The 57,671-nt window shown below is 44.2% G+C and carries 48 protein-coding genes (2 of these 48 running past the window's edge); 25 read left to right on the top strand and 23 right to left on the bottom strand.

Going from position 1 to position 57,671, the window contains the following annotated elements:
- The 3 genes from smpB to B0I27_RS08505 form a co-directional block, all read right to left on the bottom strand.
- A protein-coding gene (smpB, locus tag B0I27_RS08515; protein WP_106292811.1) for an SsrA-binding protein SmpB crosses the window boundary here: on the bottom strand, window positions 1-53 show its beginning. It extends 391 nt beyond the left edge of the window; 53 of the gene's 444 nt are visible here — the first part of the coding sequence; its start codon is at window positions 51-53; its stop codon lies off the left edge, out of view.
- Between the two features lie 25 nt (window positions 54-78).
- Complete coding sequence (locus B0I27_RS08510; protein WP_106292810.1) at window positions 79-735, bottom strand: metal-dependent transcriptional regulator; 657 nt, start codon at window positions 733-735, stop codon at window positions 79-81.
- A gap of 70 nt (window positions 736-805) precedes the next feature.
- Complete coding sequence (locus tag B0I27_RS08505) at window positions 806-1,279, bottom strand: ribonuclease H-like YkuK family protein (RefSeq protein ID WP_106292809.1); 474 nt, start codon at window positions 1,277-1,279, stop codon at window positions 806-808.
- Window positions 1,280-1,460: 181 nt separating this feature from the next.
- Here B0I27_RS08505 and B0I27_RS17385 point away from each other — a divergent pair, with 181 nt between their 5' ends.
- Window positions 1,461-1,679, top strand: coding sequence for a hypothetical protein (locus tag B0I27_RS17385; protein WP_146133104.1), 219 nt, complete (start codon window positions 1,461-1,463; stop codon window positions 1,677-1,679).
- On the opposite strand, the gene B0I27_RS08500 is transcribed toward B0I27_RS17385, so the two are convergent.
- From B0I27_RS08500 to B0I27_RS08490, 3 genes are all read right to left on the bottom strand, one after another.
- A complete protein-coding gene (locus B0I27_RS08500) occupies window positions 1,667-1,861 on the bottom strand; it encodes a hypothetical protein (RefSeq protein WP_181276721.1) in 195 nt (64 codons plus the stop codon). The genes B0I27_RS17385 and B0I27_RS08500 overlap by 13 nt on opposite strands.
- 92 nt (window positions 1,862-1,953) lie before the next feature.
- Window positions 1,954-3,690, bottom strand: coding sequence for a phospho-sugar mutase (locus tag B0I27_RS08495; protein WP_106292808.1), 1,737 nt, complete (start codon window positions 3,688-3,690; stop codon window positions 1,954-1,956).
- A 141-nt stretch (window positions 3,691-3,831) separates the two neighbouring features.
- Complete coding sequence (locus tag B0I27_RS08490) at window positions 3,832-4,275, bottom strand: hypothetical protein (protein ID WP_106292807.1); 444 nt, start codon at window positions 4,273-4,275, stop codon at window positions 3,832-3,834.
- Window positions 4,276-4,402: 127 nt separating this feature from the next.
- Between B0I27_RS08490 and B0I27_RS08485 the strand changes: the two genes are divergently transcribed.
- The gene (locus B0I27_RS08485; protein ID WP_106292806.1) at window positions 4,403-5,122 is read left to right on the top strand and encodes a DUF92 domain-containing protein; all 720 of its coding nucleotides are present in this window, start codon (window positions 4,403-4,405) and stop codon (window positions 5,120-5,122) included.
- A 126-nt stretch (window positions 5,123-5,248) separates the two neighbouring features.
- On the opposite strand, the gene B0I27_RS08480 is transcribed toward B0I27_RS08485, so the two are convergent.
- A complete protein-coding gene (locus B0I27_RS08480) occupies window positions 5,249-5,461 on the bottom strand; it encodes a hypothetical protein (protein ID WP_106292805.1) in 213 nt (70 codons plus the stop codon).
- 136 nt (window positions 5,462-5,597) lie between these two features.
- Here B0I27_RS08480 and B0I27_RS08475 point away from each other — a divergent pair, with 136 nt between their 5' ends.
- Window positions 5,598-7,073: an SDR family oxidoreductase gene (locus B0I27_RS08475; protein ID WP_106292804.1), complete on the top strand. Its 1,476-nt coding sequence runs from the start codon at window positions 5,598-5,600 to the stop codon at window positions 7,071-7,073.
- On the opposite strand, the gene B0I27_RS08470 is transcribed toward B0I27_RS08475, so the two are convergent.
- Window positions 7,070-7,414 carry a hypothetical protein gene (locus B0I27_RS08470; protein WP_106292803.1) on the bottom strand — a complete coding sequence of 115 codons (345 nt, stop codon included), beginning with the start codon at window positions 7,412-7,414 and terminating at the stop codon, window positions 7,070-7,072. The genes B0I27_RS08475 and B0I27_RS08470 overlap by 4 nt on opposite strands.
- Window positions 7,415-7,784: 370 nt before the next feature.
- On the opposite strand from B0I27_RS08470, the gene B0I27_RS08465 reads away from it, so the two are divergent.
- The 10 genes from B0I27_RS08465 to B0I27_RS08420 all read left to right on the top strand — a co-directional run bounded on the left by B0I27_RS08465 (window position 7,785) and on the right by B0I27_RS08420 (window position 31,321).
- Window positions 7,785-8,762, top strand: a complete 978-nt coding sequence (locus B0I27_RS08465; protein WP_146133103.1) for a hypothetical protein — start codon at window positions 7,785-7,787, stop codon at window positions 8,760-8,762.
- Window positions 8,763-8,893: 131 nt separating this feature from the next.
- Entirely contained in the window at window positions 8,894-13,216 is a 4,323-nt protein-coding gene (locus tag B0I27_RS08460) for a hybrid sensor histidine kinase/response regulator transcription factor (RefSeq protein WP_106292801.1), read from the top strand.
- 264 nt (window positions 13,217-13,480) lie between these two features.
- Entirely contained in the window at window positions 13,481-16,702 is a 3,222-nt protein-coding gene (locus tag B0I27_RS08455; protein ID WP_106292800.1) for a SusC/RagA family TonB-linked outer membrane protein, read from the top strand.
- Window positions 16,703-16,738: 36 nt separating this feature from the next.
- On the top strand, window positions 16,739-18,667 hold the full coding sequence (locus B0I27_RS08450) for a RagB/SusD family nutrient uptake outer membrane protein (protein WP_106292799.1): 1,929 nt from the start codon (window positions 16,739-16,741) through the stop codon (window positions 18,665-18,667).
- Window positions 18,668-18,688: 21 nt separating this feature from the next.
- On the top strand, window positions 18,689-20,839 hold the full coding sequence (locus B0I27_RS08445) for a hypothetical protein (protein WP_106292798.1): 2,151 nt from the start codon (window positions 18,689-18,691) through the stop codon (window positions 20,837-20,839).
- Window positions 20,840-20,954: 115 nt separating this feature from the next.
- The gene (locus B0I27_RS08440; protein WP_106292797.1) at window positions 20,955-22,430 is read left to right on the top strand and encodes a pectate lyase family protein; all 1,476 of its coding nucleotides are present in this window, start codon (window positions 20,955-20,957) and stop codon (window positions 22,428-22,430) included.
- The gene (locus B0I27_RS08435; protein ID WP_106292796.1) at window positions 22,427-24,910 is read left to right on the top strand and encodes a glycoside hydrolase family 95 protein; all 2,484 of its coding nucleotides are present in this window, start codon (window positions 22,427-22,429) and stop codon (window positions 24,908-24,910) included. Before B0I27_RS08440 ends, B0I27_RS08435 begins: the two co-directional genes overlap by 4 nt.
- A gap of 146 nt (window positions 24,911-25,056) precedes the next feature.
- Window positions 25,057-26,274: an exonuclease SbcCD subunit D C-terminal domain-containing protein gene (locus B0I27_RS08430; protein WP_106292795.1), complete on the top strand. Its 1,218-nt coding sequence runs from the start codon at window positions 25,057-25,059 to the stop codon at window positions 26,272-26,274.
- Between the two features lie 5 nt (window positions 26,275-26,279).
- Complete coding sequence (locus B0I27_RS08425; protein WP_106292794.1) at window positions 26,280-29,939, top strand: AAA family ATPase; 3,660 nt, start codon at window positions 26,280-26,282, stop codon at window positions 29,937-29,939.
- Window positions 29,940-30,319: 380 nt separating this feature from the next.
- Entirely contained in the window at window positions 30,320-31,321 is a 1,002-nt protein-coding gene (locus tag B0I27_RS08420; protein ID WP_106292793.1) for a nucleotidyltransferase, read from the top strand.
- Here the strand turns inward: B0I27_RS08420 and B0I27_RS08415 are convergent.
- Window positions 31,318-32,220, bottom strand: a complete 903-nt coding sequence (locus B0I27_RS08415) for an S-4TM family putative pore-forming effector (RefSeq protein ID WP_106292792.1) — start codon at window positions 32,218-32,220, stop codon at window positions 31,318-31,320. The genes B0I27_RS08420 and B0I27_RS08415 overlap by 4 nt on opposite strands.
- Before the next feature lie 82 nt (window positions 32,221-32,302).
- Between B0I27_RS08415 and B0I27_RS08410 the strand changes: the two genes are divergently transcribed.
- The gene (locus B0I27_RS08410) at window positions 32,303-33,322 is read left to right on the top strand and encodes a hypothetical protein (RefSeq protein WP_146133102.1); all 1,020 of its coding nucleotides are present in this window, start codon (window positions 32,303-32,305) and stop codon (window positions 33,320-33,322) included.
- 104 nt (window positions 33,323-33,426) lie between these two features.
- Window positions 33,427-33,894, top strand: coding sequence for a hypothetical protein (locus B0I27_RS08405; protein WP_106292790.1), 468 nt, complete (start codon window positions 33,427-33,429; stop codon window positions 33,892-33,894).
- A 519-nt stretch (window positions 33,895-34,413) separates the two neighbouring features.
- Here the strand turns inward: B0I27_RS08405 and B0I27_RS08400 are convergent.
- The 10 genes from B0I27_RS08400 to B0I27_RS08355 form a co-directional block, all read right to left on the bottom strand.
- Window positions 34,414-34,866, bottom strand: coding sequence for a LysE family translocator (locus B0I27_RS08400; RefSeq protein WP_281260336.1), 453 nt, complete (start codon window positions 34,864-34,866; stop codon window positions 34,414-34,416).
- A 58-nt stretch (window positions 34,867-34,924) separates the two neighbouring features.
- Window positions 34,925-36,901, bottom strand: a complete 1,977-nt coding sequence (locus B0I27_RS08395) for a heavy metal translocating P-type ATPase (RefSeq protein ID WP_106292788.1) — start codon at window positions 36,899-36,901, stop codon at window positions 34,925-34,927.
- Between the two features lie 164 nt (window positions 36,902-37,065).
- Window positions 37,066-37,275 carry an efflux RND transporter permease subunit gene (locus B0I27_RS17805; protein ID WP_106292787.1) on the bottom strand — a complete coding sequence of 70 codons (210 nt, stop codon included), beginning with the start codon at window positions 37,273-37,275 and terminating at the stop codon, window positions 37,066-37,068.
- A gap of 45 nt (window positions 37,276-37,320) precedes the next feature.
- On the bottom strand, window positions 37,321-38,157 hold the full coding sequence (locus B0I27_RS08385; RefSeq protein ID WP_106292957.1) for an arsenite methyltransferase: 837 nt from the start codon (window positions 38,155-38,157) through the stop codon (window positions 37,321-37,323).
- A gap of 68 nt (window positions 38,158-38,225) precedes the next feature.
- On the bottom strand, window positions 38,226-38,960 hold the full coding sequence (locus tag B0I27_RS08380; protein ID WP_106292786.1) for a metallophosphoesterase family protein: 735 nt from the start codon (window positions 38,958-38,960) through the stop codon (window positions 38,226-38,228).
- On the bottom strand, window positions 38,957-40,045 hold the full coding sequence (gene arsB, locus B0I27_RS08375) for an ACR3 family arsenite efflux transporter (RefSeq protein ID WP_106292785.1): 1,089 nt from the start codon (window positions 40,043-40,045) through the stop codon (window positions 38,957-38,959). The genes B0I27_RS08380 and arsB overlap by 4 nt, the downstream gene beginning before the upstream one ends.
- A 3-nt stretch (window positions 40,046-40,048) precedes the next feature.
- Window positions 40,049-40,462, bottom strand: coding sequence for an arsenate reductase ArsC (locus B0I27_RS08370; protein WP_106292784.1), 414 nt, complete (start codon window positions 40,460-40,462; stop codon window positions 40,049-40,051).
- Between the two features lie 18 nt (window positions 40,463-40,480).
- Complete coding sequence (locus B0I27_RS08365; RefSeq protein WP_106292783.1) at window positions 40,481-40,951, bottom strand: DUF6428 family protein; 471 nt, start codon at window positions 40,949-40,951, stop codon at window positions 40,481-40,483.
- A gap of 56 nt (window positions 40,952-41,007) precedes the next feature.
- Complete coding sequence (locus B0I27_RS08360) at window positions 41,008-41,337, bottom strand: ArsR/SmtB family transcription factor (protein WP_106292782.1); 330 nt, start codon at window positions 41,335-41,337, stop codon at window positions 41,008-41,010.
- A 42-nt stretch (window positions 41,338-41,379) separates the two neighbouring features.
- Window positions 41,380-41,781, bottom strand: a complete 402-nt coding sequence (locus tag B0I27_RS08355) for a DUF1801 domain-containing protein (protein ID WP_106292781.1) — start codon at window positions 41,779-41,781, stop codon at window positions 41,380-41,382.
- A 208-nt stretch (window positions 41,782-41,989) separates the two neighbouring features.
- Between B0I27_RS08355 and B0I27_RS08350 the strand changes: the two genes are divergently transcribed.
- From B0I27_RS08350 to B0I27_RS08340, 3 genes are all read left to right on the top strand, one after another.
- Window positions 41,990-44,452 (top strand): glycoside hydrolase family 2 protein, encoded by a 2,463-nt coding sequence (locus B0I27_RS08350; protein WP_106292780.1) that lies wholly within the window; start codon window positions 41,990-41,992, stop codon window positions 44,450-44,452.
- 10 nt (window positions 44,453-44,462) lie between these two features.
- Window positions 44,463-45,665, top strand: a complete 1,203-nt coding sequence (locus B0I27_RS08345) for a glycoside hydrolase family 88/105 protein (RefSeq protein WP_245925460.1) — start codon at window positions 44,463-44,465, stop codon at window positions 45,663-45,665.
- A gap of 90 nt (window positions 45,666-45,755) precedes the next feature.
- Window positions 45,756-46,571, top strand: a complete 816-nt coding sequence (locus B0I27_RS08340; RefSeq protein ID WP_106292779.1) for a hypothetical protein — start codon at window positions 45,756-45,758, stop codon at window positions 46,569-46,571.
- A 35-nt stretch (window positions 46,572-46,606) separates the two neighbouring features.
- Here B0I27_RS08340 and B0I27_RS08335 read toward each other — a convergent pair whose 3' ends face one another.
- The 4 genes from B0I27_RS08335 to B0I27_RS08320 are packed head-to-tail and all read right to left on the bottom strand — an operon-like array spanning window position 46,607 to window position 48,332.
- Entirely contained in the window at window positions 46,607-46,993 is a 387-nt protein-coding gene (locus B0I27_RS08335; protein WP_106292778.1) for a DoxX family protein, read from the bottom strand.
- Window positions 46,994-47,005: 12 nt separating this feature from the next.
- Complete coding sequence (locus B0I27_RS08330) at window positions 47,006-47,437, bottom strand: SRPBCC family protein (protein ID WP_106292777.1); 432 nt, start codon at window positions 47,435-47,437, stop codon at window positions 47,006-47,008.
- 32 nt (window positions 47,438-47,469) lie between these two features.
- A complete protein-coding gene (locus B0I27_RS08325) occupies window positions 47,470-47,871 on the bottom strand; it encodes a VOC family protein (RefSeq protein WP_106292776.1) in 402 nt (133 codons plus the stop codon).
- A gap of 11 nt (window positions 47,872-47,882) precedes the next feature.
- On the bottom strand, window positions 47,883-48,332 hold the full coding sequence (locus B0I27_RS08320) for an SRPBCC family protein (RefSeq protein ID WP_106292775.1): 450 nt from the start codon (window positions 48,330-48,332) through the stop codon (window positions 47,883-47,885).
- Between the two features lie 124 nt (window positions 48,333-48,456).
- On the opposite strand from B0I27_RS08320, the gene B0I27_RS08315 reads away from it, so the two are divergent.
- The 7 genes from B0I27_RS08315 to B0I27_RS08285 all read left to right on the top strand — a co-directional run.
- The gene (locus B0I27_RS08315; protein ID WP_106292774.1) at window positions 48,457-49,437 is read left to right on the top strand and encodes a GlxA family transcriptional regulator; all 981 of its coding nucleotides are present in this window, start codon (window positions 48,457-48,459) and stop codon (window positions 49,435-49,437) included.
- A gap of 175 nt (window positions 49,438-49,612) precedes the next feature.
- Window positions 49,613-50,815: a mannonate dehydratase gene (gene uxuA / locus B0I27_RS08310; RefSeq protein WP_106292773.1), complete on the top strand. Its 1,203-nt coding sequence runs from the start codon at window positions 49,613-49,615 to the stop codon at window positions 50,813-50,815.
- Window positions 50,816-50,826: 11 nt separating this feature from the next.
- The gene (locus tag B0I27_RS08305; protein ID WP_106292772.1) at window positions 50,827-51,654 is read left to right on the top strand and encodes an SDR family oxidoreductase; all 828 of its coding nucleotides are present in this window, start codon (window positions 50,827-50,829) and stop codon (window positions 51,652-51,654) included.
- Between the two features lie 236 nt (window positions 51,655-51,890).
- Window positions 51,891-52,535 carry a cytochrome c nitrite reductase small subunit gene (gene nrfH / locus B0I27_RS08300; protein ID WP_106292771.1) on the top strand — a complete coding sequence of 215 codons (645 nt, stop codon included), beginning with the start codon at window positions 51,891-51,893 and terminating at the stop codon, window positions 52,533-52,535.
- A gap of 17 nt (window positions 52,536-52,552) precedes the next feature.
- Window positions 52,553-54,040 (top strand): ammonia-forming cytochrome c nitrite reductase, encoded by a 1,488-nt coding sequence (gene nrfA, locus B0I27_RS08295; RefSeq protein WP_106292770.1) that lies wholly within the window; start codon window positions 52,553-52,555, stop codon window positions 54,038-54,040.
- A gap of 97 nt (window positions 54,041-54,137) precedes the next feature.
- A complete protein-coding gene (locus B0I27_RS08290) occupies window positions 54,138-57,269 on the top strand; it encodes a cytochrome c biogenesis protein (RefSeq protein ID WP_106292769.1) in 3,132 nt (1,043 codons plus the stop codon).
- Between the two features lie 117 nt (window positions 57,270-57,386).
- Window positions 57,387-57,671, top strand: the 5' end (the start) of a protein-coding gene (locus tag B0I27_RS08285; protein ID WP_106292768.1) for a M16 family metallopeptidase. The gene runs 2,535 nt beyond the window's last position; the window shows 285 of its 2,820 coding nt (coding positions 1-285); its start codon is at window positions 57,387-57,389; its stop codon lies off the right edge, out of view.

Below are 57,671 nucleotides of genomic sequence, written 5' to 3'. Positions count from 1 at the left end.
TCGAGTATATGATATTCAAAGTATGCTTTTTTATTACGTATGTTGACGTTCATTTTTCTGTCTCTGTTTAACAAAGGTCTAAACAATCATTATGTTTTCAGCAAATTTCTGAGAAACCGTATTTAGCTGATTGTCAATTAAAATTTCAATCGTTCCGTCATAGCTCTGACGGGACAAGACCTTAATCGGTGTATTTATTTTTAAGTTCAGCTGACTTACATATTGCAAAAACGCCACGGTATTGTCGCGCACCGCAACCATCTTACACTGGTCGCCCGGCTCAACCTCAGCAAGTGATCTTCTGAAAGAAGGTTTTAAGTTCCCCTGCGCATCGGGTATGGCGTCACCGTGCGGATCATACTCCGGGAATCCAAGAAACTTATCCAGCTTATCAATCAGTTTCGGAGAGTGGATATGCTCCAGTTGCTCCGCTACCTCATGTACCTCATCCCAGGTAAAGTCAAGCTTCTGAAACAAGAAAGTTTCCCAAAGACGGTGCTTACGCAAAACTTCCAGCGCATGGCTTTTTCCGTCATCAGATAAAGTGATCTTGCCGTACTTCTCGTAGTCGATAAGGCCCTTTTCCTTCAGTTTCCGTAACATGTCGGTCGCCGTAGCAGGCTTTACCCCCATATAAGAAGCCAGCTGATTGGTTCCCGCCTCGTTAGCATGTTCGATTTCGTACGTCAGGTGAAAGAGTGCTTTTAAATAATTTTCTTCGGTATAAGAAAGCATGAGGCAAAAGTACAAAAAGCTGAGCTCTTAACCGAAGGTCAATTATAATCCCCTCAGGAGTGGATATTCCTCAGTGTACCATTTTATTAGCACATGCCGAACTGGCAAAGGCTTCCGGTTTTGCCTTGAAGACGAATCCCATACTCAGGATATATCCCATCGCATCGTGCAGAGCCTGGTTGGACTTAAACATGGGGTTCGTATTGATATCAGCGTGTACTTCCAGATCCACATGATACAGGTCGAGAAGGTCACATAGTGAGTAGGCTACTTCTATCGATTTCTGCACTTCGGTCAGCATCCTTTCCTTGATACTCATTTTTATCGAACTCCGTTCCTGATGAATGAACATAAATGCACCCTTTTTTTCCCTGATGAAAACAATCACCGTGGCATAGTCTGTTACTGAGCCCTTCACCTGAGAGTCGGTTCCTATGCAAACCTTTAACTTATTTCCCTGGTGGTATTCGCGCAGAATAGCGCTCTCTACTGCTTCATGTATCGAGTTTGAAATCATCTCGCCACTAAATTTTTTCCAGGTCATAAGAGTAAGTTTACATAATGAAGTTTTCGATTGCTTGGTTACAGTATAAAGATAGAGAAAAGTGTGTGAAAGACATGTTTATTATTTGTTAACATATTCACATTCAGTTGCTGATCTGATTTTTTTCTGTCTGAATATCCTTATATTCGGAACGATTCATAACGATTCATAACCTAAATCTATGGCACTGACATTTTTGAATATAGGCACATCCGAGGTAGTGATTCTACTCGTTATTGTGTTACTCATGGTTATAGCTATTGGCCATTATGGCAGGAATACAATTCTTGGATACTGGGGGTCGATCATAGTGGCGATTTTAGCGAGCCCCCTTGTTGCCTTCATTGTTGTTTTTATGTTAAGAAGAAAGAAGGAAGGCCATTTTTCTCAAAGCCGCTGACTCGATTTAATCTCCAGATACCTGTTTATCGTATTTACGGTAAGGTTTTTTGGAGACGTCAGAATAGACTGTATTCCATGTCTGGATAACTCCTTTACGATAAGTTTTTTCTCATAAACCATTTTCTCTGCGATCGTCTTGATATAGATCTCTTCTACATCAGAGGCTGTCTTTTCGCTCACTTTCTGTAGCAATATAGAATATCTAAATGATTTAAAATAAAAAGCGGCTCATGAAACATGGCCGCTTTGAAATATTTAACAAAAATCTAAGCTTACACTCCCAGATCCGCCATAATCGCATCTACCTTCGCATCCAGTTCCGCGCTCGCTGCTTCATAAGCCGCTTTATCCGCAAGGCTTGTCTTAACACTGCAGTAGAACTTAATCTTCGGCTCCGTACCTGATGGTCTTGCAGAAATAATACTGCCATCTTCAGTAAAGAACTGTAGTACATCAGATTCCGGAAGTTCAATGTCAGATCTCGTGCCGCTGGCAATATCTGTCGACACGCGAAGTTCATAATCCTTCAACGTGGTTACCTTTGATCCACCAAGAGTTGCAGGAGGGTTATTTCTAAATCGCTCCATCATCGCCTTGATCTCTTCAGCTCCCGACTTGCCTTTCTTCGTAACCGATACCAGTTTTTCTTTGTACAAACCATACTGCAAGTACATATTCAGCAAAGTATCATACAGGCTGCTTCCCTGATCCTTATAATAAGCGGTCATCTCCGCAATAAACGCAGCCGATACAACAGCATCCTTATCGCGCACCAGATCACCAATCAGGTAACCGTAGCTTTCTTCTCCGCCACCGATGAATACCTTCTCATCTTTAAAGCGGGTCATCAGCTCACCAATATATTTGAAGCCGGTCAGCGTATTGTAGCATTCAACCTTTTTCGCCTTAGCAATCTCGTCAATCAGATAAGAAGTAACGATCGTTTTAACGATGTATTCCTTACCGGTCAACAACCCTTTCTCTTCCCATGCGGTTAGCAGGTAGTTGATCAGGAGGCTTCCGGTCTGATTGCCATTCAATAGAATAAACTCTCCCTCATTGTTTTTAACAGCAATCCCGATACGGTCAGCATCAGGGTCTGTAGCCATAATCAGGTCCGCGTCTACTTCAACACCTTTTTCAAGAGCCAGTGTAAGCGCTTCCTTTTCCTCGGGGTTCGGATAAATAACGGTAGGGAAGTTGCCGTCCGGCTGAATCTGCTTCTCTACCAGGTTTACATTCGTAAAACCGAACCGTTCCAATGCCTGAGGCACTAACGTGATTCCCGTGCCGTGAATAGGAGAGAAAACGATTTTCAGGTCTTTCTGACGGGCGATAGCATCGGGAGAAACGCTCAGCTTAGCAATTTTCTCCAGGTAAAGCTCATCGATCTCCTCAGCAATCATTTCGATGTTTTCTTCCACGCGGTCAAACTTTACCTCGTCGATGCTTTGAATGGCGAATACTTCTTCTAAAACCTTGGCATCTTCGGGAGCGACGAACTGTCCGCCGTCTGCGCCATAAGCCTTGTATCCGTTGTATTCTTTGGGGTTATGAGAGGCTGTTACCATAACACCACTTTTACAGCCCAATTCGCGAATAGCGAAAGAAAGTTCCGGTGTAGGACGAAGTTCTTTGAAAAAATAAACATAAATTCCATTGGCGGAGAACACCTCAGCAGTCACACGTGCGAAATAATCCGAATTATTACGGCTGTCGTGTGCTATCGCCACCTTAATCTTTTCCGATGGATACGTTTTCTTAAGATAGTTAGCCAGACCTTGAGTCGCCTTTCCTATCGTGTATTTGTTAATGCGGTTGGAGCCAGGGCCCATAGTCCCACGAAGTCCGCCTGTACCAAACTGCAGATCCTTGTAAAACGAGTCAGTCAGCTCCGTAAATGCTTTTTCGTCCAGTAGTTGTTGAATCTGTTGGCGGGTATCAGCATCATAGCTTCCCTCAAGCCATTCATTAATTTTGTTTAGAACAGAAGGCTCTAATTCCTGCATAGTTATTAAGATTTAAGTATTTCTTTTGTGATCTTCGTTATTTTACAAGTATAACAACACAATGTAAATTTAACGCACTTGTTTTACAAAGAAAAAAAAGTTCAGCAAGAAACCCTAATGATGCGCAGTGAATCGGGAAATTTAGCGAAAGCTTAACTTCAAACCGGAGAGATTATCCAGAGAATTTCGGATATCTTTCATGTGATGGTCGAGCATACAGCGAAGATGCTTGTTTTCGCTCGTGTTGGATAAGGTTGATTCATACTTTCGGAGAGTGAGGTTGCCTTTTTGTAAACCCCAGCGTAATAGTGCTTCGCCGTCATGTTTATTAAGGGTCTGCCTGAAGGCTTCCCAGGCGGCAGAATCAGGACAGTTTGCAAAGTCGAATTCACTGAGCTTGCAGTTCGCGCGAACCAGAAAAGAACGAATCCCAACGATGTGTTCGCCTCGCATCCATAGATATTTAGCAAACGCCGATTTCAACGCAGGCACCCTTACCAGATCAATGGCCTGATCATAAAATCCAGTCTCATTTAAGCTGTGGATTAACAGGGGTCTTAAGTTGACAATCAGATTATCCTCCATATCAGAGCGTTCTAAGGTTTACATGGTTATAGGTTAACGCCTCAAAATAAAAAATAGTTTACACCTTTTCTGTAACTTTTTTGCTCAAACAATCAACGCCCACATGGTGTACACCTATATTTAAAGCATGTATTCAACTAAAATTCTGCTGATAGGGTGCGTTTGTGCCGGTATGTTTCTCAGTATCTATCTCCGGAAGTTAACGGTAGGGGGCGCGGTATGTGGGGGACTTATTGCCTTTCTGCTATTTCTGGGTACTGGGTTTGCAGGCCTGCTCATGATGGCTGCTTTCTTTATTTTGGGAACCGCGGCGAGTCAATGGAGGCATCAGTTTAAAATAGTTATGGGACTTGCAGAAGCGGATAAGGGACAAAGGGTCGCGTCTCAGGTGCTGGCCAATGCCGGGGTACCAGCCTTAGCCGCAGTCCTGGCGCTATGCTTTCCCTCACAACGCGAGCTCTGCACGGTGCTCGTAGCAGCTGCCTTTGCATCTGCAACTTCAGACACGCTTTCGTCAGAACTAGGAAACGTCTATGGTAGCCGGTTCTATCATGTTCTCAGCTGGCAGAAAGATAGTAGAGGAGAAAATGGAGTAGTTAGTCTGGAAGGATCGATCGCCGGAATAGCCGGAAGTGCCGCGATAGCTTTACTATTCGCTTGTTTTACGGGATGGACACCTGTAGTGGCAGTCGTGCTCCTGGCGGGTATAACGGGGAATGTGTTCGATTCTGTTTTAGGTGCTACCCTGGAGCGCAAACGTTTTATAAGCAACGATACCGTCAACTTTCTGAATACACTATTTGCTGCGTTACTTGCAGGCGGATTACTCTCTGCAATCGACTTTTAGGGGCAAAAAAAAGCCCCTGCTATAATGAGTATAGCAAGGGCACCTAAACCTTATCACCTACTTTAACGGCGAAAACAATTAATAGTTTCAAAAAAATGAAAATATTTTTAAATTTTTTTTCGCCCCTTATTTGTTCCCTTTTTTATCATAAAAAGGCGCTGTAGCAGCCAGAATAAGGAATATGATGATGAATACGTATATAGTTAAATTTTCATGTCCCCGGTTAGAACCTGCAGTATTGCTCAAATCACTGTCTACCACATTGACTGCGAATGAACTATATGCTGAAGAGGCGATTAACAAGAACGTGTAAAGTGCTTTTTTTAATAGAGATTTCATGAGTTTGCTTTGTTTGAATTTCCAAATGTATTAAATATCCGTTTCAGACGATGCATATTTTTATCATAAGCCTGTTTACTACCATGCTAACAATACAGGAAACCGTTTGTTGTCACTATCTGAATCATACAAAACGATGAAAATTCTGCTAACAGGTGCAAATGGTTATATCGGCACACGTCTACTCCCCGTACTATTGGAAGAAGGTCATGACATCGTATGCATGGTTCGTGATAAACGGCGGTTTATTAAAAAAATCGATTTTTCTGAAAAGGTCCTTATTATTGAAGCCGATCTCGTAACCGGGAAGGGGCTGGACCAGATTCCTGTGGATATTGACGCAGCCTATTATCTCGTACATTCCATGTCTTCACCCAATGGAGATTTCTCGGATGCGGAGAAACAGACTGCCGGGAACTTTGTAAAAGCCCTTTCGAACTGCGATAGCTGTAAACAGATCATTTATCTGACGGGAATCGTTAATGATGCTAAACTGTCGAAGCATCTTTCCTCACGACTCGCTGTGGAAGATGTCTTGAAGCAAAGCCGGATTCACTGCACCATCTTAAGAGCAGCGATTATCATCGGATCAGGAAGCGCTTCATTCGAAATAATCAGGGATCTGGTAGAAAAGCTCCCGGTCATGGTTGCTCCCAAATGGGTGAGGACCCGCTGTCAGCCTATCGGCATCCGCGACGTCCTTCGTTATCTGAGCGGCGTTCTCTTTAAAGAGGAAGCCTATGATAAGACGTTTGATATAGGCGGTCCGGATATCCTGACCTACCAGCAGATGCTGCTCGAGTATGCCGCTTCCCGAAATCTCAAACGCTATATCATTAACGTGCCCTTCCTGACACCCAAGCTGTCGTCTTACTGGCTTAATTTCGTCACATCTGTTCCTTTTTCACTGGCAAGCTCCCTGGTGGAAAGCATGAAAAATGAGGTGGTCTGCCAAAACGATGATATCAAGAAAATAGTTCCTGGAAAATGCTTCAGTTATCGTGATTCACTAAAACTCGCCTTCGTCAAGATTGAGCAGCATTCCATCGTCAGCAGCTGGAAAGACGCGCTTAACCGGGGATACCTCGAAACAACCTTCATGGATCAGATCAAGGTTCCGCAGAACGGAACCCTAAGCTCCCAGGTAAAGATCGCTTTTAATCGAAGTCCGGACGAAGTCCTGGAAAATATCTGGGGAATTGGTGGTAACCGGGGGTGGTATTACCTGAACTTCTTATGGAAATTGAGGGGTTTTGCCGACAAAGTTGTCGGCGGGGTAGGAATGAGGAGGGGGAGAAGAAACCAGGATAGCCTGATTGCGGGTGATGCATTGGATTTTTGGAGGGTATTGCTCGCCGACAAAGAAAAGAAGCGACTGCTGCTCTATGCGGAGATGAGGCTTCCGGGCGAGGCCTGGCTGGAGTTTTGTATCGATCAGTCAGACCCGTCGGGGAAGACATTGATTCAGACGGCAACTTTCCGTCCGCGCGGACTGTGGGGGCGGTTGTACTGGTATGCTATGTGGCCATTCCATTTGTTTATATTCAAAGGTATGGCCACACAGCTTACGCAATATCAAAATAACGTCGGGCTCCCATCGCCCAAAGCTTAGGATTGTTTCAGTGGTTCGCTTTCTTTTTTAGGCTCAACACCCACTTCAACAAGCTCTTCCTCATGTTCTTCAGCAGCAGCTGCGGTGGCATAATTCAGTTTCCGGAATCGCCAGATGGCGAAGGCCGGTTCCTGATACCTGTTGATGAGTTTGAAGAACTTCGGTAAATTGTAGATTTCCTCCAAAAGAACGCCCGTAACGATGCCGTTGTTATCGAGTATCTCCCGGATGGTGTATTCTTTGTCTTTGGTAACCCAAATTTCGAAATCGCGACTGATCTCCTCTTTTTTATCTGCGTCTATCAGCGCATTGATGCAAATAACTTTATCCCCTGGTTTCATGTAAACGCTTTTCTGTGTATTTCTTTTGCAGACTTATACAAAAATAGCTAAAAATGGTTTGTAGTTGAGGGGGATCATAGCTTGATTCGCTAATTAATCGATTATGATTGTACTTATATGCAGGCGTATAGAAGGGGCTTTGCAGGTGGGATAAGTCCGACTTCTTCTGTTGTAAGTCGGACTGGTCGCGCCTTAATCACTGCTATTATAGGGACTTATACAAGAGCGATTGTCCTTCATTCGGCCAGCTTCCAAACAGCATTTGAGATGCGTTTTTTTAAAAATAGCATAAAATTTTGTCGATTTTCAGGAAAAAATCGTCACCAGGCCCTTGCTGATCTACCTTGCCTTTCTAAATCAAAATAACATTATGGCAAGCATTGACAACAAAGGAAGAATACGCGGAAAGGCAGGTTCCGTCATTTACCGCATGTACCGCGGCAAGAACATCATGCAGGGGAAGCCCCGCAAATTTGAACAGACTGAAGGAAGCATCCGGGCATCCACCGAATTCGGCTTGAGCAGCTCGGCTGCCGCGGCGATCCGCCGGGCTTTTGAGCCGGCTTATATCCACCGGGACGGTGAAGCGGTGAGCCGCACCACGCAGCAAGTGTACCGCAGTCTGCGCAACAGTCTGAGCGGCAGCATCGGTCAGCGTGACCTCCACGATGCCAATTTGCAGGACCTGCTGGGTATGGATTTCAACGGTGCCAGTCCGCTTGCAGAAGTCCTGCAAATCAGTCACAGCGTAGTCCGGAATGCAGAGGGCAATCTCGAAGTAAGCTTGGGCAGGTTCAAACCCAAAGAAGACGTAAAAAAGGCTGCAGGATATCCCGATAGCGCATCCCGTTACCGGATACGGCTGATGGTGGTGGCCCTGGACTTCCGGCAGATGTACCTGGAGTATCTGGATATCAAGGACCTGGATGTACACAAGACAGCGGTTATGGAGGCCCAAACCATTACCCTGAACGCAAAGGCAGACCCAGGCTGCATCGTGATGCTGAGCATGTCGCTGCTGATGTATGATCAGGTGCCACATACCTGCGAATATGTTCTGCTGAACACCAAAGGTTTCAGTCCCTGCGCCATTATCGCGGCTTTTCCGGCTGAACAGGCGGCGCCGATGGCGGCCAAACCCTTCCGCCTCAGCAAAGAGGCTTACCCGGATCGTCACGAGAAGATTCAAGAGATGGGGTATGATGGGAATCGGCTTCTGAGGGAGTTTAAAAGGAAGCATCCCTCAGAATCAAAAAAAGTTACGGCCGATGCAATGGCTCAGCCGCCGGAACTCCCTAAGCCCGGAAGCAGGCAATCTTTTAAGGGAATCTTGAAACAGAGGGGATAGATACCGGATGCTCAAGGGAAGAAACCCTTAATTAACCAGGGATATCAATTTTCTTTCTTAAGGACCTGCAATCACATAATAATGTGAAGATTGTTTGTATATTGGAAAGAAAATTATAACCAGGGAAAAAGATGAAGGGCTGGTACTTGAAAGTAACTATTCTAATTATTTTTAGCTACTTTTTCCAAATCAGGCACGGTCTAGCTCAGTCCAACTACAGCTTAGTTAGTTATTCCACCGAACACGGACTAGCACACAGTTCTGTTTCAAAGATTACGAAGGACAGACACGGTATCATGTGGATGGCTACCTGGAACGGCCTGCACCGCTTTGACGGCACTTCTTTTCGAACGTTTAAGAAAACAACAGACCGGAAATCATACCTGGAGAGCAGGCGAATGGTTAGAATAGCCGAAGGGCTCGGGGACAAATTATGGGTTCTCACCTACGACAAGCAATTATACTGGTTTGACAAAAAAGCAGAAGTCTTTCATCCTTTGTCGCCTGAAATTGATAAGCGTGCAAAGAAGAGGGTGTTGTTTGACCGTATTTTGTATGTCGATGGAGATAACGTATGGCTTAGGTCGGAGAACGATGGTTTATACGTTATTTCCGATAAAGATCCATCACTTCAACGGATAGTTTTTCCAGGGATTTCAGAACCTGAAAATATCATAGTCAATAGCTTTCTGAAAGACCGGAATGGTATTATATGGCTGGGCACAAACAGTGGCCTGTACACGTTGCAGCAAAGATCCGGGAAATTTATTGTCGGCAGTATCTCTGAAGAATTACCTAAAGCTGCCTCTATATCCAGAATTGTAGAAAATGAGTCCGGACTCTATTGCATTGTGAATGAGAAGTCTATTTTTTATCTCAACAAAAAGACGAAGGCTGCGAAAAAGATATGGTCTTCAGAAGGAAGTATCAATCATCTGAGCGGTTCGAGAAAAAATCAGAGATTATTTTGCACAACGGAAGGGGGAGAACTATGTCTTTTGGATTCAGGTGGCAGCGGGGGGAGAATTATTCATAAGGCATCAAACTCGCTATACGGTTTGTTTGAAGATAGTAAGGGTATCTTATGGATCGAACTTAGAAATGGAGGAGTGCTGCGCTTCAACAGCATAACCGGCGATCACTCTACTATCAAATCGCCTTTTTATCATGCGAATTCCAATATGCGCTTTGAAGGGTTTGAAGATCCGAACCATACCGTATGGATCGGTATGAATGGGGGTGGCTTTGGTTATTTCGATGAAGAGAAACAGCAATTTAATTTTTCTATTCATGATATGAACAAGAAGGATATTGTGCTTCCTCAGCATATCTCCAATTTGTTTTATGATCCTGATGGGATTGCCTGGTTCTCGACGGAAAAACGTGGACTGGTAAAGTTAGTTATTGGTAATGATAGCTTCAAACATACCAGCTTAAAGCAAAGCTCCAGGTCGACCTGGGGAGAAGAGGTCAGAAGCATCGTTTTCGATCGCCAGGGGCGATCATGGTCAGGAACAAAAGGAGGGGATCTGGTTGTCCGTAAACGGAACCTGGTTCAACCGGTCAATTTTCGTAATATGCCTTCGAATGGCTTAGGACCCATCTATTCGCTGTTGGAAGATCGGGAAGGGAATATTTGGATAGGGACAAAGGGCAAAGGCCTCTACAAGGCTGTTCCGGGCTCTCAAAAAAAAGATAGCTATACACTATCTCACTTCAATAAAACCAATAGTGGTTTGTTCGGCGAGGAGGTCTATAGCATTTATCAGGATAAAGATCAGCAGATATGGCTAGGAACTTTTGATGCCGGTCTTTTCAAACTGAATGAATCGAGTGATAAAATAACGTTTAGTAGCGTAGCGTTAGGAGGCAATCAAAGTGACAAGATCAGGCATATCACATCGGACAGGGACGGGAATTTATGGATCGCCTCCATAGACGGCCTGATTATTTACGACCGGATTGGAAAGACGAGGTTAATCCGTGATCATGAAGACATCAAAAGCCGGATTGGAGATAATGACATACAATATCTGCACCTGGGATCAGGAGGTGAAATGTGGGTATGTACAGCGGGGGGAGGAATTACACGAGTTCGGGGGAATGCGTTTGGAAAATTGCAGATGCAGAACTTTTCAACGGAGCAGGGTCTGGTAAACGACTTCGTGCTGAGCTGTGTGGAAGACAGGCAAAGATCGCTTTGGGTAACGACCAAAGGAGGTCTTTCGAGACTCGACCTGAAGTCAAATAAATTCGTTAACGTCGACGTAAACGAAGGTTTCAAGGCACTCGGCTTCGCCGAGAAAGCAATTGCTTACAACGCTGCATGTGAGATCATCTGGGGAACATCGGTGGGTGCCCTATCGCTGGATCTGGGAAAATTGCATCCGAAGAGTTCCCAGTCGCAGATTGTGTTCAGTAGTTTTGCGGTGAATAACCAGGAATGGGGCAAAGGCAATCTATCCGGAGATAAATTCATCAACATACAATATCTGGACGAAGTGAACCTGCTTCATAACCAGAACAATTTGACTTTTGATTTCAGCGTAACAGACCATCGTTACTCACACCATAATTTCTCCTACAGGCTTATTGGGCTTGATAGTACCTGGAAGCAGAATGGCTCGCTGCAGCGGGCGTCGTTTACCAACTTAGATCCAGGCGTCTATTATCTGGAGATTAAATGTGAAAGTGATTTGTACTCAGACCGAACATTCCGGCGACTGAAGCTTGTTATTTCTCCACCCTGGTGGCATACTTCATGGGCTTATCTGGCCTATGCCCTCCTGGTGGTTTTATTTGTCGTGCTTGTCCGTAGGTTCTTGCTTACCATCTTACACCTGAAGAACAAGGTCATTCTTGAACAAAAGCTCAGCGAGGTGAAGATGGAATTCTTTACTAATATTTCACATGAACTGAGGACGCCCCTGACTCTGATACTAAGTCCCGCTACCAAGCTTTTGTCATCTAACTCACTAACAAGCGAGGAAAGAAACTATGCGGGCATGATTCGCAGCAACGCGAAAGTATTGGAGCGATTTGTAAACCAGCTATTAGATGTACGAAGGCTTAAGGAAAAGAAATTCGAACTTCGCCTGTCCCGGTTTGATTTTTCGGAGTGGTTGAATGATATAGCTGAAACGTTCAGACCTTCGGCAGAAGAGGCTGCGATATCACTCGCCGTTCGATGTGACGAGCCGTGTTTGAATGTGGTTGCCGACAAAGAAAAGATGGAGATCATCATCCGAAATCTCTTGTCTAACGCATTGAAGTATGCTCCCCCGCATTCGTCGATAGAAATTTATCTGAGAAGAACGGAAGATGGTAAGGACATCATGGTCGACGTAAGAGATCAAGGACCGGGCGTTCCGGAAAAATCGTGTGACAAGATCTTTGACTTGTTTTATGTGGTTTATTCGGCGGATAAAACATCCGTGGGGAGTACAGGAGTGGGGCTTTCCCTGGTGCGGGAACTGGTTAATTTACATGGTGGTCACGTTTCAGCATCTAATAATGCTGAAGGGGGCTTATGTGTCAGCTTTTCTTTTCCCTATATGGAGGAAGCGGATGAGCATTATGTAGTGTCGGATGCTGACGCAGAAACCGCTGATATAGCTTCAGGCGGTTCACTGTCTGCATTGCGGGAGGACCCGGTGCCCGAACTGCAGGCTCAGGAAAAACAAAAGGTGTTGATTGTTGAAGATAACAAGGAGCTTCGCTGGTTTCTGTCGCTCGAGCTTCGGTCGCATTACCAGGTCTATCTGGCAAATGACGGTGTCGAAGGAATGGAAATGGCTACGTCAGTACTGCCTGATCTAATCATCAGCGACGTGATGATGCCCAATTTAGATGGCATCCAATTTCTGGACCTGGTGAGGAAAAATCAGGATACCAGCCATATCCCCTTTATCCTTTTAACCGCAAGGCATGCTATAGAAAGCCAGATAGAAGGATTGAAATACGGTGCTGACGCTTATATCACGAAACCATTCGATACCGAATTTCTTTTGGTTTCTGTAAAAAATCTGCTTGTACAGAGACGTCGTTTGTTCGAGCAAATGAAAAGCGGTGTCGCGGATATATGGAGACCACAGGAGGTCGTCATGACCAACAAGGACGAAAGTTTCCTTCTGGATGTTATCAGGATCGTCGATGAAGGTCTGGAAAATTCTGAATTGAGTGTGGATGATCTGGCCATAAAAATGAGTATGGGAAGGAACACATTTTACAGAAAGTTCAAGAGTCTCACCAATCTTACGCCAGTAGAATTTCTCCGTGACAGGCGTCTCGATAAAGCGAAAGTTTATTTAGAAAACGGAACCGACAACATCGCTGAAGTCGCCTATCTGGTAGGCTTCAATGATCCGAAGTATTTCAGTAAATGCTTTAAATCAAGGTTTGGATCCAATCCAAAGGAATTTGCCCAATCTCTTTCTTCAAACCAGCTGTCTTAGATCTATTTCGCCCTTTTTGAGCGTTCAACAGGCTCTTGCGGAAATTTTCCTCCTTTTTGATTAATATTTCCACCCCCATTTTCTACAGGCAGATACATTTGTGCTATCGTTCGTGCGAACGTCTTTTAACCCTTTATAACCTGATATGTCCACAATAATTGCATCCCGCAAGGTATGCCTGCATTCCGGTCCCTAACCAGTGAACGGCAAAAGAGGCGAACAAACTAACAACTAACACAAATTACAATCTTAATTACGTGCATTATGAAAAGACTGCTACTTCTCCCCATCTTGCTGTGGGTTTCCCTCAGCTTGTTTGCTCAGGAAAGGCAAATTACCGGTACGGTAATCGAAAAAACCACAGGAGAGGTGTTGCCAGGTGCCTCGGTGTTCCTTAAGGGAACCACTGTGGCAACCAAGACAGAAAACAATGGAAAATTCGTTCTCCGAACAACAAAGACCGGAACCGTCGAGCTGGAAGTCAGAATGGTGGGTTTCGTTAATCAGACAGTTTCCGTAAAGGGAAACGGCCCGGTGAGTGTTTCGCTGGCAGAAGACACTAAGGCACTGGATGAAGTTACGGTTGTTGCTGCTGGTTACGGCTCTCCTATAAAAAGGAGCGAACTTACCGGATCTGTATCGACAGTTTCCGGAGCCACTATCGCACGTGTTCCCGTGTCATCGGCAGCGGAGGCCTTACAAGGTAAAGCAGCAGGTGTACAGGTGACCACTTCTGACGGCGCACCTGGTTCAGAAGTAAATATTCGTATCCGCGGAGGTACTTCGGTAACACAGAGTAACGCTCCTCTATTTATAGTGGACGGATTTCCGGTAGATAACATTAATGATATACCGCCGACAGATATTCTGAGCATTGATATTCTTAAAGATGCTTCGATGACGGCGATTTTTGGTGCCCGCGGAGGAAATGGGGTAGTGGTTGTTACCACCAAGCGTGCGAGCTCCGGAAAACTAAGTCTGAATTTCAACCATAACACCCAGGTCAGAACCCTTGTCAGGAAAATCGACTTGATGACACCTCATGAATTTGTGAAAGTTCAATATGAGGCGGCGGTAGGCGATAATACAAGACGTCAGCGCTTTCGCGGTAACTTCGGTAATCCGCTCGACTTTGATCTGTATAAACGGTTTGAGGGAAACGACTGGCAAGATGAGATTTTAGGCGGATCCCCATTGAGCCATATGTATAATCTTACGCTGAATGGTGGATCGCAAACGTTGAGGTTTAATACCAGCATCACCCACCATGATGAGCAGGGTGTACTTATCGGCTCGGGCGTTAAGCGAACCAATGTTAATACCAAGTTCAGCGCAGAACTTTCCAAAAATGTGAAATTGCTGATTAATCCGCGCTTTACTTACCGACAGAATAGTGGTGCCGGCGCTGGTAATGTAGGAAGCGGTGGTATTATTGGTGTGCTGCGTTACCGGCCTACAAATGGTATCCGTGAATTTTCGCATGTGCCCGCAGAGGATATTGACCCCGACGAGGAACGCTTGTTTGAATATAATAATCCCAAGGGAGACATCAATCAGAACTACCAGAAAGGAAATAATTACGAGTTTACCAATCAGGCTTCGGTTGACTGGAACATCATGAAGGGCCTGACTTTCCGCACCCTGGGTTCGCAATATATGGCGTTTAACTATAAAGATCGTTTCTGGGGAGATTTGACCTCAGACGCCGTTAGCAACAACCGCTTACCTATAGTTGAATTGGAGAGTCAAAGGCGGAACAGATACGGATGGACAAATACTTTAGAGTATGCGACAGAACTAGACAAGCACAATTTCAGGTTCCTTTTGGGCCAGGAGATTCAGAGCTCCGCGCAGTTTACAAGCTCAAATACTTCCCGTTATTTTCCGAAAGAGATTGAACCGGAAAGAGCAGTACGGAATTTGACTTTAGGAACACCCTGGAAAGCTACCTCGTTTAGTACTTCGCCTGAAAGATTGTCTTCCATCTTTGGACAGGCAAATTACAACTTTGACCGAAAGTATCTTCTTTCACTTACTTACCGCGCTGACGGATCTACCAAGTTTGCTCCGGGCAAGCAATGGGGACATTTCCCGGCGATTGCAGGTGCCTGGGTATTATCTCAGGAAGAGTTCCTGGCAGATCAGGAGCTGTTTTCAGAACTTAAAGTGCGTGCCTCCATCGGTAAGTCAGGAAATAACCGGATTGAAGATGATATGTGGCGGTACCAGTACAGGATCAACGGAACCGGTGGTCCGGGCTGGGGCGAAAGCAACGAAACGGGATATGAATATTATGGTAATACCGGTGGCGGAACGATGCCCAATCCGGATATCAAATGGGAAACTACGCTCACCCGCAACCTGGCTTTCGATATCGGACTGTTTAACGAGCGCGTGACCATAACTCCTGAAGCCTATTGGAACACCACAACAGACTTGCTCTACCTGAGCAATATCCCTACAACAACCGGATATACCCAGCAAATGCAAAATATCGGTCAGGTGACCAATCGTGGATTTGACCTGACTGTCAACACGCAAATCATTAGAAAGGAACGTGCTTATTTGAATGCAACCTTAACCTTTGGAGCAGGTAAGACACGTATCGACAAACTTAATGGCCGGGAAGATGTGCTCTGGATGACTCCTTCCAGCGGATGGAAGTCTTCCGAGGCTGACTATATGCTGAAAGTCGGTGATCAGCTGGGCCTTATCTACGGCTTTGTTTACGATGGTATTTACGGTTTCGACGAGTTTGATCAGCAAGGTTTCAACTTCGTGGCTAAACCCGGAACGGTAAATAATGATGCCCTTTTTGGTACACAACCAGGCAGGCCCAAATTCAAGAATTTTGTAGACGCAGAGGGTGAAGAAAATGTAGTCAATGAAAGAGATAAAGTCGTCATAGGAAACACCAATCCGAAGTTCAGCGGCGGGTTCAACATTGCCGGGGGATGGCGCAATTTCGATATATCCGCGAACTTCTTCGGGATGTATGGATTTGACGTTAATAACGCGACGCGCTATACCTTGTCGTCCTTCGAAAATAACAATAACAACTACTTTAATATTCTTCCGGAATTTAATGCAAGCAATCGTTGGCGCTATGCCGATGATGTATATGGAGACAGGATGCTGAGCAATGCACTTTATGTGCAACAGTATCGGGACGTCAATTCTAATGCAACTATTTTCAATCCGGTAGACATTAGCAAGAAGGTAACACACTCTTATTTTATCGAAGACGGTTCATTCCTGCGATTACAAGATCTAACTGTGGGTTATACGCTGCCTCAAAGCGCTTTGAAACGCCTTAAGGTTGGAAGTCTGCGGGTATTTGTTAGTGGTTACAACCTGTTTTTATGGACCAATTACACTGGTTATGACCCCGAAGTTGATGTTCAAACCGGACTCACGCCGGGTATTGATTACAATCGCTACCCAAGAAGCCGGAATTTCCTGGCTGGTTTAAATATTACTTTATAATCGAAATATCAAGCAGTGCAGATAAAATTTACAGCTATGAGGAAATATATCATCATTCTCAGTACTATATTAATAACCCTTACTTCCTGTGAAAAAGATTTCCTGAAAGTAAATTCCGACTCCAAATACGAGGGGGATTATGTCTTTGGGAACAAGGATGAGATCAACAGGGTATTAACCGCCGTCTATGCGTCGTTAATGAGCAACGATAGTTACGGCAACGCGTACTTCAGTACGTTCGCACTCAATAATGATGTAGAGTTCACCGCTTTCGCCGGTGAGTTACCGAACGTTAACGGAGAAGATTTCAAGGCTTTTGACGGCGCTCCACATGCTCCTTCCATCTTACGGTTCTGGAACAAGCAATACGAAGGCATTGAACGTGCCAATATTTTTATCAATGGCATTCAGAGCAGTCCGGTCTTTAGTCCGAGCGACATGGATCTGACGCAACAGCTCGGTGAAGCAAGAGTGTTAAGGGCGATGTTTTACCACGATCTGGTGGTGATGTTTGGTGATGTTCCTTTCAATACAGAGCCCAGCATGAACTTGCAATCGGGATTTGTGATTCCGGTCACAGACCGAAACGAGATCCTCAGCTTCCTCATCAATGACTTGAAGGAGACGGCTTCGGGAATGAAATACGCCGCTGATTTAACGCATGGAGTGGAGCGTGCATCCAAGGAGTTCTGCTACGGCATGATTGCGCGGATGGCCTTGACCCGCGGGGGCTATGCCTTGTATCCGGAAGGGGGAAAGGGTGCGATGAAACGAATGCCCGACTACAAAGACTATTATCGGATTGCTATGCAGTACGCTGATTCGGCTATATCTTCCGGGAAGCATTCACTCAACAAGGCATTCAGGAATGTCTTTATCGATCAGACCAATAACATCGTGAACAATAACGACGATCCGATTTTTGAAATTCCATTTCTAAGAAATTCAAGCGGTAATATTGGTTACGTTACTGGTGCTGCTGTTGGTTCCTTTAACGATCTGACAACCCACGTGTGGGGCGCTTCAAATGCCGGCATGAGGCTGAATGCATTCTATCATTACTCCTTCGACCGTAATGATCTCCGCCAAGAATATACGGTTGGTAAGTGGAGCTACGATGCAAACGCTATACCGCAAGTACTCGTTGACTATACCATGTACAACAACAAATGGTCAAAACTCTGGGCCGATCCTTCGAAGGCTTTAGGAAATCAAAGTTCGGGCGCTACCGGGATCAATTTACCCTATATGCGGTACGCTGATATTTTATTGATGTATGCTGAAGCTGTCAATGAGGTGGAAGAAGGGGTTAGCGGGGCAAACGGAGCAAGGGCCATAGAGGCTTTCAGACAGGTGCGCAAACGGGCATTTAAAGATGCAGACCAGGCAGTGAAGGTTAACGCCTACATCCAGACAGCGGCAGCCAGTAAAGAGACATTTTTTAATGCCATAGCAGACGAAAGAAAATGGGAATTTGGTGGTGAAAACCTGCGTTGGAAGGATCTGGTTCGCTGGAACCTCTATTCTAAAGTCGTGTATGACAGTTTTAAAGAGTATCTCATTGTAGCTTTAATGGCAGGGGGGGACTTCATAGAAGGTGCTGAAAAATACCAGAATCTGCCTGTTAACAAGTTTTACAAGCGTGTCGCAAATCCGGGCGATAGAGATATCTATCCGAATACAAGCTTGCAGGTTATTGAATTCTATAACCCATGGGAAGCTGTGTTGAATCCGGGTACAGAATGGCTAACAGCAACATACTATGATTGGTATGACGTCAATACTTCGATGCCCAAAAATCAAATAGCTTATTCATTTCGTGGATATGTAAAAGGCGGGCCTTCAGCGAACTGGGAAAGCTTAAACCCTAATAGTTTGCCTCCTGTGCGTTACATCCTGCCTTTCCCTGACCAGGCTATTCAAATGAGTAACGGGGCGTATAAGAATCACTATGGTTATAACTAGTGCCGATAAAGAAAGTTCAATATGAAAATCAAGATTTTAATACAGAGCATATTCCTGGCAGGCTTGCTGGTCTTTGTTCTCGATAGTTGCAAAAAACCCGATCTTCAACTCACTGACGAAGAAGAAAACAGATCCTTTATGGCTGTATTTCGTATACAGGCGAATACCGGCAAAAGCGGTGACCCGCTCGCCAGCCAGGTCGTTAATTCGAACGATATATACCTGACCTGGAACGGCATCGAAGGAGCATCGGGTTACCACATCAAGATGAAGACCCAGGCTGGCTCCTGGGATATCCCGGGCGACATACTATGGGATACCATTGTAGGGCCTGAAGTGCTTAAAATTACCAAGAAGGATCTGCAATATTCAACCATGCATAATTTTATGATCCAAACCCTTTCTCCCTTGGGAGAGGCTTATAATTCGAGGTGGTATGGGCTGGGAGACGGCGCTCACCCGGATGACCGTGCAGAATTTACGACGTTAGAGCGAACAGGTATTCCGGATGTGGTGTCTGTGGCCGGCGTAACCGAAAATAGCATGCGCGTCTATTTTGATCTGAAAGTCTATAATCCGGCGCCACCTGCACTAAACCCTAGCTTTCAACACGAAAATGGGCAATTCCTTATGGATGAAATACTGGTGCAGCCCGCATCGGTAAACCGCGATTTGCCCTCTCAGACCATCAAGTTGAGCCAGGCAGATCTGACAAATGGCTATGTCGACGTTACAGGCTTAGTGTCCAATGCTTTATATGTTGTTAACGGGCTTAATAATAAGGTGGTTCGTTACTGGGACCGGCTGTATAACACCAGTATGGTTCGTATGAGAGGACAGGTAGGTGAGCCTATTCTTATTCCGCATAAAGTAGACGTTGCAAATACCTGGGCCCAGCAAAACAATGCATCGCGGCTTGATACCATATTAAATAACTATTTATTCGATAATACGCTTGCCGAGGGTACGATATTCATGCTGGAAGCCGGCAAGAAATATTATCTAGGCAATAATGTTGTCTTAGCTAAAGGCCTGGTCTTAAAATCAAACACTCCGGGTACAAAAGCCACTCTTTATATGGGACTGGGATACAATGAGCTCAATAATGGCTCACTTGCTTTCAACTTCCAATTGGGACGTAATGCTCAAGCAGGCGAAATCGGCAGTATTACCGTGGGCGATGTCATTTTCGACGATCTTAGTGTCGAGTTGCCATTGGCGGTTAACTTCTTCAACCAGTCCCTGTATCCCGGAAAGTCTATAAACGGAAACTATTTTATCAATCAGAGTTCAGCATCTATGCCATTCACCTGCTCTAAGCTGGAAGCCCGCAATTGTAATTTCCAGGGTATGGTGCGGTCCTGGTTCAGAACACAGGGTTCGAACCGCCAGGTCATTGAAAATATCATAGTGGATAACTGTATATTCCATGATGCAGGTATGTACGATGTTAACGGACGCGGATACCCCTTAATCACCGGAGCAGCAGTTTCAGAAAAAACGAATATTTTCAATAACGTTGTCATTAAAAATAACTCATTTGTTGGCGTGTCGTATGACCAGCTCATCCGTGAAACCGCGAATCTTGCCTGGGCACCAAGCGTGGTCTGGAATGTAACGATCGAAAATAACACGTTCTTAAATGCGTTTTCTGTCTCCAATGGACGTTTCCTGATCCAGCATCAGCATCCTCCCGCTAACAGCAAATACATTGTCAGGAAAAACCTCTTCATCTCGGTTAAAGCAGCCGGTGACGATCGGGCGTTCTTCCAGAGCGGAATGGACTTCAGAACCTATCGTCCAGGGGTAAGTTTCGACGTTGCCGATAACTACTCCACATCAGCAAAATCAGCAAACAATGCCGTAACCTATTTCAGTTCTGCGGAAATATTTGTTAACCAGCCGTTCAGTCATAACGGCAGAGGCGCCGGAGCCAACGCAGGTGCATTGAATAAAGGCGGTTTGGAGGCAACGAAAGTAATAACCGGCCCGACGCCGATTGCTCCGGAAAACCTGATGGTTGATCCTTATCCGAAAGGTAAAAAGGTAGTCGCTAACTGGGCTCCTGATTCGCATATCTATAATCTCGATGGACTGCGTTATAAAAACACCCCGGAAGTGTTCAACCATCCTATCTATACGAAAGGAATTGGAGACCCTCGCTGGAGGTAATTCAAGAAGTCAACCTGAAGCCAACTCCCTAACGGGAGCGGGCTTCAGGTTTTTTTATGACCACTGAGCACGAATGTTCGGAGGAATCGAATCAATAGCCCTTTAATTCAAGAGCATGAAACAACTAATATTCCTGTTTATAGCAGCGGTTTTCTGCTCATTTGAAACGGTAATGGCGCAGGTAGCGGCCTTTCCCGGAGCTGAAGGCGGCGGTATGTACACGACAGGCGGGCGTGGAGGGAAAGTATACTATGTCAATACCCTGGAGGATAACCTTGACGGCGACGTGAACCTGAATGAGGGCTCACTGAGGTGGTGTTTGAATCAGGACGGCCCGCGAACGATCCTATTCCAATCAGGAGGTACAATAAGGCTGAAAAGCCGGCTTGTAATCGATAAAGGTGACCTGACGATAGCCGGGCAATCGGCGCCCGGGGGCGGAATTACGCTTGCCGGATTTCCGGTGTCCATAAGAGCCAATAATGTTATCGTGAGATTTGTAAGGGTCCGCATGGGTGACCGGGATATTTCCAAAGCAGAGGCAGATGGCGCCGATGCGTTTAGCGGCGGTAAAAACAAGGATATTATCATTGATCACTGTTCGATCAGCTGGGGAACGGATGAATGTTCGTCTTTCTACGATAATAAAAACTTCACCATGCAATGGTGTATCATCTCAGAAAGCCTTCGTTTGTCGGGACATTCAAAAGGAGCCCATGGATATGGTGCTATCTGGGGAGGAGTACAAGCCTCGTTTCATCATAATCTTTTAGCGCATCACGATAGTCGCACACCCAGATTGGGACCTGGCGCGATGTATGCCGGACATGATACTACCGACATGCGAAATAATGTGATTTACAACTGGAGCGGTAACGGAGCCTACGGTGGCGAAGCGATGCACGTCAATATGGTCAACAATTATTTCAAGGCAGGGCCGGCCACCGGGGAACGGATAAAAGACAGGATAGTAGCACTAAACGCCAAAACAGAAAGCCGACCATTTCCTTCTATTAAAGGCGTTTGGGGAAGGTACTACATCTCCGGGAATGTGTTGCCTCATAACGTGCGGGTTTCAAACGATAACTGGGAAGGAGTCAAGATTGAGGGTGAACAGTCAAAAATAACTATAAAATCAGCGTATCCAATTCCCTTACATGCGCCGATACATACTCAGGATGCCCGCACCGCATATAGAAAGGTGCTCGCTTATGCAGGAAGTTCCTTAAACAGGGATGACATCGACCGCCGCATTATCGAAGAAACAAGGACGGGAACCGCGCGCTTTACAGGCAAAAGTAAGTATAACGGACAGGGAGGTAGCTGGAAAAGCTTAAATTATCCACTTAAGGGCATTATCGATTCACAGGAGGATCTTAACCCTGATCCCGAGGTAAAAACCTGGGAGCCCTGGCCATCGCTGGATCCGGGAATCGCCGTTGCTGACGGTAACCGTGACGGTATTCCGGATGGTTGGATCGAGCAGCATCACCCCAATAAATCAGCGAACGATATGAGTGAAGAAGGATATACCTATCTGGAGGTTTATCTCAATAGTTTAATAGAACAGATTACAAAAAGTCAACAATGAAAGCACTATTCAAGTATTTTGTAACGGCAGCGGTACCCTTAATTATTTCCGCTTCAGAGTCCTCAGCGCAACAACAGCAGCAACAGCGTTTACGTCTTTTTTACGATAAACCGGCTTCTGAATGGAACGAGGCTTTGCCGATAGGCAACAGCAGATTAGGGGCGATGGTCTATGGAGATCCTTCCAAAGAGCAATTGCAGCTGAATGAAGAGACGATATGGGCTGGCGGGCCCGGCAATAACGTGCCACAGAATACACACACCAAGATCCTGGAAATCCGTAAGCTTCTGGCAGACGGAAAGCCGGAAGAAGCGCAGAAGCTATCGAATGAAACATTTCCGAGGAAAGCTCCCGAAGGCTTACACTATGGCATGCCTTATCAAACGTTTGGCAGCCTTTGGTTGAATTTTCCAGGTCACACAAATTATACAAATTTCGTTCGCGATCTGGATATAGAAGATGCGGTAGCCCGCACCTCGTATAAAGTGGGTGGTACAACCTTTAAAAGAGAGGTATTCACATCGTTCACAGATGATGTGCTTATTATTCGTCTGACAGCATCAGAGAAAAGGAGTATTTCTTTCAGCCTGAGCTTAAGCTCCCCGCATCAATCTGCTTCTGTGAGTGGAGGAAAGGGGCAATTAAGTATGAGAGGAACCGGAAGTTCAGTAGATGGGTTGGCGGGTAAGGTAAATTTTAAAGGTATCGTGCATCCTGTATTAAAGGGGGGCAGGTTGATTACTGGTCAGGAGAATTTAGAGATACAACAGGCAGACGAAGTGATTCTCTATGTTTCCATCGGTACCAACTTTAAAAAATACAACGATCTGAGCGGGGATCCGGAAAAAAAAGCACAGGACATACTTGACAGGGCGGTAAAAGTGGATTATAGGCAAGCCCTGGCCAGCCATACGAAAAAATATCAGCAACAATTCAACCGTGTTAAACTGGATTTAGGCACATCAGCCCAAGCCGCAAAGACCACAGACATACGCGTGCAGCAGTTTGCCAAAGCGGAGGATCCACAATTAGTGGCCTTGTACTTTCAGTTCGGTCGTTACCTGCTTATCAGCTCATCACAGCCGGGAGGGCAACCCGCCAATCTTCAGGGTATCTGGAATGATAAGCTATCTCCGCCCTGGGACAGTAAGTACACCGTCAATATCAATACCGAGATGAATTATTGGCCCGCCGAAGTAACGAATCTCAGCGAGACACACGAGCCTTTATTCGCCATGTTACAAGACCTGGCGGTAACAGGCAAAGAAAGTGCGCAAGGCATGTACAAGGCACGCGGTTGGAACATGCACCATAATACAGATCTCTGGCGTATTACAGGTATTGTAGACGGTGGCTATTACGGCATGTGGCCGATGGGAGGAGCCTGGTTGACACAGCATATCTGGCAGCATTATCTGTATAATGGGAATAAGAATTTCTTGAAAAAATATTATGATGTACTCAAAGGAAAGGCATTGTTTTACCTGGATGTCCTCCATAAAGACCGTTCGGGGAAGTGGTTGGTATTAAGTCCTTCGATGTCTCCTGAGAACTCGTACCTGCCGGGCAGCGTAGGGATTTCTGCAGGCACGACCATGGACAATCAATTGATTTTTGACGTATTCAATAACTTTATTGACGCGACTAAGATATTAGGGGTCGATGCTAAGCTCTCTGATTCGGTAAAAGTCGCGTTGGATAAATTACCACCCATGCAGATCGGCCAGCATACGCAATTGCAGGAATGGCTGGAAGATATGGACAAGACAACGGACAAGCACCGCCATATTTCGCACTTATATGGCCTATATCCTTCAGGACAAATATCTCCATTCCGCAATCCCGACCTGACCGAAGCTGCCCTGAACTCATTAAAGTATCGGGGTGATAAGTCTACAGGATGGTCGATGGGTTGGAAAGTTAACTGGTGGGCCAGACTACTAGACGGCAATCAGAGCTTCAAGCTGATTCGGGACCAGTTGAGTCCACCGGTAGGGGAAAAGGGGCAGGGTGGAGGAACTTATCCGAACTTACTGGATGCTCATCCTCCGTTTCAGATTGACGGCAACTTTGGATGTACATCCGGTATAGCAGAAATGCTGGTGCAGTCTTACGACGGGAATATTTTTCTACTGCCCGCTTTACCTGAGGCATTACCTCAGGGCAAAGTTTCGGGACTAAAAGTTAGAGGTGGATTCGAAATAGATCTCGAATGGAAAGATCATGTTGTAAAGAAGGTAACTATCCGATCTGGTTTAGGAGGAAATTGCAGACTCCGTTTAGCTCAGGCTGTCTCTTTAAAAGGGGATGTTAAATTAATTGATGCTCAGGGAGAAAATAATAACCTGTTTTATCGTGTACGTGGAATAAAGGCGCCGTTAAAATCGGAAAAAGCCAGTTTGGACGGTTATAAACTGCCAGAAACCAAGCTGGTTGAATTTGAGACTAAGGCAGGAGGTACATATACATTTTATAATTAAGAAGTATTTCCTGAAAATGAACCTGCTGCCTGACATTCGCGTTCTTGCAGCAGGTTTTTTTTGTGGTGTTTCTTTTTCTGGGCTTTCTTTCCTGCGAGGTATCAGGGATGCTGAATATTTCGTTTTTATAACGAAATTTGTAGTAGATGAGGGTTCTGCATACAGCCGATTGGCATTTGGGTAAAAAGTTAGAGCAATGTGAGCGAACAGAGGAGCATCAGTTCTTTCTGGACTGGCTCATTGATGAGCTGACCCACAATTGCATTGAAGTTTTGATTATCGCGGGAGATATTTTCGATACGGGTAACCCTTCGAATGTCGCTCTGGAGCAATATTATAAATTTTTGTGGCGGGTAAAGGGAACATGCTGCCGGGAGGTGATCATCATCGGCGGGAATCATGATTCGATCAGCACACTGAATGCTCCGAAAGAGCTGCTGAAGTTCTTCAATATACATGTTGTTGGTGGAGTCCCGGAGGATATAAAGCATCAGATTATTCCTGTTAAGAATGCCGGGGGTAAGGTAGAACTCGTGGTATGCGCGATACCTTTTTTAAGGGACCGGGACGTACGCCTTTCCGTAGCCGGGGAGACAGCGGCAGACCGGGAATCGAGAATTAAGGAAGGAATTTGTGCGCATTACAATAGGTTTAAAACGGAGATTGCCTCCTATAAAGAAGAGGGAATACCGGTCATCGCAACGGGACATTTGTTTGCTGCCGGCTCCAGTACTTCGGAGAGCGAGAAAGAAATCCACGTAGGAAATCTGGGGCAGATCTGTGGCGACCAGTTTCCTGAAGAATTCAATTATGTAGCCTTAGGGCATATCCATCGTCCGCAGATTGTAAATAAAATGAGTCATGTACGGTATTCTGGCTCACCTATTCCTTTAAGTTTCTCGGAAACTGATGATGAGAAGCAAGTGCTGATTCTGAAATTCGGAGGCGGAGGCTTGCAGGAGATCAGGGAGCTGAAAGTGCCTTGTTGCAGGAAGCTGATCAGGCTTAAGGGAACACTGGAAGAGATCAGGCTAAAGCTTGGGACGATGGAAGACAAAGGTTTGAAAATGCCCGCCTGGGTAGAGCTTCAGATATCGACCGACCGGTTTATCCACGACCTGGACGAACAACTTGAAAAGCTGAAGGAAGGTAAGCCCTTTATCGAACGCTTCTTTCCGCGGCAGATCAAGACAAGGGCCAGTATGAGTTTAAACGAGCAGAGCATTCTGGAATCAGCCCTGCATGAGCTGGAACCCCGGGCGGTATTTTTGAAGCGCTGTGAATCTGAGCTTCCGGAGGAAGACCATGGCGAATTACTGCAGCTATTTGACGAAATCTTGGAAAAAATGGCTCAGAGGGACTAATCAATATGAAGATATTAAGCGTACGTTTTCTAAACCTGAACTCCCTGAAAGGAGAGCATCAGATCCGTTTTGATCAGAGTCCTTTCACTGAGAGCGGTTTATTTGCGATTACAGGCCCTACAGGAGCCGGTAAGACGACCATTCTGGATGCTATTACCATCGCGCTCTACGGACGTGTTCATCGACACGACAGAGATGTTTCAGAAAGTATGACCAGGCATACTGCGGAGTCTTTTTCAGAGGTGGAGTTTGAGATCAAGGGCAAAGGCTATCGGGCGAAGTGGTCGCAGCGCCGTGGCTACGGTAAAGTGGACGGTGCACTGCAGACCCAGCGGATGGAGCTGGTTGACCTGGAGACTTCAGCCATCATGGTTAATCATCCTCTTTCAGAGGTGCAGCAGCAGATTGTTGCTTTATGCGGACTCGATTATAATCAGTTCCTGCGATCGGTGATGTTGTCGCAGGGAGACTTTACGCAGTTCTTGAAATCAAAAGAAAACGAGCGATCAGAACTACTGGAAAAAATCACCGATACGGCAGTGTATTCGGAGATCTCCAGATATGTGTTTGACCGGGCAAGGCAGGAGAGAGAGAAGCTGGAAAGGCTGAGAGAGCAACTGGATAATGCAGATATCCTTTCCGATGAAGAAGTTTCACAGCTGAACATTTCTTTGCAGGATCTGAGTATTCGGGAAAAGGCCGTTCGGGATAACTCTCTGGATACACGTGATAAAATCAACTGGTTAGGATTTTTAGGTAAACTGAAACTTGATGAAGAGCGGCAGCTGAATCTGCTGCGTGAACAGCAGGAGAGGTTGATTCTCCATCAGGAGAACTTCCAGAAGCTGGCGCTGCATCAGAAGGCCATGGCCTACCGTTCGGAGTTGCAGGACATCAAGAATCATGAAGGGAGAATCGAGGAACTTGCATTAAGAATTCGGGAACAGGAAGAAGTTCTTCCCTCGGTTCAGGAGAAGAGCCGTCAGGCAGATCAGGCTTTTGAGGAAGGTAAAGAATTGCTTGGTTCTGCGGAACTAGATATGCAGAAACAGGAGGCAGATTTTGAGAAGGTGATCCAGAAAGATGCGCAGCTGGACGGCTTCAGAAAGGAGCTCGAGAGGGCAGAGAGCTGGGCTAAGACGGCACTCAAAGATGTGGATCAGGCCATCAGTGACCGGGATACTTTGGCTCAAAATATTGCTGCGCTTGAGGTGGAGATCAGCGCTTTGAACCAGTTGATTGTCGGTCAGCCCAAAGAAAATGAACTGGAGGCGGCAATTGTTCGCATCGATCAATATCAGCAGGAATTAGGCCGTGCGCGGCTTTCACTTCGGGATAAAAAAGCCGAAGAAAGAAGTGTCGTCGATCTGCAAAAGGATCAGGAAAAGTCGCTTCTTGCCATCGAAGGAGAAATAGCTAAATCAAAGGCAGGCTTGTTGCTTAGGCAGCAAGAACTGGTTCGACTTCGAGACAAGCTGCGAACGGAGTTTGAGGGCAAGTCGCTTGACGTCCTGGAAGAGGCGGCAGACAAGCTTCCTGGCCTGATCAGCCTATGTCAGGATCAATCGAAGTTAGCTAAGGACTATTCACAGACCCGTGCTCAGATGGATGGTTTAAAGCGGGAGCAAATCCGGAACGAAGAATCGGTGGCTGCGCTAGAGGCAGCGCTGGCGCTCCAAACAGAGGAAAAACAGGAAGCCGAACGCATATTAGAAGATCACAGGAAAGCGGTTGATATACAGATTCGCATACAAAAATACGATGCCGACAGGGGGCAGCTGCAGGAAAATCATGAATGTCCCCTTTGTGGATCAAAAGAACATCCTTACGTCGAGAAACACTATCACTCGACACTCACGGAAGCAGAACAGAAGCGGAATGCCCATGAAGCCTATCTGCAGAAGCTTTCCAGGGAGATTCAGGATTCGGCAATCAAGCTGAGTGCCTGGAAAGAGAAACTCACGGGTCAGCACAAGCAGTCGGCAGAGCTTGAAGAGAAGCTTGCCGCGGTTGAGAGTTCCTTCGTCTTAAATAACGGGAAATTACCCGCTCCACTGACCCTCGAGAAGCCCGCCATTATTGATGCGATCGTTCTTAAGAAGCAAAGTGAATTGTCAGCCTTGCAGGCTCAGATCCAGGCGTTGCGTGTTCTGCAGAAAGATATCAGTCTGCTGGAGTTGCATCTGGTCGATTTGAACAGTACTATCGAACAGGCTAAGACCAGAAAAGAATCGCTGCTGGCACAACTAAGCAGCGGGGCCGGAAATCTGGAGAAGGTTCGGTTGGAAATTGGCAAGTTAGATCTTGAAATTGGCGACCTACAGAATAAGATTCAGGAGGTGTTAAGATCTTTGCAGATTACCGACATTCCGGAAGAGATTATCGGCGCGTTAAACGCGCGTTTGCTGGTATGCCGGCAGTCGAATGAGAAGTTAGCTTCGGCCACATTGCGAAAGCAAGAGCTATGCGCAGAGAGTCTGAGTCTGGAAAAGGTTCTGGGAGCAAAGCAGGAACTTCTTCAGCAACGGGAGAAAGAGCGTAAGCAGGCTGATCTGCGTTTGCAGGAAGAGCTGGGCGAACGTCGGGAGCTGTTTGGCGAGAAAGATCCTGTGTTTGAGCGGGAGCAGCTCAGGAACCAGCTCAAGCAGCTTCGTGAAGCTTTGGAGAGGCAGCAGGAACTGCGTAATCAGCTGCAGAATCAGTTGCTGACGCTAGAATCTTCATTACAGAAGGACAGGCAGGACCTGGATAAAGCGGGCAAGGATTTGTCCCGTCTTTCAGCGGAACTGACAGGAAAACTTCAGGAACAGGGTATTGCCGATATAGCGGAGCTCCGTTCCTATAGACTTGATGAGGGTATCGCTGCTGAGATCTCGACGCTGGAGGCTGAGATCAAGACGGCTATCGCCAATGCAGAGCATCTGTTAACGAGGTTGCGTGCAGACTTGCAGCTTGAGCGATCGAAGGCTCTTACGGAACTGAGTTCTGAGGAACTTCAGGAGCAGCTAAGTTCTCTGGACGCCTCCTGGCGGGACCTGAATCAGGAGATCGGAGGAATTCGAAACCGGCTGCAGTCTGATTTTGAGACTAAGCTTCGTTTCAGAGAAATTGCCGATCAGGTCGTCGTTCAGCAGGGAGAGCTGCAGAAGTGGCAGAAAATATCGTCGCTCATTGGTTCAGATAATGGCAAGAAGTTCAGCAACTTCGCTCAAGGACTTACCTTGGCTCGTTTGACGGAGTTAGCCAATCTGCATTTGCAGAAGCTGACGGATCGTTACCGGATTCTAAAGAGCCCTTCGAAGGACCTGGAGATCCAGATCATCGACGGCTATCAGGCTGATGTGGTCAGGCCCATGACGACCTTGTCGGGAGGGGAGAGCTTTCTGGTAAGTTTGGCGCTGGCCCTGGGTTTGTCGGACCTGGCCAGCCGGAAGACGCAGATTAATTCTTTGTTCATTGATGAAGGCTTTGGTACCCTGGATTCGGATACGCTGGATGTTGCGATCTCGGCATTGGAGAACTTGCAGGCGAACGGGAAGACGATCGGGATCATCTCGCATGTGGAGGCGTTGAAAGAGCGGATTGGGACGCAGATTCAAGTGAGCAAGCAGCCGGGAGGGGTGAGTAGGATCAGGGTGATGAGTTATGGGGAGGTTGTGGGGTGATTCGTCTTGAGTCCTCAAAAGTATGAAACCAGCAGATTCACGCCGCTGATAGTTCGTGTACAGCGTGACAACGCGAGCGTCCTCAAGGGATATTTGTCTCCTAAAGTCAACGAATGTTTAAATTGAAGAGACAAATATTTGATACTGGATTTTGATACTGGATAACGGTTTTTTGAGGTCTATCTATTGCTTTGTTTAGGATGTTGGTAAAACGTTCGTTTTGTGAGGCTATTTGTAATACTACCTAGGTTCTTTTTATCCACTAGGTAGGCTATAAGCGGAGACTGGAGAAAACGTACGTATTACAGGGAAATTATCACTTCTCAGATTACTATGATAAATTACTTGGAATCATTATTTTAGCATGGTTATCGTAGAATATGGCCAATAATGTAAACACAGCATTTAAGGAATTTTTAAAAGAGAAAGTTAACCTTGATTCATCTCAGTCGTCTACGGCAATTAAGAGTAAAGATTGGCTCATAAATCAATTGCAATCATTATCTCGTGATAATGATGACTTTCCTCCGATCCTATCAAGTATTCATCTGCACTATGGGTCTTTTGCTCGTAAAACAAAAACGAGGCCGCTAAACGACATTGACTTGATGATTGGTATTATGGGAATTGGAAGTACTTATGATCTGTATTCATCTACTCATGCAACAATCTCAGCAAATCCTAATATTCCAAGTTTAGTAAAACTTTGTGATCCTTACACATCAAATCTAAACTCAATCAAGGTAATTAACTGTTTTATTAAATACTTACCGCAGATCTATCAGTACCGGAATGCAGTTATAAAACGTAATCAAGAGGCGGCCGTTTTAGATTTAAGTTCATACGACTGGAAATTTGATATTGTACCCTCTTTTATAACTGATGAAGATTCTAGTGGGAAAACATTTTATCTAATCCCAGATGGTTATGGAAAATGGAAAAAAACAGACCCCCGGATAGACCGTGACCGCCTTTCGCAAATAAATCAAGCGAATTCTGGCAATGTTCTAAACGTAATAAGAATAATAAAATTCTGGAATAAAAGACGAAATGTAACAACTATTCCATCTTATCTTTTGGAAAATATAATTTTGAACTACTATGCACATTCAACGTCATGCAGTGCCTGGGTGGATTTAGAGGTAGCCGACATTTTAACCTATTTGGCCAGTACCATTTACAATCCAGTCTATGATCCAAAGGGAATTCAAGGCGACCTAAATAACTTAAGTTGGGATGAAAAATCTCGAATAAGTAAAATAGCTACCGAACATGCAGCAGCAGCAAGGAAGGCCAGAGAATATGAAAGTGCGAATAATCATCACATGTCAACATTGTATTGGTATGATGTATTTGGTGATGACTTTCCAAGATGGAGCTAAATCAAACCATGTTCTTTCGCATCCCGGACTAAGGCTTCAGCTGTGCTATTCATGATTTCTTCATCTTTCTTTAAAAAGCGGCGATACATGAAATTCAAGATTAAAGCGCTTTTGCTTCGATGATCGTAAATCTCATCCTGAAGGCGTCGTGAAACCTCTTCTAAATTAGAAGAGGTATTACTCATTCCTTCATCCCAAGCCTGTTTTGCAAAGTCCACTAGCCTATCTAGCCGCTTTGCTGTTTCTTTCTGATCTTTTGATTGTTTAAGGCAAAATTGCACTAAAGGTAACAATGCACTTGCTATTAAAACAAGATCATTAAAATTTTTATTAGTGGTTATTCCAAACAGCATGAAAGCAATGAATAGGCCTATTCCAAGGAGGCTTACAAAGTTGGAATATCTTCGTCGCAATCTTGAATCCCAATAGCAGTTTGTTCTTTGGCAAATTAGCCTCGCAATTGGGTAGGGTAAAACTTCAATGGCCTGTGGATACCAATCTTTGATCTTCTCAATATTCGACTGTATTTTTTTGTGAGCATTATAATGAGTCAAAACATCTTCTACCATCTGGTCATTTGAGGTTTTAAGAGGGGAAGGGCTTAACCGTAAAACAGCACAATCGAAAAGCTCTTGTATTTTAGCTGCCTTTTCTATTCGGCGTTGTATTACTGCATCAAAAAGCAACGGATCTAAAATAGCGGAAATGATGCCATAAAAAGCAGCAAACGGGATTAGCGGCTCATGCAGCAAGAGTAATAATGACAACATCAAAGGGATTACAACCATAAAGAATATTTGCCAAATATGATATAGTTTAGCCGATGTGTATAATTCCCTTTGAGCTGCGAGCCGCTCTAATTGGATTGGTTCATTTTGTGCCGTTGTTATTCTGTTCATTTTAGCTTTGAATATAGCCTTTTATTCGAATTTAATGCTTTTAAGGCATCCAATCGTGAGTTGCTAAACAAAATTTTCGCTCTTGTTAGACCTTCTTCAAGGTTCCATAAACTTCCTGACAGAATTTTATCTCCTCATGTCAAATACAAACAGAAGGCAACTTTTCAATGGATCATCAAAAGAGATACGGTCAGTCCTTGAGAAAATTAGTAGGTATTTAATTACCTTAAACAAAAAAAAGGTTTATATGCTAAGGTGGAAAGAAATTGCAGAAAGTCTGCCAGAGGAATATAAGGCAGTATTCCTCATCAAACATGAGTCCCAAAAAATAAAAAATGCGGATATAGGTATTTTGCTTACTAGTGATGACGGATCTTTAAAAGGATTCCTAATCGATAACAATAAAAAGGTGGTTAAACTTGAATCTAGATTGGCATGGATCTATTTAGTAGAGAAAACACTTTTTGTTCCCGATTTGCCTGATGAGGAACTTGAACCCACTGTTCTGGACTTTCTAGAACGCCTGGCTTTCTTTGATGATAAACTTCAAAGGTTAACTGCATGGATGATCCAGTCTGGGAAGGGCTTGTACCATTTAGATTTTTATATTACTGGAATAGTCAGTAGATCCTTATCATTGATACATGGCTTTGATACACTACTAAGGTCAAGGAACTATTTATCAGCCTTACATTTGGTTAGACCGCATTTAGATAATTTCATGCGTCTACATGCGGCCTGGTTGTGTAGTGATCCGCACGATTTCGCCTTTAAGGTCTGGAAGGGTGAACAGGTTACGAGCATAAAAGATAGAGACGGAAAGCTGTTGAAAGACTGGTACCTTAAACAAAAAGTGTCAGAGCTTCACCCCTGGATAGAAAATGTTTATAATGAGACATCTGGATTTATTCATTTTAGCAATAAGCATATCGCAGGGGCAGTAAACACGAAAGGAGAAAATATATCTGCCTGCGTAAGCAAGAATGACAACAATGTTTCAAATAAAGATAAGCTTGAAACAATAATGTGCATGATAGAAATTACAAACTGCATAGCTGACCACATATTTGGGTGGGTTTCGACTAAGCGAGATAAGGGATAGCCACCATTTAACACTACCTACTCTACCATGTTGACCAAATTGAGAACTACTTGATACAGCAATGAAATTTAGACCAATAAATAAGGATGAGATAATTGTTTGTTATGATTATAATGCAATTTGAAATGGTTGATAATCCTCCATATTGGTGCAGACTTTTAAGACATTTTGAGAAAAGAGGGTACATTCATAATGGTCTGACAATTCCTTTTCTGATTGGTGCAAGGAAAAGAATCGAGCCGCAGGAACCTCTTTTGGATATTCGTGATTTAATAATTTCAATTAATGAAGTTGGAGGGACAGTCTTGGAGTGTTCTAACATAGGAGAGTTTGTTATTGGCACAATTGACACTGAGACTCTAAAATATAAGTCAGCTTATCGAAAATGTATTGACAATATTCTTATCACTGATGATTCACTTGATATGGTTAATAATCTTCAAGAATTGATTTATCGTTTTGAGCAACGATATCAGAAAAATATAGACAACTATGAGTACTCAAAAAATCATGGAGAATGGACGGACTTCACACAAATCGAAAGAACGAGAATAGATGAAAGCTACCGCTAAAAGGCACTTCAGAAAACTGCCGTTTCTTGAAATGAAAGTACTAATCGTCATGACATACTTAACATATGATAAATTATTGACTCCTAGCCGTCTCGTACAACGGTTTTTTCAAGATAGTTTTCTATCATCAAAGAACGACAGAATGAGCAACGATAAACTTTCCTTTTTTGACACTTGATGTTCTCTATTTAAGTGAGAAACTATTCAGTATTTGACATAGATGTAAAACTATCATGATGTCTATATATCTATCTGAAAACGCCTCTCTTTTGTTGTATTTGGAAAACCTGAGTAAACCTCCAGCTAAAAGAACAACACACTCAATTTAGGTCATTATACTATAATGGCAATAATATCATGCGGCTCAACTCGGATAGGAGAGCACCTAAGCTTCCTTTTGTGACAAATCTTGATGAGCCTAATACTTGGATCTAACAAGATCACCGTTTCCTGGCAATATTCTGATTGGTGTAAAGAGTGTTTTATAGAACGTATAACTCTCCTAGACTTTGTAGTATCTTACTTCTTTGTAAATGCGATTTTAACTCCCATTAGTATGAATGCCATTGCTGAAAATCTATTGAGCCATTTGCTAAGTACTGGATTGCCATTAAGCTTGGGTGAAAAAGATCCAGCAAATACGGTAAGCATTATAAACCAAAGAAAACCGATCATTGCATAAGTAGTACCTAAAAGGATAAATGACTTTGCACTATGCAAGTAAGCAGGTTCAAGGAATTGAGGAAAAAATGCCAGAAAGAAGATCGCCACCTTAGGATTCAATGTATTAGTTAATACAGCAGAAGTAAACGTTTTTCTCAAAGATGCTAAGGGGATATTTTCTTTTTGCTGAACCAAGCTCTCTGACAAAATAAGTTTTGAAATACCTAAGTATATCAAGTAGGCAGCACCTGCATATTTAACTATGTTAAAAGCCATAGCGGATTGTGCCAGTATGAGTGATAGAGACAAGAATTCACATTCAATAAAATTCTGATTATTACAGTCAAAATTGCCGCTGAGTTCTAATCTACAACTGCATCCGTTGTATTCTTACGGCATTGAGAATGGCGAGCAAGGCAACTCCCACATCAGCGATAACGGCCTCCCAAAGATTCGCCATTCCGCCAGCCCCCAGCGTTAATACGACAATTTTTACTGCCATCGCCATGATAATGTTTTGCCAAACAATGTTTCTTGTTAGTTTACCTGCCTTGATAGCAGAAACAATTTTAGATGGCTGATCATTCTGAATGACGACATCTGCTGTCTCAATCGTAGCGTCACTGCCAAGACCTCCCATTGCTATACCTGCATCCGCAAGGGCAACCACGGGCGCATCATTTACACCGTCTCCTGCAAAGGCAATTCGAAACCCCTGATCTTTTAAAGACTGCACTTTCTCCACTTTGCCTTCAGGCAGCAGATCTCCATAGGCTTCATCGAGACCGATTTGGTTTGCTACCGCGTCTACAACAGATTGTTTATCTCCGGATAGCATTACTGTTTTTATATTCAAGCGATGAAGCTCTTTAATTACAGCTGCTGCATCTTCTTTAACCTCGTCTGCTATTGTAATATATCCTGCATACGTACGATCGATAGAAACCACGACAATCGTATAAGCAATCTCTTTAATTTCAGAAGGATAAGATATATTAAACTTTTCAAGAAGCTTCAAATTGCCTGCAAGAACTTCCCTTTCTTCAACTTCGCCTTTTAAGCCATGACCCGCTATTTCTTCGACTTTGCTGGCTGACAAATTGCCAAGGATATCTCCGGCGTGCTCCACTATTGCCTTTCCAGCGGGGTGAGTAGAGTTCTTTTCCAGGGCGGCAGTGATACGGATCAACCTTTGTTCTTCAATACCGGAGCTTACCACCTCCTGTACCTTGAAGACTCCTTTGGTAAGCGTTCCGGTTTTATCCATCACTACTGCGTTCACTTTAGTCATCACGTCAAGGAAGTTTCCACCTTTAAAGAGGATTCCATTTCGCGAGGCTAAACCGATTCCGCCAAAATATCCCAAAGGTATTGACACCACCAGTGCACAAGGACAGCTGATAACCAGGAACACAAGCCCCCGGTACAGCCAGTCTCTGAAAACATACTCCTCCACAAAAAAATACGGGAGTACAACCAATGCTAAGGCCAGGAAAAAAACGATAGGGGTATAGACTTTTGCAAAACGCGAAATGAAAAGCTGGGTCTGGGACTTACGGGCAGTAGCGTCCTGTACCATTTCAAGAATCTTACTTAACTTACTGTCCTTAAATAATGACCTAACCTCAATCTCTGCTACAGTATTTAAGTTGATCATTCCGGCTAAGATGGATTCGCTTTTATATTTGGTATCTGGTTTACTTTCACCTGTCAAAGCAGCGGTATTAAAAGATGCAGATTCAGATACCAGAGCTCCATCCAGGGCAACTTTCTCGCCCGGCTTTACCTGAATGGTTTCTCCCAAAGCAACTTCCGAGGGATTTACGATCTGAAAAGTGCCATTTCTCAGGACCGTTACTTCATCCGGACGGATATCCAGAAGTGCCTTAATATTGCGCTTAGCCCTGCTGACGGCTGAATCCTGAAACCACTCACCAATTTGATAGAAAACCATCACTGCAACACCTTCAGAGTACTCTTCGATATAGAAGGCGCCCAATGTAGCGACACTCATAAGGACAAACTCATTAAATAAGTCGCCCCTGCTTGCTTTACGAAATGCTAAATTCAGTACCTCCCTTCCTGCAAGGATGTAAGCAACTGCGTTAACGGCGAAACTCACTGGTCTGCTCAGCTCATAGTTAAACCCGAACTCCATTACCAACTCGACAATCAGGATCAATAAAGCCAAAAGCAAGTCCCAATGAGTAAGAACCTCATTTTTCTTGATGCTGTCTTTTCCATTATTATGCCCGCCTTGATTCGGGGCTATATGCTGTTCATGTCCAGGATGGGTTATATTTGTCAGCTCTTTAAGCTGCAGATTATTCTTTTTCTCTTCCATTTTTTTCAATGAGTTTAATCAAAGATACCTTTGTAGGCAACGCAATAGAATTGCATAGTAATTTCTGGCAATCGGGACACTCCGCCTGCGGCTCTCGACTGAATATAAAAGGCCCCTTTAGTTAAAATGGTTGCATCTTCAGAGATAGGATTTAACAGCGTGATTTATAGAATATATAAGGCTAGTAAAATCAGCAAAGTCAGCGGGGTAGCTGCAAGCGGCTTTTGAACTTCTGCTCCGGCAGTAGTGGACAGTGCCATTGGTAAAAAACCAAGCAAGGCCACGGAAGCGGTTAGAATAACAGGTCTCAGCGTCACGTAACTTTTTCTTTTTACCCTTTCATAGATGTCGGTAGCATATCGCTGATCTAACATAGTATATGGTTATGGCTATCGTCGCATTGTCTCAGGATCAAACTGTTAGCAGCATCCTGGAGGACAGCAAGCCTCGGACGGCTTCTCTGCATAAACGGTAATGCTAAAAATTCCTGTTGCGCGAGATTTAAATTCAATTATTTCTTGTTCGTTCAGGTAGTCCTTTAAGATATCGTCCGGTATGACAATAGCTTTCTCCTTCTGTATAGTAATGTCTTTAAACCCGCTATTATATATCAACTCCAGATAAGCATCCTTTTGAATAGCCCCTGATACGCAGCCTGCGTACATTTCTGCTGCAGATCGTAGGCTTTTGGGTAAATTCCCAACCAGAACGACGTCAGATATACTAAAATGTCCACCTGGCTTCAACACACGGAAGATATCTGAAAATACGCCCGCCTTATTAGGTACCAAATTCAGAACGCAATTGCTAACGATTACATCGGCGACATTCGCTGAGACTGGCATATTCTCGATATCTCCATGACGAAATTCTACGTTATGATATGCTAGCTTTTCAGCATTCAACCTGGCCTTGTCGATCATTGCAGGAGTAAAATCAATTCCTATGACTTTGCCGGTTTCGCCTGCTTCTGTACGAGCGATAAAGGCATCATTACCGGCTCCGCTACCCAGGTCAATCACGACATCGCCCTTCCTAATCTTGGCGAACTGCGTTGGCAAGCCACAGCCTAAACCCAGATCTGCTTCTGCGTTATATCCTTCAAGGCTGGTATAATCTTCATTCATGATGTTATAAACATCAGTAGAACATCCGGACGCCCCACAGCAGGAGGATTCATTTGTCTCTTTATCCTGCAAAGCAATTTCACTGTACTTCTGCCTTACCAGTTCTTTCAGTTGTTCTTCAGTTTTCATAATATTTGATTTAATGGATATCTGCTTTTGGCCCTCTGACAATCATGACCGATTAACTATTCGGATAATCAAAACGCGTTTCGTATATTCTCCGCAAATTCATTCGGGAGCAAGCTTTTTTCGATATCTTCCGCTGAAGTTTCAACGTCATATTTGAACCTTCTAAATTCCACTTGAAAACAATTCTTCAGAATCTCAGCGTCTGGTTCAAGGGTCAACATCACATAGCAACCTCGCGGATCGCCGTCTTTTGGCTTCCCTGCCGAGCCGATATTCACAACCCGCCTGACCGAACTACCGTTGGTCTTTAAGATCCGATGATATGGTTTATGTGAATGCCCCACAAAAAGTAGGTGCGCATCTGCTTCCTCCATTAGTTCCAATACGTAATTTTCGTCTGTGTCTTCGAGTATATATTCATCTATACGCCGGGTACTGCCGTGAGCAAACATAAGATTCAACAAGCCTGCCCGTAATTTGTATTCTAATTTAATATGTGCAGGAAGAGCCTTCAAGTATGTTCTGTTCTCCTCCTTGATTAAATGGTAAGCATAATTCTTGCCTGGCTCTTGAAGGCTTTCTGCGGTCGTCTTTATCTTCTCAATCTTCTCATCATGGTTTCCTTTTAATGTCCCTATCTTTCTTCTTCGAATCTCTTCTATGATCTCATTCGGATAGATGTGATATCCAACCAGATCGCCAAGGCAATAAATGATATCCGGATTCTGACCGTCCATATCCTTTAGCATCGCTTCAAATGCAGCAAGATTCGCATGGATATCTGAAAAAAGTGCAATTCTCATTTTTGTATGATGTCTAAGGCTTTTGTGGGATAGTATTTTTTGCGGAAATAAAAGGCCAGATTGACCAAAGCAATTAATGCAGGAACCTCAACCAATGGCCCAATAACACCTGCAAATGCTTGTCCTGAATTGATCCCAAAGACGCCAATGGCAACTGCAATGGCAAGTTCAAAGTTATTTCCGGTAGCTGTAAATGCAATAGACGTACTTCTTGAATAATCAGCACCAAAATATTTTCCTGCGAAAAAGCTGATTACAAACATGATGGAGAAATAGATAACTAAAGGTATAGCAATCCTGACCACATCCATTGGTATCTGAACGATCAACTCACCTTTGAGGCTAAACATGATTACGATAGTGAAAAGCAGTGCAATAAGAGTAATTGGAGAAATGAGGGGGATAAACTTGTTTTGAAACCAATCTTCGTCTTTAAGTTTAATAAGGCCATATCTGCTGATAACACCCATTGCGAACGGAATCCCCAGGTAGATTCCAACACTTTTAGCAATCTCTGCAATAGTGATGTTCACTTCAAGGCTATCCAGCCCGAAGTAAGGGGGTAATACTGTAATGAAAACATAAGCAGACACACTGTATAGAAGCACCTGAAATATGCTGTTTAACGCAATCAGTCCGGCGGCATATTCCCTGTTGCCCTCAGCAAGCTCATTCCACACTACAACCATGGCAATACATCTGGCCAGACCAATAAGGATTAACCCTGCCATATATTCTGGGTAATCTCTCAAAAAGGCAATGGCCAAAAAGAACATTAATATCGGCCCGATAACCCAGTTCAGCACTAGCGAAACACTTAAAACCCTGGTGTCTTTAAATACTTCACCCATTTTCTCATACTTCACTTTTGCCAGTGGTGGATACATCATCAGTATCAATCCAATTGCTAGTGGGATATTCGTGGTTCCGCTCGAAAATGAGTTGATAAATCCCGAGGAAGAAGGTAGGAAGTAGCCGGTAGCAACACCGATACCCATAGCAAGAAATATCCAGAGAGTAAGGAAACGATCTAAAAAGCCTAATTTTTTTCTTTCGGCAGCAGGTGCGCAGTGATTTGCAGACATGGTCTAAATATTTTCGTTGATGAATTTCTCTGAGTAACTCCGGATCATGTCCCTTACAGTTCTGAATTGCTGTTGGACTTGTTGCTCAGTTCCCGATGCTTTTGCCGGATCAGGAAAATTGTAGTGGAATTTTGTTGCCTGAGTTGGAAAGTAAGGGCAGCTCTCTTTTGCATTATCACAGACAGTAATCACGTAGTCGAAATCAATATTCAGGTATTCATTTACATTATTGGAGGTATGAGCGGAAATATCTATCCCGTCTTCTTTCATGACAGCAATAGCTTTCGGATTTACACCATGGGTTTCTATCCCCGCACTATAAACTTCTGCCTTTGCTCCTGCAAAATGCCTTAGGTATCCTTCTGCAATCTGACTTCGGCAACTGTTTCCTGTGCATAGCACCAGTATTTTTTTCATTTTAAACGGTTTATTATCTTAACAGCAATTGCCGCCAGGTGTACACACCGATCCGGAAACAGCAAGGTTCTTCAACTGCACTTTTTGTTTTTCTGAAGGGATACCACATTGATCTTGAGCCAGGCAAGCGGTCTTTTTAGCAAGAAGCAGGAAGTTATTACCATCATAACCCAGATCATATTTGCCTATTGTTTGTCCCTGGTATTCAACTTCAATTTCTAAATCTTCCATACCAAGCACCTTTTCAGAAAGGGAGATGATATTGAGCAGTTTTCCTGCTTTCAGACGATGTTCATAATCATTAGCGTCCCATAATTGGAAATTAGCTACCTTTTCGTGACGCACAACCCCACCGCAATCGATGAAGTCTTTGGTGATAACACCTACTTCGGTAACATGGAAATGTTCAGGAACTAACGTCCCATCTCCTAATTCAAAGTTTACGCTTTCTGCCTGAGCTAAATGGCTCTTTATTTCTGATAGTTTCATAGTTAAATACCCTGTTTGTTATATTGCAATTATACGATGTATAGGTATAAAAAAAGCTAGCAGCAGCTGCTCGGCGCCTTATATGCGCCAAGGAATCCACCTATTCGCTCTTCTAAGAGCACCCAAGTTTCCGGATTGATACAGTAACAAACACTTACTCCTTCAATATTGCCTTGAATTATTCCAGCGTTTTTTAATTCCTTAAGATGTTGGGAGATAGTCGCCTGAGCAAGTCCCAATTCATCTACCAGATCGCCACATATGCAAGTATTGGAAAGGAGTATTCTTTGCAAAATAGCAATACGGGCAGGATGAGCCATTGCCTTCAACAATTGTGCAAGCTGATTTTGTTCGGCTGTAAACATTTCCGTTTTTGTTAGTCCCATATTGCAATATTACGATTAATTATAAGGATGAAAAACTTTTCTTTACTTAGCCGCGGAAATCCATTCATCAACAATCTTAGCCAAGTCTAATTCTGCGTCTTCTATCTCCCGAATGTTCTTGAACGTTGCTATCGCCCTGTCATTCTCTTTCCAATTTAATAACTTACTTTTTGTATCGATCAATCTGTTTGGAGGTTGTTCCAGCTTCTTTGCTCCCCTATGAAAAATTAATTGAATCTGCTTTGGCGGCTGAATCCTCATTGTGATTCTGTCCTCGTCATTAAAGCAGAAATTCGGTCCGTTCCATTTGATATTTTCGGTCAGGCCTGCATTTGCGGTTAGAATACATTTCCGCAATTCTTCAATTTCATTTCTTAGTGGGTGGTCCAGATGGTCCAGAAATTCTGTGACTTTGTCATTCAGATACTGTGCTTGCTTTGACATGGTAGTGCTTTTAATTCAAGAAAGGGAATAATTATTACAAGTTAATACAGAAAAAGCACGTCCAGCATGGTAAGTATCAACAATTCTGAGTCGTTCGTTTGGGGTGTATATGGATGCGTAGACGCGTACTTTTTATAGTAACGGCTCTGATACGGAAATTTTAACGGCTAAGTCGTACTTTTGGTTTTTAAAGTACAAAGAAAGGTTCATGCTTAGATCTCTGCTTTCCGAACATACTGTTCATTCATCACTTAATTTCAAATTATTTTTGACCCTCATGATGCTGTCACTCTCTGCATTTACTTATGCGGATGACAGGAAACAACTTTTTGATAGGGGTTGGAAGTTTTATCTCGGTGCAGCAGAAGAGGCGAAATCGTTTGAATTTGATGACAGTCAGTGGCGCTCGGTGGATCTTCCTCACGATTGGAGTATTGAGCCAATAAAAAATCAAGTTCCTGGTAAAACGATAGGTCCATTCAGCAAGGAAAGTCCGGGTGGCGCCGCCACTGGCCAGACGCTGGGTGGGGAAGGTTGGTATCGAAAATCATTCACGATAGGTTCAGCTGACGCCGGCAAAAGACATGAATTGTATTTCGAGGGTATATACAACCAATCGGAAATATGGATAAACGGGAAAAAGGCAGGGGAGAACATGTATGGTTACAGTACCTTCCGCTTCGACATCACGCCATATTGTAATGCGCCCGGAGAAAAAAATGTAATTGCAATAAAAGTAGTTAATAAAGGGAAAAATTCCAGATGGTACGCGGGATCGGGCATTTACAGGCACGTTTACCTGATCAAGACGGGTCAATCGCATATAGATGATTGGCTTAGCTCTGTTCAGACCACTTCTATACAAAAAGATGAAGCGAGGCTGAGCATAGCTACAACCGTAATTCAATCTAAGGGCGATAAAGACCTAAGTATTGATGCAGTGCTGACAAGCCCGGAGGGGAAAGTTGTTGGCAAGGAACAAAGATCTGTTCCTTCTGCGGCAAATGATACTGCGGCATTGGCTTTTGATTTCATGGTATCTAATCCAAAACTATGGAATGTGACGACTCCCTCTCTTTACAGCTTGAAGTTGACATTGACCAATAAAAAGGGCGTTCAGGATATCGTTACCTTGCCTTTTGGCATTCGCACTATCGCTTTTTCTGTTGACAAGGGGTTCCAAATTAATGGAGAGACGCTTAATCTTAAAGGGGGATGTATTCATCACGACAATGGTTTGCTTGGTGCAGCTGCATACGATCGAGCTGAGGAAAGAAAGATTGAGTTGTTGAAAGCGAACGGATTCATCGCTATCCGATCTCACAATCCGATGTCGGAAAGTTTTATGCAAGCCTGTGATCGTCTGGGAATGTTAGTCATAAATGAAGCTTTTGATCAGTGGGAGAGAAAGAAAAATCCGGATGACTATCATCAGTACTTCAAGGAATGGAGTGCAAAAGATATCAAAGCGCTGGTATTAAGAGATCGTAATAAACCGTCAGTCATCATGTGGAGCATCGGTAACGAGATATATGAAAGGCTTACTGAGAGGGGTATGGAAATAGCAGCATACCTGAGAAAGGAAGTGCTGAAATACGATACTACCAGGGCCATTACAGCGGGAGTAAACAACCAGTGGGATAAAGAGCGTAAAAACAGGGTTCCGATTGACAATGCGTTTCGTTCGCTGGATGTGGCGGGATACAATTACATGTGGTCTGTGTATGAGCGTGATCATGTCAGATTCCCCGACCGAATCATGTTGGGTACTGAAAGTGTAGCCACCGAAGCTGCAGCTAACTGGGATAAGGTGGAAAGGTTACCTTACGTAATAGGAGATTTTATCTGGACTGCAATGGACTACCTGGGTGAATCGGGACTGGGCAGCTCCATTGAAGTCGATCCGACGGAAAATACACACTTTTTTCAGGATTGGCCGTGGTATAATGCCTGGTGTGGAGACATTGATTTGTTGGGTATTAAGAAGCCTCAGTCGTACTATCGGGATATCGTTTGGAAACGGCGGAACATTACGATGGCAGTAGAATTGCCCGCACAGCCAGGAAAGATCAGAAAAGTTAGCTTTTGGGGTTGGCCACAGGAAAGTCTGGAATGGAATTTTCCGGAACAAATCGGTAAAGAGGTTTCGGTAAATGTATATTCGAGGGCACCGATAGTCAAGCTGTTTCTTAATGGTAAGTTTCTGGCCGAACAAAAAACAGACAGCGTTTATAAAGCCACTTTCAAGACCCCGTATCATCCGGGAACGCTTAAAGCAGTGGAATATATCGACGGTGTAGCAGGTGACTCTATTGCACTGACTACTCCGGGAGAGAAAAGGATGTTGAGATTATCGGCGGATCTTAAAAAATTAGCGGCGGATGGGCAGTCACTCTCTCATGTGCTGATTGAACTTGTCGATCAGCATGGTCAGGTGGTTTTGGAGTCGGGTAGAATGATTGATATCTCATTATCCGGAAAGGCGGGTAAGATTGTTGCTTCGGGTAATGCCGCGCCAAGTGACATGGAGAGTTTCAATTCTCTACAACCGAAGTTATTTAATGGCAGGGCGATCGTTATACTCAGATCGGGATATGAAAAGGGTAGTGTATCTTTAAAGGTTAAATCGGAAGGGTTAAAATCTCGTAGTTTGAAAATTAGCGTAAAATAAAATTTATAGCATGAAGTACTCAAGAATCTTAATCGCCTGTGTGGGTGTTATGGTGTCAGTTGGATGTGCGTCACAAAAAGTATCGAATCAGAATGTGCAGCATATGGATTATGCCACGGAGATCAGTAACACCATTATGCACAAATGGCCGGATTCTTTGACCCGCCTGGATGGCAAATCAGCGGGATGGTCATACGATATTGGCTTGTATCTGGATGCTATGTCGAACGTTTATGCCAGGACAGGTAATCAAAAGTATTTTGAATACATTCGGCGTCAAATGGATAGATTTCTGTTGCCTGACGGAAAGATCAGGTATTACGGCCAGGAATCTTATAACATCGATTATGTTAGAAACGGTAAGATTATGTTGTATCTGTATGAAAAGACAGGTCAACAGAAGTATGCTGATGCAGCAAAATTTCTAAGACAACAACTGTACAAGCATCCGCGAACAAGTGAAGGCGGGTTCTGGCATAAGAAAGTGTATCCGCATCAGATGTGGTTAGATGGATTATATATGGGCCAGCCGTTTTATGCGCATTATTCTAAGCAGTTTAGTGAGCCGGAGAACTTTGATGACGTAGCCAAACAGTTTATCCTGATGGAGAAGAATGGGAGGGATGATAAAACGGGTTTGCTGCATCATGCCTGGGATGAAAAGAGAGAGCAGAAATGGGCTGATAAAACTACGGGTAAGTCGCCAAACTTTTGGGGACGTGCGATGGGTTGGTACGGTGTAGCCTTGGTTGATGTTCTGGATTATTTTCCGAAAGATCATCCTAAAAGAGCGGAACTGATAGCGATACTTAACCGATATGTGGAAGCTGCTGCTAAGGTGCAGAATCCGGATAATAATTTATGGTATCAGGTTTTGGATCATGCTGGGAGAGAAGGGAATTATCCGGAAGCGTCTGCTTCTTCGATGTTTGTGTACACGATGTTAAAAGGATCCAGATTGGGGTATATTCCTTCTAAGTTCAAGTCTATCGGGATGAATGGATATGATGGATTGATTAAGCAGTTTATTGTAAAGGGAGACGATGGACACTATCATCTCAACGGAACGGTTATGGTTTCCGGCTTAGGCGGGAATCCGTACAGAGACGGAAGTTACGAGTATTATATCAGCGAACCGGTTATCCAGGATGATCCGAAGGGGATGGGGGCTTTTATACTGGCCGCTAATGAGAGGCAGTTGGCGCGAGAATAATCTTGAGTTTGTAGTCGCGACTAGTTTGCATTCAGTATTCACGAAATTTGCTTAAATTGTGCTACACACTTATACAAAAAAACGACGATTATGAAAAGCCTATTCAACCTTATTCTCCCGGGTATTTTAGTACTCAGCCTGACATCCTGTTCAAAATATCATATCAATACCGTAAGCAGTAATAACATGCTTAAGGATAAGGGAACCGGAGAATTTCTGTTAGAGAATGATTCTGTGAAGATTTCTTATGGATTTGCCGGCAAGGATGCACCCGTTCGTGTAAAAGTATATAATAAGCTTCAAGTGCCCTTGTATGTAGACTGGGCGAGGTCGTCTTTGGTGTATAATGGCAACGCTAAGAGTCTTGTTCCGGACGAGATTAAGTTCGGGGGAAGTATTTCTACCGATACGAGAAATATCAGCGGATTGTCTTTGGCTGAATCGACCATGCAGGGAACGGTTCGGACCGCGAAGGAAGTTACTTTTATTCCTCCTAACTCAGGCATCGAGACAACTCTTCAAGCTTTTGAACATGAGTTTTTTAAGAATTTATCGGATTCTCTTTACAAAGAAACTGATTACCTTTCTACCTCTCAAGGAACCGTGAAAGTAAAGGCAGGCAATTTTGATTCTTCAAACACTCCTCTTGCGTTCAGAACGTATCTCACACTATATACGCAGGACGGACAAAAGAATACACCATTCTCTTTCGACAAATCGTTCTTCGTGTCAAAGTCGATAAGAACATCCGGGAAACCCCAGAACTTTTTTGAGTATAGCCAGCCATCCGCTGATGTTTTTTATAACTCAAGCACTACGGCCTACGGAAAAACGATGACTGGGGTAGGAGTCGCGGCAGCATTGGGTGCGGCGGCTATTGTACAACCAGCAGAGGGTCAAAAGTAGTTTTGTAATAGCTTAAAGTCTGGGCTTATAAGACGTTATTTTAGAGTTCGGTCATGCGAATGGATCTTTCTATTGTAGATATAAGACACCGCAAGTATAGCGAGGAAGGCTAGCGGCATTACCATGTATGCGATGTTCTTGTCGACTGCTGCATGGCTTATAAATGCAAAGATCAGGTTAAATGACAATCCCGCATACGCCCATTCTTTTAGCCTTTCGGGAGTTTTAGGATACGCGATTGCGATCACACCAAGCACTTTGCAGATGATGAGTGCGTAAGCGAAATAATCAGGGTAGCCCAGTGGTTTCGTGCCAGCGTTGACATATTCCGGCGCGAAGAGGACGGTGCTCAGGGGCATGACTCCTTCCCAAAGGACAAGGATAATGGTTGCCACCCAAAAGATGATCTTATTTTTTTTCACTGGTCGATGTTTTTAGATGGTTGACTTATTTGATTCTACGTAGTTGACGAAGTTGTTTAGAATGGCCTGCCAGCCTTGTCTCTGCAGCTCAGTACTATTTTCTAGTTCAGCGTCGAAAGTGGATTTGATCATGGTCTTACCTTCATTTTCTGAGAATGATGTAGTGACGGTCCTCGCATCGGGCATGGTGTATGCAATTTTTTTGTTGGGTTCAACTTCGTCATACTTTCCTTCGAAATCGAAGCCGTAACTTCCATCTCTGGCTTCCATACGGTGTTTGAACGAACCGTTTACCTGTAGATCGTTTTCGCTGTCCGGACAATGCCAGCTAGGATCTGCCGCGTTCCATTGAGTGATATGTTCTGGTGTGTTCCAGGCTTTCCAGACTGTGTCTGCCGGGGCATTCACTACTGCTTCTATTGATATCTTATTTTCTTTTGTCATGGTCAATTTGTTGGTTAACACTAATTATGCTATTAGATGCTCAGGACCCAGCTTACATCAAAAGGATCAGTTACCTCAACGAGTTTCCGCTCTTTGTGACTTGTGCTAAACTTTACATTCTCCGGTGATTCCAGCTTTTCAACGAGTTCCTGGCGGTCTTGTTCATTTGCGCAGGGGAGGAAAATGGAAAGATGATTTCCTATTTTCCTCCCTTTGTCGTGTACCAGGTCGGAGCCGTGAATGATAATCCTGTCAGAAACCAATGAGCCGATGATAATGGGCCTTTTAGGGTCACGATACAGTTCTTCATCAAAAGTTTCTAAGTGAAGGATGCCACCAAAGCAGCGCTGGTAAAAGTTGAGTGCTTTTTTACAGTTTCCGGAGAAGGTTATAAAGACTCCACTTGTTAAATTATCTCTATCTTTTAGCAGCATACGGTGTAAGATTATGCGTCAGGGATTTCGGGTTCTACAAGTTTTTTCAGTTTTTCCAAGGACTCTTGCCAGCCGAGGTAGCACATGTCTGCCGGTATAACTTCCGGGATTCCTTCTTGCACTATCTTAAGCTCAGTGCCGGAGGAAACCCTGCTCAGCCAGATCGATGTAACGGTTTCTCCCGGTAAATTGGGATCGTCAAATCTGTCGCTGTACCTGATGAACTCGTCTGGCCTTATCTCTAAATATTCACCTCCGAAAGAGTGACCGTTTCCGGTGCTGAAATTGATAAAGCTCATCTTGAACTTGCCACCTTCTCTGAAGTCCATTTCATGAACCTGGCACAGATAGCCATAAGGGGGAAACCAAAATGAATTGGCCGTCGGGTCGGCGAAGGCACGGAACAATTTTGCCGGACTCGCCTTGATTACTCTGTGTAGTGTGACTGTATTGTTATTCATTGGATTAGCATTTACTTAACAAAGATGCTACTGATCCTGAACTTTAATATGTTATGAAAGCGACAACTTTAGGGGTGGTTTGCGACAATACTATTTTGTAACTTGGTGTTAAGCACCATCAGATATGAGGGTATCCGTTTTTGTTCCTCTACACGGCGTGATAGAAGCTATTACTCCGGCATTCAGAACGTTTCATACGGCGAACGAGTTTTTAGTCGCGTCTGGCAAAAGGCCTGTTTTCGATGTGGAATATGTTGGGCTAACGGAGTATGTATCTGCTAGCGGGGGTGAATACATGGTCAGAACGACCAGATTGCTTAAAGATGTCGCCGAGACAGATCTGCTTATTATACCGCCTACTTTCGGTAACGCGGTGCGGGGGATAGAGGCAAACGCTGAAGCTATTCCTTACTTCAGAAAGCTTCGTCAACAAGGAAGTAGTCTGGCCAGCCTGTGTGCTGGTGCTTTTCTTTTAGCAGAGACGGGTCTGTTGAGTGGCAGAAAGTGTTCTACCCATTGGGCCCACATCAATAGCTTTAAGGAAAGATATCCGCTGGTGGAAATCGAAGATGGTGCTATTGTTACGGAGCACGATGGCATTTATACCAGTGGGGGTGCGAACAGCTTGTGGAATCTGTTATTGTATCTTGTGGAAAAGTTTTCAGATCGTGAAACCGCTGTAATGATCTCCAAGTATTTTGCAATAGACATCGGGCGGGAGAGTCAGGCGCATTTTGCGATTTTTACGGGACAGAAAAATCACGGTGATCCGGCTATTCAGAAAGTACAGGACTACATAGAAAGCAAATATGAGGAGCGGATTTCCGTCGACGATTTGGCGAATCTTCTCCACGTTGGTCGCAGAACGTTTGAGCGGAGGTTTAAAGATGCCACGAACAACACTCCAATCGAGTACTTGCAACGCGTGAGGATGGAGGTAGCTAAAAAGCATCTTGAGGCTTCGCGGAAAAATGTTGCTGATGTGATGTATGATGTGGGCTATACGGATACGAAAGCCTTTCGGGATATGTTCAAAAAAATAACCGGCTTGACACCCATTGAGTATCGAAATAAATTTGCTAGCCTCCCGAAGATTCGCGACTGACGAATTTCGTCAACAATCATTTCCAGATCCCTGAATCATTTCCTTAAATATTATCTCAAATGAAATAACAACCGATTGTTATTTCATTTTAATTTATACTTTTACGTCAACGAACTACGAATAACCTAAATGAGATGAAACCTCGTTTCGATCTTAATTACTTAACAAAATCAATATGGCTTTAGAAAAAACCTGGAGATGGTTTGGAGTTAACGATAGTATAACACTCGCAGAACTACGCCAGTTCGGTGTCGAGGGTATAGTGACTGCGTTGCATCACATAAAAGGCGGGGCGGTCTGGCCCGTCGAAGAGATTATGGCTGTCAAGAATGAGATTGAACGCCATGGCATGCGCTGGAGTGTGGTAGAAAGTCTGCCCGTTTCGGAGGAAATAAAGATCTGCAGTGACAAGCGTGCCGAACTGATAGAGAACTATAAGATTTCAATGCGTAACCTTGCTGCATGCGGCATTGATACGATATGCTATAATTTTATGCCTGTGCTGGATTGGGCAAGGACGGATCTGCACTACCTGAATGAAAATGGCGCGGAGTCTATGCTCTATGATCATGAGACTTTCGCGGCCTTTGATATTTTTATTTTGGAACGTCCTGATGCGGAAGGGGATTATCCTTCACATGTCGTGGATAAGGCGAGACAAATTTTTGAAGGCATGAGCGAAGAGGAACAAAATACGCTCGCTTACAATATTATCGTGGTGACTCAGGGCTTCATAAACGGTACAGTAGGTAATGTTAGCAATTATAAGCAGATCTTCCTGGATTATCTAAGCCGCTATGATCATATTAACCGTGACACCTTGAGAACGCATCTTTCACGTTTCTTAGAGGATGTTTTGCCGGTGGCTGAGGAGTGCGGCATCAATATGTGCATTCATCCGGATGACCCGCCTTTTCCGTTGCTGGGACTGCCCAGGATAGCCAGTACTGCTGAGGATTTCGCGTGGATATTTAACGAGCATCCTTCTTTGAACAACGGCCTGACGTATTGTAGTGGTTCTTTGTCGGTAAGAGAAGATAATGACCTTGTGGAGATTGCGCGGACTTTTGCAGAAAGGGTTCACTTTGTGCACCTGAGGAATATCAAAAGGGTTGGAGAGAGAAGTTTTTACGAATCTGCGCACCTGGATGGAGTCGCCAATATGTATGGCATCTTAAAGGTCCTGCTGGAAGAGCAGCATAGGAGAGTGGCAGTGGAAAGAAAGGATACACGCATGCCTTTCAGGCCGGATCATGGATTGAAGATCCTGGATGACTTTAACAGGAAGAGTAATCCCGGTTATCCGCTGGTAGGGAGGATGAAGGGCTTCTGCGAGATTTCGGGACTGGAGCTTGGTATTGAAAGTGCTTTAAAATAATTTATATACTAATGATAAACGAAGGAAATTCATTGTTTGACCTCAGCGGGCGGGTCGCCGTTGTGACGGGTGCCGGCGGTGTACTGGGTGGAAGTATTGCCGCCAGTTTGATGAGAGCCGGTGTTAAAGTGGTAGCTACTGATATCCGCCAGGAAAACCTGGATACGCGTGTGGCGGAGTTAAAACACATCCACGAGGATGTAATAGGTGTTGCGGGAAACGTACTGGATCTGGAAAACCTAAAAGAACTCGCACAGACCGTTAAGAAGCAGTGGGGTAGGATTGACATTCTGGTGAACTGTGCGGGCGGTAATGTTCCGGGCGCGACCCTGAGAGAAGATCAGAATGTGTTTGATATGAAGATTGAGGATTGGGAGAAGGTTACCAACCTGAATACAAACGGTACGGTTTACCCTTGTCTTGCTTTCGGCGAGGTAATGGCAGAACAAGGAAGCGGCAGTATTATCAATATTTCTTCCATGGCTACTTATTCGGCGATTACTCGTGTTCCTGGATATTCGGTATCAAAGTCAGGTATCAATATTTTCACACAGTGGCTGGCTACAGAGATGGCTTTGAAATTTGGTGAGAAAGTTAGGGTTAATGCATTGGCTCCCGGCTTCTTCATCGGCGATCAGAATCGTGCGGTATTGATAAATCCTGATGGAAGTTACACGGAAAGAAGCGTCAAAGTCCTGGCCAGAACGCCGATGAACCGGTTCGGGGATATCTCTGAACTAAATGGTGCCGTTCAGTTTTTATGTTCGGATGCGGCCAGCTTTATTACTGGAGTAATCTTGCCGGTAGATGGTGGGTTCACAGCTTTTAGCGGCGTCTAAAGCAGCTATCTGTAAGGTTCTTCGAAGCCGTAAGTCTGAAAAGAGATTTACGGCTTTTTTATTGTTAGCCTGGGCCTCCATTGAGTCGGCGTGAGTCCAAATATCTTTCACAAAAACTATTTAAATATTTCTCGGTTAAAAAAATATGTGAAGTTTTACAAATTTGTGAGAATTTCATTATAGATTTGAACAGTTTATGACAAAGCATAGACAATTGACGAACTAGTTAGAACCTTATGACGAGATTTCGAAAGTTAAAACGCTTTCTCTTCAAGTACAACCTGATACCAACAAAGAAATGGCGTCCGGCGGCAATAGTCGCTGTTGCTTCATTTATAGGCCTGGGATTGTATATAGTAAGGCTAAGCAACGCCGCTTCATATCTTTCAGATGATCCGCAGGCATGTGTCAACTGCCATTTGATGACTCCACAGTATATTACTTGGAATCACAGTTCTCATCGGGAAGTTGCAAATTGCAATGACTGCCACGTTCCACACAACAACGTGTTTAACAAATATTTCTTTAAAGCTAAGGATGGCTTGTATCATGCTTCCATCTTCACGTTAAGAGCCGAACCTCAGGTGATAAAGGCCAAAGAACCTTCTGTAGAAGTGATTCACGATAACTGTATTCGCTGTCATAGTGATCAGGTAACGGATGCGAAGCTTGTTGGTTTTGTTGAGGATCATTTTGAAAAACGTACTGACCGGACCTGCTGGGACTGTCACCGAGAAGTACCTCATGGAAGGGTGAAGAGTCTTTCGTCAACCGGACTTCAGATCGAGCCGATCAGGGCGCATGCGCCTCCGGGAACCAAGGTGGTGCCGGACTGGCTTGAGGAATCCATGAGCCAAAAAAAGAATAAAGAGAAAAACTGAGTACAAAATATAATTCGATGAAAAACTGGATATTATTTATTGCAACAATTGTCGTCGTGTTCCTGCTTTCTATGCTTGTCTATTCGATAATGGATAGGAAGACAGAAGCCAGGTTTGCTTACCACCCTCAGGTAGCTATTGAGGGTATTGAGCCTCGTGATTCACTTTGGGGAATGAACTATCCGAGACAGTATCAATCCTACCAGAAAACGCTTGATACTACTTTCAAGAGTAAATATAATACGAGCGGTTTCCGCGATGCGCTAGAAGAAAATCCGGAAACTATTATCCTTTGGGCAGGATATGCATTTAGTAAAGGCTATAACCAGCCAAGAGGGCACAACCATGCCATACGTGACGTATTGAGCTCTGTGCGTATCGGTGCTCCAAAAGATCCGGAGGCAGATAATATGCCGAGCACATGTTGGACCTGTAAAAGCCCGGATGTTCCCCGCTTGATGAGTGAGCTGGGCGTAACCGAGTTCTACAGTAAGAAGCTGTCTGATTTTGGTAGTGAAATTATCAACCCTATCGGTTGTGCGGATTGTCACGATCCCAAGACCATGAATCTGACGATAACCAGACCAGCTTTGATCGAAGCGTATGAGGCTATGGGTAAAGACATCAATAAGGCATCTCACCAGGAAATGCGTTCGCTGGTCTGCGCTCAATGTCACGTCGAATATTACTTTGATAAGAATAAGCCAGATGCGAAAGGTGCAGCTTACGTTACATTTCCATGGAAAGATGGTTTCACCGCGGAAGATATGGAGAAATACTACGACAGCATCGATTTTGCGGACTGGGTTCACCCATTGAGCAAGGCTCGCATGCTGAAAGCGCAGCATCCTGATTATGAAATATATTCGTTCGGAGTTCATGCCAAGCGGGGAGTATCATGTGCTGACTGCCATATGCCATACGGTACTGAGGGAGGACAGAAGTTCACTGATCACCATATCGGCTCTCCATTGGCAAATGTTGAAAACTCATGTTTCGTTTGTCATCGGGAAAAAGTATCTGATCTTGTTAATGACGTTTATGAGCGTCAGGGCAAGGTAAAGCAGGGTGTGATGCAATTGCAACGTCACATTGCGATGGCTCACCTGGAGGCTGAAAAAGCCTGGAAGCTGGGAGCGACTGAAGCAAAGATGGCTAAGATTTTAAAGGGAATCAGGAATGCACAATGGAGATGGGATTATGTCTCTGCTTCTCATGGAGCTGGTTTCCACGCACCATTGGAGTCGAGCCGTATTATCGCTTCCGGTTCTGCGATTATTCAGGACGCCCGTGTTGAGCTGGCCAGGGTGCTTGCTTCTCTTGGTCATACAGAGCCGGTACAAATGCCAAACTTAAGTAGCAAATCTGCACTTCAAGCCTACATAGGAATAGATCTTGAGAAAGAGAAAGTTCAAAAAGCAAACTTTTTGGAGCAGGTTGTCCCTAAATGGCTAAAAGAAGGTAAGGAGCGCGAAGCGAAACTTAAAGTGAATATGCTTCAGTAATCCGACCCAGCGAAGCAATCAATTTGTTTTCCAGTGAGAACTCAAATTCTCTCCCTGCCCGGGCTTACAACAAGCCCGGGCATTTATACGCCCAAGCATGACATATTTAAAATTCCTTCTATCTACCCGTATATCCCTGGTTCTTTTAATTGCGTTCGCGTTATCAAATGCTGCTGCTACGTTCATTGAAAATGATCATGGAACAGCTGTTGCGAGAGGACTCGTGTATGAAGCCTGGTGGTTTGAGCTAATTATGCTCTGGTTGGCGGTAAATTTTCTGGCCCATATAGATAAATATAAACTGTTTCATAAGAACCGTTGGCCGGTGGGACTATTCCACGTTGCTTTTGTTATCATCATTGTCGGCGCCGGCGTTACCCGGTATTTCAGTGAGGAAGGTTTGATCCATATTCGGGAAAAACAGAAAGAAAGTACTTTTTTCACAAACGCACGTTATCTGCAGATCAAGCAGCTTGGCGTAAACGAAGGTAAGCGATTTGAGAAACCATTGAGCTTGATCAGCCATAATTTTAAGCCTGTTACTTTAGGGGCGGAGTTCGGTGATGAGGAGTTTGAGGTGACGTTTGAGGATTTCATAACCAAGGCGAAGGAGGAGATCATTGGGGGTAGTAATACTTATCTGGACGTCGCTGTTGCAATGGGAGAGGGAAGAACGGATTATTTTATTACTTCGGGCAGCGTATTACAAATGGGTGAGATCGTACTGGGTACGGAGGAGCAGGCAAAGAGTAACATTAAAATTTTCAAGAAAGACAGCATTTGGGTCATTAAATCCGACGTTCATCTTCAGGTCATGGAGATGGCCACTCAGAAGATAGGCGTTCTTCACGCTGCTGAGGTGAAACCCTTGCAACTCAGATCGCTTTATCAATGGGATGGGGGGGCGTTTATAGTAAAGGTTATTCACGAGAATGCGTCTGTGAAGTACAGCAAAGAAACCGATGAACAGATGGCAAAGGGCTTAGCGGACGTAGTAAGATTGAAAATAGCTGATCGCAATGGTAAAACGGTGATGTCTGACTATATCAAGTTATCCAGCCTGGATCCGGCATGGCATTCATTCACTGCCAACGGTAAACAGTATTCAGTGACATATGGACCTCGCGCGGAGGTGTTACCTTTCGCGCTTTTTTTGAGGGAATTTGAACTGAAAAGGTATCCGGGAAGTCAGAGCCCAGAGAGCTATGCCAGTGAGCTGACTGTTATGGACGATAAAAAGGAGTTTCCATACCGTGTATATATGAATAATGTGCTTGATTATAAGGGTTTCCGATTTTACCAGTCGTCTTATGATACTGATGAAAAGGGAACGGTTCTTTCGGTTAGCCGTGATCGGCCGGGCACCTATTTGACATATCTTGGTTATACATTACTAACACTTGGAATGTTTTTGACGCTTTTTGCCAAAGGTAGCAGGTTCAGAATGTTGAATAAAAAACTTCACAGTATGCGGAGGAAAGCTGGTGTCGCAAGTGTTTTTGCTATGCTTTTTTTAGCTGGTACAGTTGGTGCACAAACGCAGCAGGTTCCAAAGATTGCGGTAGTGCCTGAGGAAAAGGCCGCCAATTACGGTCGATTGATTGTTCAGGACCTGGATGGACGTATGAAGCCGCTCAACACACTGGCCAATGAAATCGTCCGCAAGCTTAACGGGAAATCTCGTATTACGGTTCCTTCAGCTGATGGAGACATTCAAATGTCTTCAGAACAGTTTCTGCTTGCGGTTCAATTAGACCCTATACTTTTTAGTCAGATGCCGGTGATAAGGATTGACAGGGAGAAGTCTACCCTTGCATTCAAGGCTCTTGGTATCCAACCGGCCGACAGGATCAGTTTTAAAGCTTTCCTGAATGATAAGGGCGACTATCTGCTCCACGAGCTCGTTGAAGAAGCGAACAAGCTGAAGCCTGCAGAACGGAATGAGGGGCACAAGGAACTGCTTAAAACCGATGAACGTTTTAATATTTTCTATGCATTGCTGACCGGAGATTTCTTGCGCATATTTCCTAATAAGGGCGACAAGAATAATACCTGGTTCACCAGTCAGCAATCTCAAAGCGGGTTTGAAGAAGAAGATGCAACTTTTGTAAAAAATATTACGTCGCTTTACCTGACCGGACTTCAGAAAGGCCTTCAAAAGAACAACTGGAAGCAAGGTGACGAAGCGCTGGAGTATATCCATCTGTTTCAGCAAAAAGCAGGAGAGCGTGTTTATCCCTCAGAGCAATTGATAAAGGTTGAACTGCTTTATAACAAATTGAATCTTGGTAATAAGCTGTTTGGAATCTTCTGGGTATTAGGTTTCCTGATGTTAGTTCTCGGTATCGTTATGCTGTTCAGAGAATCCAAACTGATGGAAGGTTTATGGACCAGTGGGAAATGGCTGACATGGGCTGGTTTGATTGTTTTCACTTTCCATCTTGCCCTGCGTTGGTATATCGCCAAACATCCCCCATGGAGTGACGGATTCGAGATGCTTGTTTTTGTCGCCTGGGGTGTTTTGCTGTTCGGCCTGCTTTTCTCTGGCAAGTCGCGTTTTACGGTTCCTTTAGGTTTGCTGTTCTCAGGTACGCTGCTGTTTGTAAGCTTCCTTGACTGGCTAAATCCGGAAATCACCAACCTCATGCCGGTGTTGCATTCTTATTGGCTCAAAATCCATGTTGCGATAATCGTTAGTTCTTATGCTCCTTTGGCCCTTGCGGCGATACTTGCACTACTGAATCTGATGTTTATCATTTTCAAACCGAAGACGCCTACGGCTAACTGGTGGATTAGCATGCAAGAGTTGACGATAGTAAACGAACTAGCTATAACGATAGGTTTGTTTTTGCTCGCTATTGGTACCTTCTTAGGAGGGGTTTGGGCGAACGAAAGTTGGGGACGCTATTGGGCCTGGGATCCGAAGGAGACCTGGGCACTTATTTCGGTGATTATCTACGCTTTCGTATTGCATCTGAGGTTGATTCCGGCTTTGAGAAGTGCGATCGTCTACAACCTTGCGAGCTTATGGGCATTTTCGTCGATCATTATGACATCCTTCGGTGTTAACTATTATTTGTCCGGTTTACATTCCTACGCTGCTGGAGACCCTGTTCCAGTGCCTGTATGGGTTTACTGGGTTGTGGCAGTATTGGCGCTCATCTCGGTAATAGCGATTATTCAGCACAGGAAGATGTCTGCTGAAACCAGGAAAGGGCTGGTTGTCTAGTTAAACGATTCATTCTGATGTAAGGTATAAAGTTTTCGAGGTTATCGATTTTTACACCATTGATTTCTCTATGGTGTAAAAATCGTATCTTTCAGCCTGTTACTTTATCTGACATCAATGAAATATCTTAACCGTATCGTTATCATGCTTGTTGCCTTAGGCTCAAGCACTTTGCCGTCATCGGCTCAAACCAAGCTGCCATTAGATCCGCAGGTTAAAACCGGCAAGCTAGCTAACGGCTTTACTTATTATATACGAAAAAACACCGAACCCAAAGCGCGTGTGCAACTCTACCTTGCCATCAAGGCCGGATCTATTCTGGAAAATGACGACCAGCGCGGACTGGCACATTTCATGGAACACATGAGCTTTAATGGGACGAAAAACTTCCCGAAGAATGAG

The organism is Arcticibacter pallidicorallinus, assembly GCF_003002875.1.
GTDB lineage: Bacteria > Bacteroidota > Bacteroidia > Sphingobacteriales > Sphingobacteriaceae > Arcticibacter > Arcticibacter pallidicorallinus.
This window is presented reverse-complemented; position numbering and strand designations above follow the sequence as displayed.

What these genes read in the sequence shown, in the direction of transcription:
- B0I27_RS08510 (WP_106292810.1), bottom strand. Translation starts at nt 735, where the DNA reads ATGCTTTCTTATACCGAAGAAAATTATTTAAAAGCACTCTTTCACCTG.
- B0I27_RS08505 (WP_106292809.1), bottom strand. Translation starts at nt 1,279, where the DNA reads ATGACCTGGAAAAAATTTAGTGGCGAGATGATTTCAAACTCGATACAT.
- B0I27_RS17385 (WP_146133104.1), top strand. Translation starts at nt 1,461, where the DNA reads ATGGCACTGACATTTTTGAATATAGGCACATCCGAGGTAGTGATTCTA.
- B0I27_RS08495 (WP_106292808.1), bottom strand. Translation starts at nt 3,690, where the DNA reads ATGCAGGAATTAGAGCCTTCTGTTCTAAACAAAATTAATGAATGGCTT.
- B0I27_RS08490 (WP_106292807.1), bottom strand. Translation starts at nt 4,275, where the DNA reads ATGGAGGATAATCTGATTGTCAACTTAAGACCCCTGTTAATCCACAGC.
- B0I27_RS08485 (WP_106292806.1), top strand. Translation starts at nt 4,403, where the DNA reads ATGTATTCAACTAAAATTCTGCTGATAGGGTGCGTTTGTGCCGGTATG.
- B0I27_RS08480 (WP_106292805.1), bottom strand. Translation starts at nt 5,461, where the DNA reads ATGAAATCTCTATTAAAAAAAGCACTTTACACGTTCTTGTTAATCGCC.
- B0I27_RS08475 (WP_106292804.1), top strand. Translation starts at nt 5,598, where the DNA reads ATGAAAATTCTGCTAACAGGTGCAAATGGTTATATCGGCACACGTCTA.
- B0I27_RS08470 (WP_106292803.1), bottom strand. Translation starts at nt 7,414, where the DNA reads ATGAAACCAGGGGATAAAGTTATTTGCATCAATGCGCTGATAGACGCA.
- B0I27_RS08465 (WP_146133103.1), top strand. Translation starts at nt 7,785, where the DNA reads ATGGCAAGCATTGACAACAAAGGAAGAATACGCGGAAAGGCAGGTTCC.
- B0I27_RS08460 (WP_106292801.1), top strand. Translation starts at nt 8,894, where the DNA reads ATGAAGGGCTGGTACTTGAAAGTAACTATTCTAATTATTTTTAGCTAC.
- B0I27_RS08455 (WP_106292800.1), top strand. Translation starts at nt 13,481, where the DNA reads ATGAAAAGACTGCTACTTCTCCCCATCTTGCTGTGGGTTTCCCTCAGC.
- B0I27_RS08450 (WP_106292799.1), top strand. Translation starts at nt 16,739, where the DNA reads ATGAGGAAATATATCATCATTCTCAGTACTATATTAATAACCCTTACT.
- B0I27_RS08445 (WP_106292798.1), top strand. Translation starts at nt 18,689, where the DNA reads ATGAAAATCAAGATTTTAATACAGAGCATATTCCTGGCAGGCTTGCTG.
- B0I27_RS08440 (WP_106292797.1), top strand. Translation starts at nt 20,955, where the DNA reads ATGAAACAACTAATATTCCTGTTTATAGCAGCGGTTTTCTGCTCATTT.
- B0I27_RS08435 (WP_106292796.1), top strand. Translation starts at nt 22,427, where the DNA reads ATGAAAGCACTATTCAAGTATTTTGTAACGGCAGCGGTACCCTTAATT.
- B0I27_RS08430 (WP_106292795.1), top strand. Translation starts at nt 25,057, where the DNA reads ATGAGGGTTCTGCATACAGCCGATTGGCATTTGGGTAAAAAGTTAGAG.
- B0I27_RS08425 (WP_106292794.1), top strand. Translation starts at nt 26,280, where the DNA reads ATGAAGATATTAAGCGTACGTTTTCTAAACCTGAACTCCCTGAAAGGA.
- B0I27_RS08420 (WP_106292793.1), top strand. Translation starts at nt 30,320, where the DNA reads ATGGCCAATAATGTAAACACAGCATTTAAGGAATTTTTAAAAGAGAAA.
- B0I27_RS08415 (WP_106292792.1), bottom strand. Translation starts at nt 32,220, where the DNA reads ATGAACAGAATAACAACGGCACAAAATGAACCAATCCAATTAGAGCGG.
- B0I27_RS08405 (WP_106292790.1), top strand. Translation starts at nt 33,427, where the DNA reads ATGATTATAATGCAATTTGAAATGGTTGATAATCCTCCATATTGGTGC.
- B0I27_RS08395 (WP_106292788.1), bottom strand. Translation starts at nt 36,901, where the DNA reads ATGGAAGAGAAAAAGAATAATCTGCAGCTTAAAGAGCTGACAAATATA.
- B0I27_RS17805 (WP_106292787.1), bottom strand. Translation starts at nt 37,275, where the DNA reads ATGTTAGATCAGCGATATGCTACCGACATCTATGAAAGGGTAAAAAGA.
- B0I27_RS08385 (WP_106292957.1), bottom strand. Translation starts at nt 38,157, where the DNA reads ATGAAAACTGAAGAACAACTGAAAGAACTGGTAAGGCAGAAGTACAGT.
- B0I27_RS08380 (WP_106292786.1), bottom strand. Translation starts at nt 38,960, where the DNA reads ATGAGAATTGCACTTTTTTCAGATATCCATGCGAATCTTGCTGCATTT.
- arsB (WP_106292785.1), bottom strand. Translation starts at nt 40,045, where the DNA reads ATGTCTGCAAATCACTGCGCACCTGCTGCCGAAAGAAAAAAATTAGGC.
- B0I27_RS08370 (WP_106292784.1), bottom strand. Translation starts at nt 40,462, where the DNA reads ATGAAAAAAATACTGGTGCTATGCACAGGAAACAGTTGCCGAAGTCAG.
- B0I27_RS08365 (WP_106292783.1), bottom strand. Translation starts at nt 40,951, where the DNA reads ATGAAACTATCAGAAATAAAGAGCCATTTAGCTCAGGCAGAAAGCGTA.
- B0I27_RS08360 (WP_106292782.1), bottom strand. Translation starts at nt 41,337, where the DNA reads ATGGGACTAACAAAAACGGAAATGTTTACAGCCGAACAAAATCAGCTT.
- B0I27_RS08355 (WP_106292781.1), bottom strand. Translation starts at nt 41,781, where the DNA reads ATGTCAAAGCAAGCACAGTATCTGAATGACAAAGTCACAGAATTTCTG.
- B0I27_RS08350 (WP_106292780.1), top strand. Translation starts at nt 41,990, where the DNA reads ATGCTTAGATCTCTGCTTTCCGAACATACTGTTCATTCATCACTTAAT.
- B0I27_RS08345 (WP_245925460.1), top strand. Translation starts at nt 44,463, where the DNA reads ATGAAGTACTCAAGAATCTTAATCGCCTGTGTGGGTGTTATGGTGTCA.
- B0I27_RS08340 (WP_106292779.1), top strand. Translation starts at nt 45,756, where the DNA reads ATGAAAAGCCTATTCAACCTTATTCTCCCGGGTATTTTAGTACTCAGC.
- B0I27_RS08330 (WP_106292777.1), bottom strand. Translation starts at nt 47,437, where the DNA reads ATGACAAAAGAAAATAAGATATCAATAGAAGCAGTAGTGAATGCCCCG.
- B0I27_RS08325 (WP_106292776.1), bottom strand. Translation starts at nt 47,871, where the DNA reads ATGCTGCTAAAAGATAGAGATAATTTAACAAGTGGAGTCTTTATAACC.
- B0I27_RS08320 (WP_106292775.1), bottom strand. Translation starts at nt 48,332, where the DNA reads ATGAATAACAATACAGTCACACTACACAGAGTAATCAAGGCGAGTCCG.
- B0I27_RS08315 (WP_106292774.1), top strand. Translation starts at nt 48,457, where the DNA reads ATGAGGGTATCCGTTTTTGTTCCTCTACACGGCGTGATAGAAGCTATT.
- uxuA (WP_106292773.1), top strand. Translation starts at nt 49,613, where the DNA reads ATGGCTTTAGAAAAAACCTGGAGATGGTTTGGAGTTAACGATAGTATA.
- B0I27_RS08305 (WP_106292772.1), top strand. Translation starts at nt 50,827, where the DNA reads ATGATAAACGAAGGAAATTCATTGTTTGACCTCAGCGGGCGGGTCGCC.
- nrfH (WP_106292771.1), top strand. Translation starts at nt 51,891, where the DNA reads ATGACGAGATTTCGAAAGTTAAAACGCTTTCTCTTCAAGTACAACCTG.
- nrfA (WP_106292770.1), top strand. Translation starts at nt 52,553, where the DNA reads ATGAAAAACTGGATATTATTTATTGCAACAATTGTCGTCGTGTTCCTG.
- B0I27_RS08290 (WP_106292769.1), top strand. Translation starts at nt 54,138, where the DNA reads ATGACATATTTAAAATTCCTTCTATCTACCCGTATATCCCTGGTTCTT.